Genomic DNA, 56,673 nt, shown 5'->3' with positions numbered 1-56,673 from the left:
CGTAAGTCGCGACACGCGCGCCGATGCGCAGCGCATAGGCGTCGTGCTGCGCCTGCGGCCACAGGTCATGCTCCCCGACGGCGATGAGCTTCGGGATCTCGATCCCGGCGATGTCGTCCGCGAAATCGGGCGTGGCCATCATGAGGCCGACGACGTCGTCGATGCAGGCGCGGCCGGTGACACCGAGCCGCTCGCGCACGAACGCGATGCGCCCGGGGGGCGTGCGGTTGAGGTTGTAGCGGATGCCCCAGAGGATGAGCCCCGCCGCACGGTGCGGCGACATGTCGGAGATTGGGCCGATGTGCTTCACGCCGCGGAACACCTGGCCCGTCGCCGGCGGCGCCGCCATCAGCGTGAGGCTGCGGAAGAGGTCGGGGCGCGCGACCAGCGCGAGCTCGGTCACCAGGCCCGCGAAGCTGTAGCCGAGCACGTGCGCCGGTCCGCCGGCTTCGAGGATCGCGATCAGGTCGTCGACGAACAGCGGGTAGTCGTAGGACTCGCGGGGCGGATCGAGGTGCTGCGGCCCCGCGCCCACCGACTCGTAGTGTCCGGCGATGTCGTACGCCTCGACGCGGTAACCGGCGGCCGCGAGGAGCGGGAACAGTAGGACGAAGTCCTCCTTCGATCCCGCCACGCCCGGCACGAGCACCACGCGTGGCGCGGCGGGGTCGCCCAGACGGACCCTGGCGAGGCCGCCGCTCGGGGCACGGAACACATCGCGCTCGGTACCGTCGGGGAACACGTGCCAGTCGAGGTCGGGGAGGGCCTGGTCGCGCTCGAGCGCGTCGTCGATCGTCGTCATCGCGACTGTGAGACTACCGCTCGGGAAGACCGTCGAGCTCGTCCTGACGCGGCGCGTAGTCGATGTGGCCGCCGTCGGCATCGAACGCCTGCACCGGCCGCCGGCTCGACCAGGCCTCCCATCCCGGATCGCCCGTGACCACGAACGACACCCAGGCGCGGTGCATGGCGTCGGCGAGCGTCTGCGGACCGGCATGGCCGCCCAGAGCCGCGGCGTCGGGCGTGTCGATGCGATCGAACACGAAGCCGAGCTCCATTCCGTGCGCGGCGCCCAGACGGTCGACGGGGCTGCGCCACCGGAACTCGTAGACCCACGTCGGGGAGGCGGCTGCCGATTCGACCACCCGGCTGTGAGGCGCAGCCGGGTCGTCTGTCCGGCTGTCGGCGAACCTCGCGATCGGGCCGCGCAGGAGAAGGTCGGTCACCACCTCACCGAGCACCTCGCCCGGTGTCGCATCGGGCCGGCGGACACGGTGCGCCTTCACGATGCGCGAGGGCACCCGCGACGCGAGGCGGGCGAGGGCCAGGGTGCGATTCGTGATCCGGTCGAGCACTCCGCTGGGCACGAACCAGAGCCGGTACTCCTCGCTCGTGGAGCCGATCAGCACGGGGATGCCGCGGCCGGCGCCGGCGAGCAGGGCGTCGAGGGGATTGCGGGGCACGGCGTCGCCGCCGATGGCGAGCGCAACGCTGGGGCCGCGGCCGAGCGGCGAGCCGCCCGCGGCGATCGCCCGCTGCTGCGCCACCAGCTCTTCCGCTTTCACCGCGGCGAATCCGGCGCGCGTCGCGGAGACCTTCAACCTCTTCGCGATCTCGCGCGTCATGCGTCCGGCCTTCTTCGAAGACTGCGCGGAGAGCGGCCCTGACTGGAGGATCGCGCGGTCGAACAGCTCCCTGGCGTGTGGCAGGGCGAGCAGTGCGGTCAGGGTGTTGGCGCCGGCGGAGTGGCCCATCACGGTCACCGTCGCAGGGTCGCCGCCGAAGGCCGCGATCTCGCGCCGCACCCAGCGCAGCGCCGCCTGCTGGTCGAGCACGCCGAGGTTCTGCGGCACGTCGTCGAGCACCGCGAAGCCTTCCTGCCCGAGCCGGTACTGGATCGAGACGTACACGATGCCGTGCCGTGCGAACGTCTGCCCGTGATAGGCCGGCAGCGCTGCCGCACCGCGGGTGAGTGCGCCACCGTGCACGAAGACGAGCACCGGCAGCGCCGCATCTGCCGGGCGGTCGGCCGGCGTCCACACGTTCACCGTGAGGATGTCGTCGCCGGCGATCTCGACGGTCGGCAGGTACTTCTCGAGGCCGCCGCCATAGGGCGCCTGCGGAGCGGTGGGACCGAAGGCCGAGGCATCCCGCTCCCCCTCCCATGGCGGTGCCGCCTGTGGCTCGCGGAAGCGGAGACCGCCGGCGGGCGCGGCGGCGTACGGGATGCCGAGGAAGCGATCGAGCGCTCCCTCGCGGGTGCCGCGAACGAGACCGCCGCCGATCCGCACGACGGGACGCGCGTCCGGCGCGCCGGCCGCGACTTCTGTCGTCGCGGTGCTCGTGCGCGCAGGGGCGTCCTGCACCGGCTGGGCGCCGCGGGCAGAGGGCATGGGCACCGTCATCGTGGTCTCCTCCTGGCACACGTCGGCGGCGCTGCCGTACTCAGACTCAGCCCGCGTGGGACTCGGTGTCAAGCGGAGGCGAAGCGGATCATCCCCGGATAGTCTGGTCTGCGCCCCGGCGAGAGGTGACGATGACCGGCAGCAGCGCTCCCCCCGCGGCGACCACCCCGACGGGGTCGATCGCCCGCCCCCGACGGCGCACACCCTTCTGGGACAACGCCCGCTTCGCCTGCATCGTCCTGGTCGTGCTCGGTCACGCCGTGCAGCGGCTGACGTACGACTCCGACATCGCGCTGAGCCTCTACCTCGTCGTGTACGCGTTCCACATGCCGGCGTTCGCCGTGATCTCGGGCTACTTCTCCAAGTCGGATGCCCCCACGAAGACCCAGATGGCGCGTGTCATCACCGACATCCTGGTGCCGTACGTCGTGTTCGAGGGACTGTGGACCCTGACGAAGTGGCTCGTCGAAGGGCAGGCCAACCCCAACCTCACCCAGCCTTCGTGGACGCTCTGGTTCCTGCTGGCGCTGGGCATCTTCCGCGTCGTGCTCCCCTACCTCGCGCTGCTGCGCTGGCCACTGCTGTGGACGGTGGTGATCTCGATCGGCGCGGGCTACCTGCCCAACATCGACTCGACGTTCTCGCTGTCGCGCACCCTGGGCCTGCTGCCCTTCTTCACCCTCGGCTGGTGGCTGCGCGAGCACGACGTCGTCGCACGGCTGCGGCTGCTGGACCGCCGCCCGTGGTGGGTGTTCGCCGGAGGCATCGGCCTGTTCGCCATCGCCGCCTGGGCGGCGTGGTTCTTCGTCGACGACTGGCGAGCCATGAACCTGCGGGAATGGCTCTTCTACGACGAGAACTACTCGTCCATCGGCGGCACCCAGTGGTGGGCCGGCGGCGTGCGCCTCGCCCTCATGATGGTGGCGGTGCTGCTGTCGACGGCGTTCTTCGCGCTGCTTCCGCGCGACACCCACTGGTGGACGCACTTCGGCCAGTACACGATGTACGTCTACCTGCTGCATTCGTTCGTGCTGTACCCGTTCCGCGAGAACGGCCTGCTGCGCAACGCCGAGCCCACCTGGCTCTGGCTGCCGCTGGTCATCGTCGGCTCGGTGCTCATCGCACTGGGGCTGGCGACGCGCCCGGTGCGCCGCGTCTTCCGCCCGCTCGTCGAGCCGCGCCCGGCGTGGCTGTTCGCCGACCGCACGCTGGCGCGACGCGAGGGTCGTCGCAGCGATCCCACCGGTTCGCGCCGGCCGCGCGAGCAACCACGGGCGCCCCGACCCGATCCCCGCCAGAACGGCTGACCGGCGTGGCGCAGCGTCACTTCCGTGACGGCGCCTTCGCGATCAGCCTGCGGCGCGCGCGTAGCGCTCCGCGAGGCGCTGCAGGTGCGGCACGAGCTCGGGCGGAGAGTCGACGGTGAAGTCCATGCCCAACATGCCGATGTAGGCGGCGATGGTCTCGAGGCTGTCGGCGCCCGTCACCAGCACGGACGTCGTCCGCCCTACCGCCTCGACGACGCCCACGGTCGGGTTGATGCGCGCGATCACCTGTTCCGCAGGCGCGGCGATCCGCAGACGCGCATGGACGTTCCACCCGGCGGCCGCGATCGAGCGCAGCGCGAAGGCGGTGAAGTCTCCCCCGGGCACCGGCACGGGGTCGAAGCGACGCCGCGTCGGCATACGCGGCTCGATCCAGTCCAACCGGAACGTCTCCCACTCCTGGGTGTCGGGATCGCGCGCGACGAGGTACCAGCGGCGCTGCCAGCTGAGCAGCCGGTACGGCTCGACGCGTCGAGCCGTACCGCGGTCGTCGAAGCGCAGCCACTCCCCCGCGTGCACCGCCTGCGCGACCGCGCTCAGCACGCGGGGATCGACCTCGGGGTCGGGTGCGTCGGTGCCGACGTCCTCTGGGCCGCTGTCGATGGTCGCCGCCACCGCATCCACGGTGGGCCGAAGGCGCTCGGGCAGCACCTGCAGCAGCTTCGCGAGCGCGCGGGCGCCCGCCTCGTCGACGCCGGCCACGCCGCGGGCCACGCGCAGCCCGATCGCCACGGCGACCGCCTCCTCGTCGTCCAGCAGCAGCGGTGGAAGCTTGCCGCCCGCCGCCAGCCGGTACGACCCGGCGCGGCCGCGTTCGGCCTCGACGGGGTAGCCCAGCGAGCGCAGGCGCTCGATGTCGGTGCGGATGGTCCGCACCGAGACGTCGAGTCGCGTGGCCAGCTCGGGCCCCGGCCATCGCGGGCGGCTCTGCAGCAGCGCGAGGAGTGCGAGCATCCGCGCGGATGTGTCGGCCATCTCGCTCGTTTCGTCGATCTCGGATATCAGGAAGAGAACCTGCCTGTTTCGACCGTAGCGTCGTAGACATGAACACCGCAACCGCCGCCACCACCGCCATCCGCCCCTTCCGCATCGACATTCCGCAGGCCGACCTCGACGACCTCACCGACCGCCTGGCGCGCACCCGGCTCCCCCAGCCGGCGCCCTCCGATGACTGGGAGTCGGGAACACCCCACCAGTACCTCGCGGATGCCGTCGCACGCTGGCGCGACGACTTCGATTGGCGCGATGCCGAGGCGCGCATGAACGAGTTCCCCCATTTCCTCACCGAGATCGACGGGCAGCCGATCCACTTCGTGCACGTGCGCTCGCCGCACGAAGGCGCCACGCCGCTGATCCTCGCGCACACGTACCCGGGCTCGTTCGTCGATTTCCTCGACATGATCGGCCCGCTCGTCGACCCTGTCGCACACGGCGGCCGCGCCGAGGACGCCTTCGACGTCGTCGTGCCCGATGCGCCCGGGTTCGGCTTCAGCCAGCCGGTCACGCAGCCGGGCTGGACCACCGCGCGTGTCGCCGCCGCCTACGACACGCTGATGCGCCGTCTGGGCTACGACTCGTACGGCATCCACGGCAGCGACAACGGTGCGATGGTCGCGCGCGAGCTGGGTCTGCTCGATCCCGCGGGGTTCCTCGGCCTGCACGTGCTGCAGCTGTTCTCGTTCCCGTCGGGCGACCCGGCCGAGTTCGAGAAGCTGGAGCCCCAGGACTACGCCGGGCTCGAGCACATGCAGTGGTTCCAGTCCGTGGGCGCCTACAACACGATGAACGCCGCCCGGCCGCAGACGATCGCCGCGGCGCTGTCGGACTCGCCGGTGGGTCACCTCGCCTACGCAGAGCTGTTCAACTCCTTCGGCAACGGCACGAGCCTCGTCCCCCTCGACGCCATCCTCACCGAGGTGAGCGTCGCGTGGTTCGCCAACGCGTCCGCCGGCATGAGCCGGGCTTACCGCGACAACGCGCTGGCGGATGCCGAGCCCCGCGTGAGCAGCGCCCGGACGGGCGTCGCGGTGTTCAAGGACGACTTCCAGACAATCAAGGTGTTCGCCGAGCGCGACAACACGAACATCGTCCACTGGAGCCGCTTCGAGACGGGCGGCCACTACGCCGCGCTCGAGGTGCCGGAGCTGGTGGTCACCGACATCCGCACGTTCTTCGCCCGCGCCTGACGCCCCCTTCCTCCCCGCCCCCTATGTTCACTTGCACTGGATGTACGCGACGCCGGCGTGTCGCGTACGTCCTGCGCAAGTGAACGTCGGGGGCGGAAACGGTACGCAACAAACCGAGCGGATGCCGCGGCATCCGCCTAGCCTCGCCTCATGACCGAGCTCAATCTGCCGATCCTGGACCTCTCCCGGCTCGACGCGGGTGCCGAGGCGGCCGCGCAGTTCCGCGACGAACTGCGCGCGGCGACCCACGACGTCGGGTTCTTCTACCTCACCGGCACCGGCGTCTCGCCCGCGCTGGAAGCACGTCTGCACCGCGCCGCGCGCGAGTTCTTCGCCCTCCCCGAAGCCGACAAGCTCGCGATCGAGAACGTCAACAGCCCGCACTTCCGCGGGTACACGCGCATCGGCGGCGAGCGCACGCAGGGCAAGGTCGACTGGCGCGAGCAGATCGACATCGGCCCCGAGCGCGTGGCCGTGACGGAGCCCGATGCCCCGGACTTCGCGCGCCTCATCGGGCCCAACCTCTGGCCCGAAGCGCAGCCCGAGCTGCGAGACGTCGTCACGGAGTGGCACGACCACCTGTCGGGCGTCGCGCGCAAGCTGCTGCGCGCCTGGGCGCTGTCGCTCGGGGCGGCGGAGAACTACTTCGACGAGCACTTCGGCGAGCCGTCCACGCTCATCAAGATCGTCCGCTACCCCGGCAAGGAGGACCCGACCCCCCAGCAGGGAGTCGGCGCCCACAAAGACTCCGGGGTGCTCACGCTGCTGTGGGTCGAGCCCGGCAAGGGCGGCCTCCAGGTGGAGCGTGATGGACGGTGGGTGGACGCGCCCCCGGTACCGGGCGCGTTCGTCGTCAACATCGGCGAGCTGCTCGAGTACGCCACGCAGGGCTACCTGATCGCGACCAAGCACCGGGTCATCTCGCCGAAGTACCCCGACGACCGCATCTCGGTCCCGTTCTTCTTCAACCCCGCGCTGGACAAGCGCCTCCCGCTGATCGAGCTGCCCGACGAGCTCGCCGCGCAGGCGCGCGGTGTCACGCAGGACCCGTCGAATCCGATCCACGCGCTCTACGGCGAGAACGCGCTCAAGTCGCGCCTGCGCGCCCACCCCGACGTCGCCGGGATCTACCATGCGGACCTCGTGGCGGCGCGTGCGGCGGCTTCCGAGCCGAGCGCCCGGGAAGCGGTGGCATCGGGCTCCTCCGCCTGACGTTCTTGCAGGTCTCCCCGCGCCGTGCAAGGGGGTCCTCGACGGCGGGACGCGCGCCTAGCGTGGCGGTATGAGCGACGTGACGATCTTCGCCCCCTCCCCGACGCTCACCGTCACCGTCGAGGAGCACGACGACGAGCCGGACATCCATGTCCACGCGGGCGGCCAGGGCGTCTGGCAGGCGCGCATGCTGCTGCGGCTGGGTGTCTCGGTGACGATGTGCTGCAGTCTGACCGGCGAGATCGGACGGATGCTGCGGCATCTGCTGGAAGACGAGGGCCTCACCGTCGCAGGCGTCGAGCGGCCCGGGAAGGGCTCCGCCTACGTGCACGATCGCCGCGGCGGCGAGCGTCGCATCATCGCCGAGACGGGCGGCGACCCCCTCGCCCGGCACGATCTCGACGAGCTCTACGGCGTGACCCTCCGCGAGGGACTCGCGTCGGGCCTGGCGATCCTCAGCGGACCGGCCGGCGACGAGACGCTCCCTGCCGACACCTACCGCCGGCTGGCCGCCGATCTCCATGCCGGGGGCGCCACGGTCGTCGTCGATCTCGCCGGCCCACGGCTCGACGCGGTCGTCGAGGGCGGCGTCGACGTGCTCAAGGTCAGCGACGAGGAGTTGGCGAGCGACGGCCGCATCGACGACGACTCCGCAGCGGGGATCATGGCCGCGATGCGGCGCCTTCGGAAGGAGGGGGCGCGTGCCGTGATCGTCTCGCGCTCGCCCGAACCCATGCTCCTGCTCGATCCGGACGGATTCCTCGAGATCACGGCCCCGCGCCTGGAGGTCGCCGACACGCGCGGCGCCGGGGATTCGCTCACCGCAGGCGTGGCGGCCGGCATCGCGCGCGGCGAGAGCGTGCGCGATGCGATCGTGACCGGCGCCGCCGCGGCCGCGCTGAACGTCACGCGACACGGGCTGGGAACCGGCGATCCCGACGCGATCGCGGCGCTGCGATCGGCGGTGACGGTACGGCAGCTGCTCGATGAGGCCGAGGCGGGGATGGATCAGCCGGTGACAGGCCACGTCAGTCCGGACGGGCTCGCGGCCCTCGCAGAGCCGGCGGAGCATCCGCCGGACGGGGCGCCGTCGGGCGGTTCGCCGCGAGCCGGGCACCCCGAGACGGCGGAATCGGGGAACCCGCGATGACCCGCACGCTCATCACCAATGACGACGGCATCGACGCCCCGGGCCTCCACTCCCTCGCCCGTGCCGCCCGTGACGCCGGTCTCGAGGTGACCATCGCGGCGCCCGTCCGGCAGTCCAGCGGTTCCAGCGCGTCGATCGTGGCCGCCGAGGAGGATGGCCGTATCGCGATCGAGCGCCGCGAGCTTCCCGGGCTCGACGGCATCGCCGCCTTCGCGGTGCGCGGCGGCCCGGGTCTCATCGCCCTGATCGCGGCGCACGGCGCCTTCGGCGACCCGGCCGAGCTCGTGCTGTCGGGAGTCAATCACGGCGCGAACGTCGGCCGCGCCATCCTGCACTCCGGAACCGTGGGCGCTGCGTTGACCGGCGGTCTCAACGGGGCATGGGCGGCCGCGGTGTCACTGGACGTCGGCATGAATCCGGAGCAGTTCCATTGGGATGCCGCCTCCGCCGCCGCGATCGGCGTCCTGCCGTTCCTGCTCGAGCGGCCACGCGGGACCGTCGTCAACGTCAACGTCCCGAACGCGCCGGACAACCGCGGGGCGGTCGAGGCCGCCCTCGCCCCCTTCGGCATCGTGCAGACGACGCTGAGCGAACGGGACGCCGGCCACATCCGCCTGGCGGTCGAGGACCTGCCGAACACCCCGCAGCCCGGCAGCGACGCCGCACTCCTGGCGGAGGGATGGGTCACGCTCACCGGCCTCGATACGGTGTCGCAGCTGCCACTCGGCTTCGAGGCGTCACGCGCATCCGCCCGCCCGTCGCGGTCGGCAGCCTCGCAGCGCGAGGCGTGAGGCGAGCCCCGCGGGCTCAGCGATCAGCGGAAAAGATGAAGGCCTCCCCACACCGTGGGGAGGCCTTCCAAGAATGTTTCGCGCGATAGAACGCTGGTGCGCGATGCCTTAGCGGCGGAGTCCGAGGCGCTCGATCAGCGACCGGTAGCGGTTGATGTCGATGTCCTGGAGGTAGCCGAGCAGACGACGGCGCTGACCGACCATCAGGAACAGACCACGACGCGAGTGGTGGTCGTGCTTGTGCTCCTTCAGGTGCTCTGTAAGGTCCTTGATGCGCTGCGTCAGCATCGCGACCTGCACCTCGGGGGATCCGGTGTCACCGGGGTGCGTCGCGTACTCTTCGATGATCGCCTTCTTGGCGTCTGATTCGAGTGGCATAGATGGGATCCCCTTTCTCGTCGTTGCGCGGCGCCCGACGCCTGATGCGCGAGCTCTCTTTATCCGCGGCCGATCTAACGGCAACCTGAAGAGTCTACCAGCAGACGGATGCCGCGGCGAACGCGCTCACGCTGAGCCCGGGTACGCCCGAATCGGGTCGACGCTCGCCGGCATCCGGGCGTACGACGCCGAGAATCCCGTCCCCTGACCGTCGCCGCAACGTAGCCGAACCGCCGCAGACCGGCGGATTTCGGACGTCGCAGCCGATCGCGCGCCCCGGCGTCGCAGGGCGACCGTAGGGTGGCCACGTGGCATCGACGACCGACACGGCTCCTGTGACACGCGCAGAGCGACTGCCCTCCGCGCGCTGGATCACGGTGCAGTTCGTGCTCGCCGGAATCGTATGGGGCTCGAGCTTCCTCTTCATGAAGGTCTCGCTGACCGGCATCTCCCCGGCGCAGGTCGCCTGGACCCGCATCCTGCTGGGCGCCCTCACGCTCGGCGCGCTCGTCCTCCTGCGCCGCGAGCAGCTCTCGCGCAGCCTCCGCGTCTGGGGCCACCTGACGGTGCTCGGGCTGACCTTCTGCGTCATCCCGTTCCTGCTGTTCTCGTGGGCGCAGCAGCACGTGAGCTCGGGCGTCGCGAGCATCTTCAACGCGACGACTCCCATCATGACCGCGATCATGGCCTGGCTGGTGTTCCGCGTGGAGCGCCTCAAGGCGGTGCAGGTCGTCGGCATCGGCGTTGGCATCCTGGGCGTGATCGTGATCATCGCGCCGTGGCAAGGCGTCGCGCTGGGCGGCAGCCTCGTCGCCGAGCTGGCGATCCTCGGGGCGACCGCGAGCTACGGCTTCAGCTTCGCGTACATGCGGCGCTTCGTCTCGAACACGGGGATGTCGGCACTGGCGTTCACTTTCGGCTACATCGCCATGGCAGGCGCGGTGATGGTCGTGCTCACGCCGTTCCTCGTCCTGACCCCAGTACGCCTCGACGTGCCCATCGTCCTGAGCCTCGTCCTGCTCGGCTGCCTCGGCACCGGGATCGCGTACGTCTGGAACCAGAACACCGTCCGAACGTGGGGTCCCACGCGCGCCTCCACCGTCACCTACATCACGCCGGTGGTCGGAGTCATCCTCGGCGTCGTCATCCTGGGCGAGACGATCTCGTGGAACGAGCCCCTCGGGGCACTCGTCGTCTTCCTCGGCATCCTGCTCGCGCAGGACCGGCTGCGCCGGCGACCGCGCTCCTGACACGCGCCCGATCGACTCGCTTCAGGCCGCGGCCCGGCGGACGCGTCCCGGCGTTTCACCGTTCACGCGCGCGAAGGCGCGACTGAACGCGGCCTCGGATCCGTAGCCGTGCGCGGCGGCGACCGCGGCGACGCTGAGTCCTTCGGCGAGCATCGCGCGCGCGGCGCGCATCCGCGCCGCCGACACATAGGTCATCGGCGGTGTACTGACCACCGCGGTGAACCGCCCCGCGAAGACCGAGCGCGACATCGTCGCGCGGCGCGCGAGCGCGTCGAGAGTCCACGGGTGTCCCGGATCGCGGTGGACCGCGGCGAGTGCGGCGCCCAGCTGCGGATCGCGCAGCGCAGCGAGCCACCCGCTCGAGTCCGACTCCTGGTCGGCCAGCCACGCCCGGACGGTCTCGACGACGAGCACGTCCGCCAGCCGGCGTGGCGACGGCATCTCCCCCGGGCTTCGGCTCCCGCAGCTCGCGCGCGAGCAGCGGCAGGAGTGCCGCCATCACCGGATGCCTGGCCGAGTCGACGATGACGACCGACGGCAGCACCGCGAGCATGTCATCGACCGCGGGCGAGTCGAACGCGACCACACCGCACAGCATCGCCAGGGGCGGATCGGCGGCCTCCGGCCCGATCCTCAGCATCGAGAAGGCGTCGCCGAGCATCGTCTGCGGCAGGAGGTCGGCGCGTCCGACGACCTGCGCACCGGGACTCGTCGAGATGCGGTGCCCGATCCCCCGTGGCACGAGCGCGAGCATCCCGGCATCAAGCGGGACAGCGTCGGCACCCTCGACCTCGAGGTGCGCCGTCCCGTGCGCGACGATGTGGAAGCTGAGCGTGCCTGGACACTGCGGCATCTCCACGGAACCCTCCGCGGACGCTTCCGTCCACGAATAGAACGCGCCGCGCATGCGGACGCGGTAGAGCGCGGCGGTCAGGGCGTCCTCCGTGTCCCACGGCATGGTGACGGGGATCGGAGCTCGACTGGACCATCGTCCAGCCGGTGTACCTGACCGACGATGAGCCCGCCGCAACAGAGTCGCCCGCCGCGGCGTCGCACGTGTCCATGCCGAGCTCGTCGAGAGCACCGACCGGGTACGCGAGACGGTGTCGGTCTCGGGCTGATCCGCGCACATGCAGAACAGCGGATGCCTCGGATCGAGGCATCCGCTCTTCTGCGACGCTGCGGTCAGTCCTGCTGGAGGGCGCCCTGCAGCTCGAGCGTGATGGTGACGTCCTTGCCGACGAGCACGCCGCCGGTCTCGAGTGCGGCGTTCCAGGTGAGCCCGAAGTCCTCGCGGTTCACGACGGTCTTCGCGGTGGCGCCGGCCTTGTAATTGCCCCACGGGTCGGTGCCGAAGCCGCCGAACTCGAACTCGAAGGTCACCGGCTTGGTGACGCCGCGGATGGTGAGGTCGCCGTCGACCAGGAAGTCGCCGTCGGCGATGCGGGCGCCGGTCGAGCGGAACTCCATGGTCGGGTGGTTCTCGGCGTCGAAGAAGTCACCGGAGCGGAGGTGGTTGTCGCGCCCCTCGTCCTTGGTGTCGACCGAGGTCACGTCGACGCTCGCCTCGACCTGCGCGTCGAGCGGGTTCTCGGGGGCGACGAGCGTCGCGCTCTTCATGCCGAACGTGCCGCGCACCTTCGAGATCATCATGTGGCGCACGCTGAAGGTGACCTCGCTGTGCGCGGGGTCGAGCACCCAGGTGCCTGCCTTGTAGCCGGGAACGTCGATCGTGGTGGTGTCGGTCATGGCCGTCCTTCGTGTGGGGTGGATCACCGCAGCTGCGGCGATGGGCTCGATGGACGTCAACGCGGTCGATGGGTATATCTATTCCGGTGAATGAAAGATTTCTCATGCCGGACACGACGAAGGGGCGGATGCCGCAGCATCCGCCCCTCCGAACGACGAGGTTCCGTCCGTCTTCGACAGGCTCAGCCGACCTTGATGAGGTCGATGATGAAGATCAGCGTCTTGCCGCCGAGGAAGTGGCCTCCGGCGGGTCCGTACGCGAGGTGCGGCGGGATGACGAGCTCGCGGCGCCCGCCTTCCTTCATGCCGGGAATGCCGTCCTGCCAGCCCTGGATCAGGCCGCGCAGCGGGAACTGGATGCTCTCGCCGCGGTTCCACGACGAGTCGAACTCCTCGCCGGTCTCGTACTCGACGCCCACGTAGTGGACGGTCACGGTGTCGCCGGGCTTCGCCTCGGCGCCCTCGCCCACGACGATGTCGCGGACGACCAGGTCGGCAGGCGCCGGTCCGGCGGGTGCGTCGATCTCGGGCTTGGTGCGGTCGTCAGTCATGACACCATCCAACCATCCCGTGATCGCGGATGCCGGATCAGTTCGCCGTCAGGGGAACCGCCGACCGTTCTCTTGACACTCGCGCGGCCCCCCGGCATCCTGGTCGCAGACCAACTCAGCGCTCGGTAGACACGCAGGCATCGCCGCGGCACCGAGCGCTGAGTCTTGATATGACTCGCATCGCGCGGATGTCCGCCCCTACGGCGCGAACATCGCCGCGCGCGTCGCGGCCGTCTTCTCCAGCAGGGCCCGTTCCTCGGTGACCGCATGCGGGTCGCGGCCGGTGATGGCGCGCTGGCGGGTGGCGGCGAGCGCGGTGGCATCGGCGATGAAGGTCCTCATGAGCGCCGTGCGGTCGCCGCGCAGTGTGCGCGCCCAGCCCAGCGCCGCCTTGCGGCCGGCCGAGGTCGCGAGCATGTCGACCTCCTGCGGCGTGAACCACCCGGCGGCCGCGTAGTCGCCGAGCCGGCGCCTCGTGAGCCGGGATTCCTCGCGCCGCAGCGCGATGATGCCGAGGATGAAGCCGATGAAGAGGGGCACCTGCAGCGTGAGGTAGAGCACGAAGAAATCGCCGAACATCGCGGAGCCGTTCCAGAAGGCGTGCAGCGCGATGGCGCCGGCAAGCCCGACCAGCCAGGGACCGACGGCCTGCCCGGTCGAGAGGCCGCGGCGTGCGGCGAGGCCGAGCGCGAAGCCGGTGACGCTGGTGAACATCACGTGCGCGAACGGCGACAGGATGCCGCGGAGGAAGAACGTCATCGAGGTCTCGGCAGCGCCCCCCTGGATGAAGCTCACCGCGAAGTACTGGATGTTCTCGGTGAACGCGAAGCCGGCCCCGATGAGCGCGCCGTAGACGATGCCGTCGACCGGGCCGTCGAAGGCGCGTCGCGCGGTCGCGAAGATGAGGAAGACCCCGAGGCCCTTCGCGAACTCCTCGACGACCGGGGCCTGCACTACGGTCTGGAGCACCTCGCGGGCGCCGGTGGCGGGGCCGAACGCCATCGACAGCAGCAGGTCGATGCCCAGTGCGATGCCGACGGCGGCGATGCCGCCCCAGCCCACCGCCAGCATCAGCAGCGAGCGCGGCTCGGGCTCCCATCGGTCGACGATGCGCACGGCGAACAGCACGCCGATCAGCGGCACCACTGCCAGCAGCATCCCGATCAGCGAGGCGCCCGGTCCGAGCGCGTTGAGGAAGTAGCCGATGAGGGCGATCAGGATGAGGACGAGGATGCCGACGATCCAGATCGACGCCGTGCGCCCGCGGCGCGGCGCCACCGCGGTGGGGATCTGCACCGGGGCCGGCGAGGTCGCCGGCGGCGCGATCGTCGCGGGAGTCGCGTTGCGCGGCTGCGCGAGGGCGGAGGCGAACTCGGGCGGAGTGAGCGAGGGCCGCGGCCGGGCGGCACCGGGGTCGTGCGTCATGCGCTCAGCCTATGGCCGCACAACGCTCCACCGCCGCGCGAGTGCAGGTCGCCCGTCGGCGCGGGCGTCCGGCTAGGTTGGAGGAATGCGCTTCGCCCATGTCGTGCCGCCGCGGTCGGCCGAACCGAAGCTTGCACTCATCGAGGGCGACGAGGCGATCCTCGTGGAGGCACTGTTCGACGGAGCTCCGCGCGTCCTCGAAGAGCTGATCGCCGGCGGCGACGCGCTGCTGGCACGCGTGCGGGATGCCGCGGGCCGGGGCACGCGGCATCCGCTCGACACGATGGGCTTCGCGTCGGCGCTCCTGACACCGCCCGTGATCCTCGCGATCGGCCTGAACTACGCCGCGCACTCCAGCGAGCTGGGACTGATGACGGACTCCACCCCGACCGTGTTCGTCCTCTGGCCGAACTCACTGGCGGGGCACGACGGCACGACGATCTGGCCGCGTTCGCTGAGCGAGTCCGTCGACTACGAAGCGGAGCTCGGGGTCATCATCGGCACCCCGGCGAAGGACGTCTCCCCCGACGACGCACTCGACCACGTGTGGGGCTACACCGTGGTCAACGACATCACGGCGCGCGACATCCAGTACTCCGAGGCCCAGTGGTCGCGCTGCAAGTCGTTCGACGGCTTCACGCCCACCGGCCCGTTCGTGGTCACGGCCGACGAGATCCCCGATCCGCAGGACCTCCACATCTGGACCGTGCTGGACGGCACGACCCTGCAGGATGCGACGACCGGCCAGATGGTGCGGCCCGTCGCGACGCTCATCTCGCACCTGTCGAAATCGGCGACCCTGCTGCCCGGAACGCTCATCTCGACCGGCAGCCCCGGAGGCGCCGGCTACTCGCGCGATCCGCAGGTGTTCCTGCGCGACCGTTCGACGGTCACCGTCGGGATCGACGGCATCGGCGCACTGACGACCCACTGCCGCATCCACGGCTGATCGCACGACGAAGCCCCCGCTCCGATCGGGAGCGGGGGCATCGCGTGCAGCTGATTCAGCGGGTCACGGGCAGGTGATCGTGCCGCCGGTGTTGAGCTCGTACTCTCCGGGAGCCATCCCTTCGCACAGCTCCTGCAGGGCCGCGCCGGCACCGTTGACCAGCACGATGACGATGATGATCGTCGCGATGATGCTGAGGACCAGGAAGATCCAGCCCAGGATGATCGCCACCTTCGCGGGGGTGTTCTTCACCCCCGCCTTCTTGCTCTGCGAGCGCGCGACGTAGCCGAGGATCAGGCCGACCAGCGACGCGAAGAACACGACGACGAGGGCGACGATGCCGAGGGTCTTGCCGGGCACCGGAGCGTCCGCGGGCGCGCCGTAGGCGGCCGGCGGGGCCGCCGCGTACGCAGGCGGGGCTGCGGCGTAGTCGGGCTGGGCGGGGCCGGCCGGCGCGGCGGCATACTCCGGCGCGGCAGGCGCGGCGGCATACTCGGGAGCGGCGGGCGCGGCCTCCGGCTCGGCGGGGGCCGCGTACTCCGGCGCGGCGGGAGCGGGCGCCTCTGCGGGCGCGGCAGGCGCATCGGCGGGGGGCTGAGGCGCAGTCGGCTCCGACGCGGGCTGCTGAGGCGGCTCGGGTGCGGCCGGGTTCTGCGGATCGGTCATTTCTCGCCTTTCGTTCGAGTCTCCTGACGTTATCGATCCGGAGCCGCCTGCGGCAACAAATCAGCGAGAGTCGGCGGCCTGCTCCACGACCACGTTCTCCGGTGCCTGCTGGATCGGGATCGCGGCGGTCACCGTCTCGAGCCCGGAGAGTCGGGCGGGCGACAGCTGCTTGGCGACCTGCTCGCGTGACATGAGACCCGCCTCGACGACGAGGTCGGCGACGCTGTGGCCGGTGAGCAGCGCCGTCTTGGCCAGTGCCGCCGCGGCCGCGTAGCCGATGAACGGCGTGAGCGCCGTGATCACGCCGACGGACGAGCCCACCATGGCGCCGAGACGCTCGCGGTTCGCAGTGATGCCCTCGACGCAGTTGACGCGCAGCGTGAGGATGGCCTGGCGTAGCCAGGTGATCGACTGGAAGATCGAGTGCGCGATCACCGGCTCGAACGCGTTCAGCTGCAGCTGGCCGCCCTCGACGGCCATCGTGACGGTCAGATCGGCGCCGGCGATGGCGAACGCCACCTGATTGACGACCTCGGGGATGACCGGGTTGACCTTGCCGGGCATGATGCTCGAGCCTGCCTGGCGAGCCGGGAGGTTGATCTCGCCGAACCCGGCCTGCGGGCCGGACGAGAGCAGCCGGAGGTCGTTGCAGATCTTCGACAGCTTGATCGCGTTGCGCTTCAGCGACGCCGAGAACGACATGAACGAACCGGTGTCGCTCGTCGCCTCGACGAGGTCGTTCGCGGTCGCGAGGTCGAGGCCGGAGATCTCTCGCAGGTGCCGCAGCACCACTGGAGCGTAGGACGGGTCGGTGGTGATGCCCGTTCCGATGGCCGTCGCGCCCATGTTGATCTCGTAGAGCAGGTACGCGTTCTCGGTGAGGCGCTGGTGGTCGTAGCCCAGCGTGGTCGCGAAGCCGTGGAACTCCTGGCCGAGGGTCATCGGCACAGCATCCTGCAGCTGCGTCCGGCCGACCTTCAGGACGTCGTGGAACTCCACCGCCTTGGACAGGAACGCCCGGCGCAGCAGGTCGAGCTCTTCGAGCAGGGTCTTGAGGTCGAGACCGAGCCCCACCTTGACCGCGGTCGGGTAGACGTCGTTCGTCGACTGGCTCCGGTTGGTGTCGTCGATCGGCGACAGGAACGCATAGTCGGCCTTCGGTCGCCCCGCGAGCTCGAGGGCGATGTTGGTGATGACCTCGTTCGCGTTCATGTTCGTCGAGGTGCCTGCGCCGCCCTGAATCACGCCGACGACGAATTGGTCGTGGAACTGCCCGTCGATGACGAGCTGCGCGGCACGATCGATGAGATCGGCCTTGGCCGGATCGAGCACCCCGATCTCACGGTTCGCGCGGGCGGAGGCCTGCTTCACCATGGCGAGCGCGCGCACCAGGTCGGGATAGACCGAGATCGGCCTCTTCGAGATCGGGAAGTTCTCCAGCGCGCGGGCGGTGTGGATGCCCCAGTACGCGTCAGCGGGGATCTCCAGGGATCCCAGGGAGTCGGTCTCGATGCGGGTTCGCGTCATTGCGTCCAGTGACATGTGTGTGGTGTCCTCGTGGGTCGTTCACAGCGGTGTGCCGGGATGCTTCGAGACTACTCGCGACACCTTCGCGCCGGCCTATACGCGGCGTACAGCGAACCGGGTCGCCGCGTACACGGCGGCGGCCCGCCGGCGGAGTTCGCGCGCGCTCAGTGGGGCTTGCGTGAGAACGTCTCGAGCCGCTGCTCGGGCGTGAGCCGCGACATCCGCTCCACCCATTCCGCGGAGAAGACGTCGGCGGTGGGCGCCTCGACGACGGGGACGACGGCGTGGGTGATCGTGTCGTCGTATACGTGCACGAGGTGGAAGGATTGGCCGGCATCCATGCCGTTCACGTCGACCGCGGCCCGCGCCAGATTCATCGTGTAGCAGGTGGCGGCGGCGACGCTCACGGGGACGCCCGCGAACGTGCCGCTCGTCGAATAGTGCAGGTGCCCTGCGAGGATCGCGCGCACGTCGGTGCCCGCGATCACCTCGGCGAGGCGCCCCTGGTCTCGCAGCTCGAGGATGTCGAACAGGGGCACATGCGACGGCAGCGGCGGGTGGTGCAGCGCGAGGATCGTGCCGAGCGGGGCAGGGGTCTCGAGCACGGCGCGCAGCCACTCCAGCTGTGCGGTGTCGAGATCGCCGTGGTGCCAGCCGGGCACCGTCGAGTCCAGCCCGATGAGCCGCAGGCCGCCGAGATCCCACACTCCGGTGACGGGCTCCTGGGTCGGCTCGAGTCCGAGCAGGTCGCGGCGCAGCGCCGGCCGCTCGTCGTGGTTGCCTGCCACCCACACCACGGGAGCACCGAGGCGCTCGGCGACCGGCTCGACGGCTTCGCGCAGGGCCCGGTAGGCCGCCGGCTCTCCGAGATCCGTCAGGTCGCCCGTGAACACGATCGCATCGGGACGGATGCCGGTGGCCTCGACCGCGACCAGCGTCCGTGCCAGGTTCGCCGCGGTGTCGAAGCGCCCGCCGAGCGGCGGGTTGCCCGCCAGCAGGTGCGTGTCGCTGATGTGCAGCAGCGTGCGCCGGGCGGCCGGATGCTGACCGAACTGCACGGACGCGTCGGAACCCACGCGCCCGGCGGATTCGGGCGATGCACCGGCGGCGCCGGGAGCGGGCGTGGGGACCATGGGCCCCAGCCTAGGCGCTCGTGCCGACACCGCTCATGCAGCGGACGGCCGTTGCGCCTCAGTGGTTGAACAGGATGAGGAGCAGCCCGCCGAGGACGGCGGCGGCGCAGACGCCGAAGCAGAGATAGGCGGCCACGAGGGCCACACGCTTCTGACCATCGGTCAGCGGACTGCGCTTGGCGGCCTTCGCGGCAGCCTTCTCGGCGCGGCGCGCTTCCTTCTCGGTGATCACGGTGATGGCGTCGGTGAACTCGGCGGGCGCGACGACCGGCGCGCGGCCGGCGCGCACGAGGAGACGCAGGCCGAGCGCGTAGAAGCCGACGACGAGGACGGCCGAGGTGAAGGCCGCGATGAAGACCTGTACGAACGATTCCCAGTGGATGGTCATCGCGGGCCTCCGCTCTTCGGGCCGTTCGCGGATCGCTCGGCGGCCTTCGCCGCCTTCTTCGCCGCGGTATTGGCCGCGGTCTGCGCGGCTGCCACGCGCCGCGCCTCTTCACGGGCGATGGCACGCTGGCGGCGTGTGGGCGGCGGGTTGCGCTTGACCTTGACCGCGCGGCCGGAGTCGGCGACCTCGCTCATCGCGTTCGCCGCCGTCACCTCGTCGCGGCGCGAGCGCAGGAAGAGGAACAGGATGATCGCGACGGCGAGCACGGCGTCGATGATGACGCCCCAGACGGGCAGCCACACGACGATCAGAGCAGCCACGGCGCCGACCGCGCCCGCGGCAGGGAGGGTCAGGACCCAGCCCACCATGATGCGGCCCGCCGTGCGCCACCGCACCTGGGAACCCCGGCGCCCGAGGCCGGATCCGATGACCGAGCCCGACGCGACCTGGGTGGTCGACAGCGCGAAGCCGAGGGCGCTCGAGGCGAGGATCGTCGAGGCCGTCGACGCCTCGGCCGCGAAGCCCTGAGCCGGCTTGACCTCGGTCAGCCCCTTGCCGAGCGTGCGGATGATGCGCCAGCCGCCCATGTAGGTGCCGAGGGCGATCGTGATCGCGCAGGCGAACACCACCCAGGTCTGCGGTTCGGGGTTCGAGGCGGACTGCAGGCCGGCCGTGATGAGCAGGAGCGTGATGATGCCCATGGTCTTCTGCGCGTCGTTCGTGCCGTGCGCCAGAGCGACCAGGGACGACGTGAAGATCTGCCCGAAGCGGAAGCCGTCGCGCCCGTCGGGCTTGCTGTCGTAGCGCCGGGTGAGCGCGTAGGCGAGCTTCGTCGCGGTGAAGGCGATGAGCCCGGCGGTGACCGGGGCGATGAACGCCGGCAGGATCACCTTCGACATCACGACACCGAAGTCGACCGCCGTGACGCCGACGCCGACGATCGTGGCGCCGATGAGCCCGCCGAACAGCGCGTGTGAGGACGATGAGGGAAGCCCCAGCAGCCACGTGAGCATGTTCCAGGTGATTGCGCCGATGAGGCCGGCGAGGATGATCTCCGGGAAGATGTCGTGGGAGATCTGCTCCTCGTTGATGATCCCGCCCGAGATGGTCTGAGCCACCTCCGTCGACAGGAACGCGCCGACCAGGTTGAGGACCGCTGCGAGGAGCACCGCGGTCTTGGGCTTGAGTGCACCGGTGGCGATGGGCGTGGCCATCGCGTTCGCCGTGTCGTGGAAGCCGTTCGTGAAATCGAAGAACAGCGCCAGCGCGATCACCAGAACGATGATGAGGGTTGCGGTTTCCACCGTTCGCTTTCGGTGAGGAGGAGTGGAGAGATGGTGCCGACGAGATCGGCGCGACGAACGAACAGTTCACCAAGAATTCAGGTACCGGCAACCGGCCAGGAAGAATCCTACATCGGCGACCCTGACCGTCAACTCGGAGGCGACTAGCGTGGAACGGTGACTCTCAGCGACCCCGTACCCGCCCCGTCCGCCCCTGCCGCCGGCATCCGTCCTCCGGTCGCCGACAGCAGGATCACCGTCCGCTCGCACCACGGCGACGACGTCGAGGACCGCTACGAGTGGTTCCGTGAGAAGGAGGACGCCGCTGTCATCGCCCACCTCGAGGCAGAGAATGCCTACACGCAGCAGCGCACCGCCCACCTCGAGGGGCTCCGCGAGCGCATCTTCGGCGAGATCAAGGGCCGCACGCTCGAGACCGATCTGTCGGTTCCGACCCGCCGCGGCCAGTGGTGGTACTACGGCCGCACCGTCGAGGGCAAGCAGTACGGCATCCAGTGCCGTGCGCCGCTCGCCTCGCCCGACGACTGGACCCCGCCCGAGCTCTCCCCCGACGTCGAGGTGCCCGGTGAGCAGATCCTGCTCGACGGCAACATCGAGGCCGACGGTCACGAGTTCTTCTCGCTGGGCAGCTTCGAGGTCACGAGCGACGGCACCCTGATGCTCTTCGGCGTCGACGTCGCCGGCGACGAGCGCTACACGGTGCGCGTGCGCAACCTCGTCACCGGCGAGCAGCTGCCTGACGAGATCCCCGACACCTTCGCCGGTGCGACCTTCTCCCCCGACGGCCGCTTCATCGTCTACACGACCGTGGACGACGCGTGGCGGCCCGACACCGTGTGGCTCCACGAGCTCGGCACGGCCGTCGAGGACGATGCGAAGCTGTTCCACGAGCCCGATGAGAGGTTCTGGGTCGGCGCCGGATTCACCCGCAGCGACCGGTTCCTCGTCATCGGCCTGGGCTCGTCGATCACCTCGGAGGAATGGCTGCTGGATGCCGACGACCTGCGCGGCGAGCCGCGCGTCGTGTGGCCGCGCACCGAGGGCGTCGAGTACGACTCCGAGCACGCCGTCGTCGACGGCGAGGACGTGCTCTTCATCCTCCACAACGACGACGCCCTCGACTTCGAGCTGGTGCGGGTGGCGGCATCCGACCCGGCCGGTGAGCGCGCGGTCGTGATCCCGCATCGCCCTGGCGAGCGGCTGCTGGGCGTGTCGACGTTCCGCGACTGGGGCGTCGTCGGCTATCGCCGTGGCGGGCTCGCCCGGCTCGGCATGCTGGACTACGCGACCAGCGAGGTCAGCGAGATCGCGTTCGACGAGCCGCTGTACTCGGTGGGGACCGGCGGCAACCCGGAGTGGGCTCCCCCGCTCCTGCGCCTCGGCTACGGATCATTCGTCACGCCGGGCACCGTCTACGACCTCGACGTCGCGACCGGCGAGCTGCACCTGCGCAAGCGCCAGCCGGTGCTGGGCGGCTATGAGCCCGACGACTACGCGCAGGCGCGAGTGTGGGCGACCGCCCAGGACGGCACCCAGCTCCCCATCTCGCTGGTCTACAAGCGGTCGTTCGGCGACGCCGGCGCCGCGCCGCGCCCCGTGCACCTGTACGGCTACGGGTCGTACGAGCACTCGATCGAGCCCGGGTTCTCGGTTCCGCGCCTGTCGGAGCTCGACCGCGGGGTCGTGTTCGCCGTCGCCCACGTGCGCGGCGGGGGCGAGATGGGCCGCCAGTGGTACGAGGACGGCAAGCTGCTCAATAAGCGCAACACGTTCACCGACTTCGTCGACAGCGCCCTGCATCTCATCGACCACGGCTACACGACCCCGTCGCAGCTGGTCGCCGAGGGCGGTTCGGCGGGAGGACTCCTGATGGGCGCGGTGGCGAACCTGGCGCCCGAGCTGTTCGCCGGCGTTCTCGCCGACGTGCCGTTCGTCGACGCGCTCACGACGATCCTCGACCCGTCGCTGCCATTGACCGTCATCGAGTGGGACGAGTGGGGCGACCCGCTGCACAACGCCGACGTGTACGACTACATGAAGTCGTACTCGCCCTACGAGAACGTGCGGACGGATGTCGCCTACCCGCGCATCCTCGCCGTCACCTCGCTCAACGACACCCGCGTGCTGTACGTCGAGCCGGCCAAGTGGGTCGCGCGGCTGCGCGAGGTCGGTGCCGACGCGCTGCTGAAGTGCGAAATGGTGGCCGGTCACGGCGGCGTGAGCGGTCGCTACAACGCCTGGCGCGAGCGCTCCTTCGAGCTCGCCTGGCTCCTCGACGTGCTCGGCGTGGCCGACGCCTGACGGGCGGCGCGGCACGTCGGCGGTCAGTCGCGACTCCGCCCGGTGAGTGGTCGCGATTCCTCCCAAAGACGGGCGATACCGGCACCGCGGGTCCGAACACTTGAAAATCGCCACTGAACTTCCGGTTCACACAGCCCTGAGGTGAGCCGTGTGAACCGGAAGTTCATCGACGTTCTCGCTGGGTCGCGAAGCGAGCGCCAGATCCCGCCGGCCGACCAGCGGATCCCGCAGATCGAGCGGGTCCCTCGAGGCGAGGCATCCGCTCGCCCTCCGGTTCGACGCCAGAGACGTCAGCCGAAGAGGGCGGCGGCTTCCTCGTAGCGGTAGAGGGGGACCGTGTTGAGCTCGCCGAGGGCCTCGGCGAAGGGGACGCGCACGATGTCGGTGCCACGCATGGCGACCATCTGGCCCCACGCGCCGTCCATGACGGCGTCCGCGGCGTGCAGGCCGAGGCGGGTGGCGAGCACGCGGTCGAAGCCCGACGGCGAGCCGCCGCGCTGGATGTGGCCGAGCACGGTCGAGCGCGTCTCGATGCCGGTGATGCGCTCGATCTCGGGCGCGAGGACCTCGCTGATACCGCCGAGGCGCGGACGGTTGAACGCGTCGAGGCCCTTGTCGCTGAACGCCTCGTCCATGCCGGTGAGGGTGAACCCCTCCGAGACCACGACGAGCGGCGCACGTCCGCGGTCGTGGGCCTTCGTCACCTGCGCGCAGATCTCGTCGATCGACATCGGCACCTCGGGGATGCAGATGGCGTGGGCACCGGCGGCCATGCCGGCATGCAGGGCGATCCAGCCGACGTGGCGGCCCATAACCTCGGCGACCATGCAGCGCTGGTGCGAGTCGCCGGTGGTGCGCAGGCGGTCCATCGCGTCGGTCGCGATGTTGACGGCGGTGTCGAAGCCGAAGGAGTAGTCGGTCGCGCGCAGGTCGTTGTCGATCGTCTTGGGGACGCCCAGCACGTTGATGCCGTCGTTGGCGAGGCGGTTGGCCGCGGCCAGCGTGCCCTCGCCGCCGATCGCGATGATGCCGTCCAGGCGGTGGCCGTACATCGTCTTCGCGATGTTCTCGGCGCCGCCGCGCGGGCCCTCGTACGGGTTCGTGCGGCTCGTGCCGAGTATCGTGCCGCCGACCTTCGACAGGCCCTTCACCTCGTGCCGGGTCAGCGGGAAGAAGTCGCCGTCGACGACACCACGCCAGCCGTCGCGGATGCCGACGAACTCGAGGTCGTATGTCGTCGTCCCCTTGAGCACGACGCCGCGGATGACCGCGTTGAGTCCGGGGCAATCGCCGCCGCTCGTCAGGATGCCGATCTTCATAGCTGTGTTCCTCGCTGTCGGGTGAAGAGAGTCGGCGACGCTGCCTCCCCCGACATTAGTGCCGGACGCGCCGCCCTGCCACACGAACCGCCTGGTCCCGCGCCGACGAGGAAGGGCGGCGCGAATCCGCGCCGCCCTTCTTCGCTTCTACGGACTACGCCGCGCCGAGCGCCTGCCGCAGCACGTGCATGAGCGCGGACAGCTGCACCGAGTCGCTCGACTGCGGGTCGACGGCCTCGCCGTCGAGCGCCCGCGCTGCCAGCCCCTGCTTGGAGTCGATCAGCTCGGCGATCTTGGTGTCGATCGTGTGCGCCGCGATGATGCGCCACGCCGTGACCGGCTCGTCCTGGCCGATGCGGTGCACGCGGTCGATGGCCTGCGTCTGCTCAGCGGCGGTCCATGACAGCTCGGCGAGCACGACGTTCGACGATGCCTGCATGTTCACGCCGACGCCCGCAGCAGTGAGCGAGCAGACGGCGATGCCGACGTCGGGGTCGGTGTTGAACGCGTCGATCGCCTGCTGGCGGGCGGCCGTCGCCTGATCGCCTCGCAGCGACACCGTCTTCAGACCGGCCGCGGCGAAGTGCGCCTCGGCGGCGTCCATGACGTCGATGTGCTTGGCGAAGAACACGACCTTGCCGACCGAACGCTGCAGCTGCACCGCATAGTCCGCCGCGAGCACGGCCTTGGCCTGACCGATCTTGCGCACCATCGTGAAGACGTTCTCCGAACCGGTGCCGGCGGCCTTCGACTCCTCGAGCTCGTTCTGCGCGACCAGGCGCACGATGTCTTCGTCGATGTGGCCGTGGCCGTGGCCGCGGTCTCCGCGGGCGTCGATGATGCGGCGGTAGCGCGCGGCGAGCCGCTCACCGAGCTCGCGCTCGGCCTGACGGATGGAGCGCCCGAACTCGTCGTCCAGCTGCACCGGCAGGTCGGCGATGAGCTTGTCGGGCAGGTCGGCGGCGACATCCTTCTTCTTACGCCGGACGATCCCCATCGAGATGACGGCGTCGCGCGCTTCGGGGTAGAACGACTTGTCGGCGGGCGTCAGCCCTGTCTCGTCGAGCTTCTCCATGAGCTCCGGGCCGGGCTTCTCGCCGGTGGTCCAGCCCAGGAAGCGCCAGATCGCGTCGAAGTCCTCGACGTCGTTGATGAGCGGCGTGCCCGTGAGGGCCAGCAGGAGCGGATCGCGCACCTGCTCACGGATGCGCGTCGCGAGGGCCAGCACGTTCTGCGACCGCTGCGACGTCAGGTTCTTGATGAAGTGCGCCTCGTCGACGACCATGCCCTTCAGCCCGATCGAGCTGAGCCACGACAGGTGCCGGTCGAGGATCTCGTAGTTGACGATGAAGACGTCGGCGAACGCGTCGATGTCTTCGCCGTCGCCCTGGATCACCGTCGCTCGACGGTGCGGCGTCCAGCGCTCGACCTCGCGCGCCCAGTTCATCTTCACCACGTTGGGGACGACGGCCAGGAGCGGGTACGCGTTCGCGACGGATGCCGCGAGCACCGACTCCGCCGTCTTGCCCAAGCCCGGCTCATCGGCGAGGAGGAACGTGCGGTGCCCGGCGCGCACGGACTCGAGGAACCGCGACTGGTGCGGCATGACCTCGAGGCCCCTGGGCGACAGACGGTCGAACTCGGGCACGGGCGGGAGCTCCATCGTGGCGCTGCCGCCACCGGCACCGATCTCGAACGCCTTGTACAGCGGGCCCATGAGCTCCCAACTGTCCAGGCGGCGGCGCGGCGTCTGCTTGGGGCCTCGCGCCGACAGGTCGGGCGCCAGGAACGGGTTCGCCTCGCGCCGCGCCACGACCTGCTGCGGCACGACCTGGCGCTCGACCAGCGCGGCCGGCACGACGGGCGTCGCGACCGGCGCGACGTCGGTGATGATGAGCTCGTCGGGTGCGAGCTCGGCGCCCGACTCGAGCAGCCAGTCCCGGCGCATGCGGCGCGCGACCGGCGAGGTGGCCTGGTCGACCTCGAGCAGCTGGATGAGCGAGGTGTCGCGGGCGGCGGTCTTCGCGAGGATGGTCGCGACGCCGTCGAGCCGCTTCAGCAGCTCGGCGCGCGCGGCATCCGTCAGCTCGGCGTCGCCCTTCACACGGGCGCGCTCCTCGCGCACCAGGAACGCGATGACCTGGAACTTGACGCGATTGGTCGGGCCCAGCTTTCCGCGCTGGGCCTTGGCCTCGACCTCTCGCACCTTGCGGGCGAGGATCGGGATGATCGGGGCCTCGTCGTCGCGACGTGCGGACGAGGTCTTGCGGCGACGCTGCGCCGTCTGGGCGGGTGCCGTGGTCGGCATGCTCCTCCTGAGCGTGAGTGCCGGCTCGGGACCGGCGAGGATCGGATGACACCGATGGTTCTGCGTGCTCCCGCGGGCGGCGCAAGCGCCGTCGCGAACGCGGGATCGGGGATGTTGCGTCGGCGGTCGCGGGCACTCGCTTCTGCGAGCTGCGACATCGTCAGCGGTTCTTCCCTCGTGCCATTCTACGGGACGGGGGCCGGGTCGAGGGAAGCAGGCCCGCCGAAGGGATGCAGATTCGAGATGCGGGCTCCGCGGGATCAGCCCCAGAGCGTCGCGACCACGTCCTCGGTGTACCCGTCGGGCGCGAAGTTGATCCACGCCGTCGTCACCAGGCCGCCGTCGCCGACGTAGTGCGTCTCGCCGCGGGTGTACTCGTTGTCGTCGAGCGTCACGCCCTTCTGCTCGATCCGACACACGGTGCCGTCGCCGAGCGCCTCGCAGCCGAAGCCGGCCTCGGGCAGCGCCGCGAGGACCGCATCTGCCTGGTCGCCGTCGATCACGGTGACGTTCGTCGCCAGACCGTATTCGCTCGGCTGGCCCCACGAGCATCGCAGCGTCGGAGCGCCGCTGTGGATGATCTCGAGAAGATCGGCGTTCTCGGTCGACAGCATCGTGACGCCGGGGTCGTTGAGCGGCGGATTGGCCGACTGCAGGCCGGCGAGCATCGCGGCGGAGTAGATCTCCTCGCACGCGGCCGGCAGCTGGAAGCCCGCCTGCGGCTCCTCGGTCTCGATCGGCGACACCGAAGGGGCCGGGGTCGGTTCCTCTACGGTGACCGAAGGGCTGCTCGACGGCGTGGCAGCCGGCTCGGGGCGACAGCCCGCGACGACGACGGCGAGCGCGGCGAGCGCCACGCACCCGACCACGACCCGCTTCCACCGGCTCTGCTCGACCGTTCCCACGCCACCCGTCCTCTCGCGCCACCGGAGGGCGCCGCGATATCGACCCTAACGACGAGGACGGACGGATGCCGCCGGCCACGCCGCCCGGCCACCCGACGCGCGACGGACTCAGGGGCCGGCGTACGCGCTCTGCCACTCCGAGAGTGTGTGGGGGTCGTCGGTCACGATGCCGTCGACGCCGAGCGCGGTGACGGCATCCCACTGCGTGTCGTTGTTCAGCGTGTACACGACCACGCGCGCGCCGGCCGCGTGCAGCTCGTCGACGATGCCGGGGCGCGCCAGCACCGCTTTGCGGCTGACCACCACGCCCCGTGCGCCGGACTCGGCCACGGCGCTGACGACATCGGAGGGCAGATGCTTGAGGATGAGCAGCCGCGACAGCACCTCCGACTCCGTCGCGGCGAGCGCCAGGGTCCGGGCGTCGAAGCTGGCGATGACCACTCGCCGCTCGAGGCCGCGCGCGGCGACTTCGGCCACGGCCGCGTCGACGGCGGCGGCATCCCATCCGCCCTTCAGCTCGACGATCGCGCGGCCGTCGGCGGCGACGAGCGCGTCGAGGAACTCGGCCAGCGTCGGAACGGGCGTTCCGGCGTAGGCGGGATCGAACCACGAGCCCGCGTCCAGCGCGAGCACCTCCGCCAGCGCGAGCGACGACAGCCGGCCGTGGCCGTCCGTGGTGCGGTCGACCGTCTTGTCGTGCATGAGCACCGGATGGCGGTCGGCGGTGAGTGCGACGTCGACCTCGACGTAATCGAATCCGGCGGCGAGCGCGGCGGTGATCGCGGGGAGCGTGTTCTCGGGGGCGGTGGCGGCGCCGCCGCGATGGCTGGCGATGAACGCGGGCGCGCCGGGCGTCCTCTCATCCCCCATCAGCTCGCGCGAGCTGATGCGTGCGGGGGTCGCGCCGAGGACGGCGATGACGACGCTCGCGATGGCGAGCACACACATGACGGACAGGGCGTGGATCCGGTCACGAGCGCGATCGGAAGCCGCGGAGTAGGGCATCGGGCATGTCCTCCGAGGTTCGTGCACCACGTCGCCGTCGACGTGGTGCGGAACACTCTACATGCGCCGTTACTGTTTCGTTACTTAGGATTCGCGCTGGCTCGCCTCACGGCGATGACGGCGTCCCAGAGCGCCTCGGCGACGTCGCCCTTGCTCCCCCGGCGCACCGCGACGACCTCGCCGTCGGCGTCGATCACCGTGACCGCGTTGTCGGGGGCCTCGAACCCCTTCGCCCAGCCCACCTCGTTCACGGCCAGCAGATCGGTGCCCTTGCGAGCAGCTTTGCGGCGGCCGCGGTCGAGCAGGGTCTCGCCATCGCCCGGCGTCTCGGCGGCGAACCCGACGATCGTCTGGCCGCCGCGACGGCGGCCGACGAGCCCGGCCAGGATGTCGTCGTTCTCGATGAGGTCGAGGGTGATGCCGCCCTCGGGCGCGGAGTCCTTGGATCGCTTGAGCGGCGACACCTCGGCCACGCGGTAGTCGGCGACGGCCGCCGCCATCACGATGACGTCGGCAGCGGCGGCCTCGGCGTCGACGGCGGCACCGAGCTCTGCCGCGGTTCCGGCGCGCACCACCCGCACGCGAGGGAGAGCGGATGCCGTGGCCAGCACGCCGTCGTCGACATGGGCGGCGACGAGCACCACGTCGGCGCCGCGGTCGGCGGCGGCCAACGCAACGGCCACGCCCTGGCGGCCGCTCGAGCGGTTGCCGATGTAGCGCACCGGATCGATGGGCTCGCGGGTGCCGCCGGCGCTCACGACGACGCGGAGCCCGTCGAGGTCGGCGGGCCGGCCGCCGGCCGCGGCGAGCGCGGCGTCGAGGATCGCCTCGGGCTCAGACATCCGTCCCGGCCCGCTGTCGCCGCCGGTCAGCTCGCCGCTCTCGGGGCCGACCACGATGACGCCGCGCTCGCGCAGCGTCGCCATGTTGTGGACGGTCGAGGGGTGGCGCCACATCTCGGTGTGCATCGCCGGCGCCACGACGACCGGTGCCGTGGTGGCGAGTAGGGTCGTCCCCAGGAGGTCGTCCGCGAGTCCCGCGGTCATCTTCGCCAGGGTGTTCGCCGTCGCGGGCGCCACGATCACGACGTCGGCCGCCTGGCCGAGCGAGACGTGACGGACCCGCGCGACATCATCGTGGACGGAGGTCGTCACGGGGTGACGGCTGATCGCCTCCCACGTCGGCAGCCCGACGAACCGGAGGGCGTCGTCCGTGGGGACGACATGCACCTCGTGCCCCGCCTTGACCAGCAGGCGCACGAGCTGGACGGTCTTGTAGGCGGCGATGCCACCGGTGACCCCGACTACGACGAACACCCTCCGATCTTGGCACGCCCGCCCGACTCCCCGGCCCCACAGCCGGACGACACCCCCGAGGAGCCCTCTGCATGTGCACCGTTGTGATCCGCGTCCCGGCGTCGGCCGACGAGCCCACACGCGTGCTCGCGATCCGCGACGAGGACCCGGATCGGCCGTGGAACCCGCTCGGCCGGTGGTGGCCAGAGCCTCACGACGGCGTCGTCGGGGTGCGCGACGTCCGCGCCGGCGGCGCGTGGCTGGCGGCCGACCCGGAAGCGGGCCGGCTCGCCGTGCTCCTCAACCGCGCCGACGAGTCTTCGCGCCCGGAATCCGAGCTGGTGTCACGGGGCGGCATCGTGCTCGAATCCGTCGCTGGCCGCTCTCCGGCGGGCAAACCGGCGACGCACGGCTTCAATCTCGTCGAGGTCGACGGCGCGCACGCACGCGTGCTCACGTGGGACGGCGTGGCCCTGCGCACGGTCGACCTCCCGCCCGGCACGCACATGATCGCCCACGACGACGTCGACGACGGCGCAACGCCGCGCATCGCCCGGTGGCTGGACGAGTTCCGCTCGGCGGAGCCCACGGGCGAAGGACGCTGGTGGATGCCGTGGGTCGAGGTGCTCGAGCGGTCCGCCGAGCTCGCACCCACGGACGACGATGCGATCATCCGCGACAACCGTCCGTACGGCTACCCCACGCTGTCGCTGCTCGCGTGCGTCGCGTCGGTGTCGGCGCACGACGTGGACGTGCACTACGGCGAGCTCACGCACCCGGGCGAGTGGGGCGGCCTCGCGCTCGAATAGGGAGCGGCGCGACGAGCCGAGGTATGCGCTGCGTCCGAGGCATTTCGTCTCGGATGCTGGCGCTCCCTCGCGGAACGAGCGAGACGAAACGCCCCGAACTTCCGCACGCAGTGGGTTCGAGGCGCTCCGTCAGGCTCTCAAGCTCGTGTCAGACCAGGCTCTTGGGGTGCCACACCGTCTTCGTCTCGGTGAACGCGGTGATGCGCGCGAGGCTCGGGGCCGCGGCATCCGTCCCGTTCTCGGGAGGGAGCACGCGTGTGAGGGTGTCGGCGGCGGCAATCTGCAGGTCGACCCAGTCCAGGTCGCCGGCGCCGACGAGGTCGAGCGCGTGCACGTCAGGGTGGGATGCCAGCCACGGTGCGATCTCGGCCGGCGAGCCGGTCAGCACGTTGACCACTCCCCCGGGCACGTCGCTCGTCGCCAGCACCTCGGCCAGCGAGATCGCCGACAGCGGATACCGCTGCGACGCGACGACGACCACCGCGTTGCCCGTCACGAGCGCCGGCGCGATCGCCGAGACGAGACCCACGAGCGCCGTGTCCTGCGGGGCGACGACGCCCACGACCCCGGTCGGCTCGGGCACCGAGATGTTGAAGTACGGTCCGGCCACGGGGTTGCCGTTGCCGGCGACCTGGGCGAACTTGTCGCACCAGCCGGCGTACCAGACCCAGCGGTCGATCGACTCGTCGACTTCGGCGGCGGCCACGGATGCCGAGACACCCGTCTGCTGCTCGATCTCGTCCACGAACTGCGCGCGCCGGCCCTCGAGGATCTCGGCGACCCGGTAGAGCACCTGGCCCCGGTTGTAGGCGGTCGCCCCCGACCATCCCTTGACGGCGCCACGGGCCGAGACCACGGCATCGCGCGCGTCCTTGCGCGACGCGAGTGCCGCGTTCGCGAGGAACTCGCCCTTCGGTGTCGCGACCTCGTAGGTGCGGCCGGATTCGCTGCGGGGGAAGGCACCGCCGATGTAGAGCTTGTACGTCTTCGGCACGGTCAGTCGCTTGCTCATGCGGAGACCTCCTTCTTGGAACGGGCGGGTACGCGTTTCGTCTCTGCGTTTCGACTCGCAGGCTCGCTCAACGACCGGGGGCCGACGCTCGCCGCGCCCTTGAGATACGCGGCGAGGCCGTGGCGGCCCCCCTCGCGGCCGTAGCCGGACTCCTTGTAGCCGCCGAAGGGCGACGACGGGTCGAACCGGTTGAAGGTGTTCGCCCACACCACGCCTGCCCGCAGGCGGTCGGCGACGGCGAGGATGCGCGAGCCCTTGTCGGTCCAGATGCCGGCCGAGAGACCGTACGGGGTGTTGTTGGCCTTCTCGATCGCCTCGGCGGGCGTGCGGAACGTCAGCACCGACAGCACCGGTCCGAAGATCTCGTCACGGGCGATGCGATGGCTGGCCTGCACGTTCGTGAAGATCGTCGGCGCGAACCAGAACCCGTTCTCGGGGATGACGCAGGGCGCGCTCCAGCGCTCGGCGCCCTCGTCCTCGCCGATCTTGCTGAGCTCGCGGATGCGATCGAGCTGCTCGCGCGAGTTGATCGCTCCGATGTCGGTGTTCTTGTCGAGCGGGTCGCCGAGGCGGAGCGTCGACAGGCGGGACTTCAGCCGGTCGACGACCTCGTCGTGGATCGACTCCTGCACCAGCAGGCGGCTGCCGGCGCAGCAGACGTGTCCCTGGTTGAAGAAGATGCCGTTGACGATGCCCTCGATCGCCTGGTCGATGGGGGCGTCCTCGAACACGATGTTCGCCGCCTTGCCGCCGAGCTCGAGCGTGAGCTTCTTGTCGGTGCCGGCGACGGCCTTCGCGATCTCGCGCCCGACGGGGGTCGAACCGGTGAAGGCGACCTTGTTCACGTCGGGATGCCGCACCAGCGCCGCACCCGTGGCGCCGGCGCCGGTCACGATGTTCACGACGCCGGGCGGCAGATCGGCCTGCTGCAGGATCTCCGCGAAGATGAGCGCCGACAGCGGCGTGGTCTCGGCGGGCTTCAGGACCACGGTGTTGCCGGCAGCGAGCGCCGGGGCGATCTTCCACGCCAGCATGAGCAGCGGGAAGTTCCACGGGATGATCTGACCGGCGACACCGAGGGATCGCGGGTCGGCGCCGAGGCCCGCGTAGTCGAGCTTGTCGGCCCACCCAGCGTAGTAGAAGAACCACGCCGCGACGAGCGGCACATCGACGTCGCGGCTCTCCTTGATCGGCTTGCCGTTGTCGAGGCTCTCGGCGACGGCGAGCTCCCGCGCGCGCTCCTGCACGAGCCGGGCGATCCGGAACAGGTACTTGCCGCGGTCGCGCCCGCTCATCCTCGACCACGTCCGGTCGTAGGCGCGGCGCGCGGCCGCGACGGCGGCGTCGACATCCGCGTCGCTCGCCGAGGCGATCGTGGCGATGTGCTTCTCGTCGGCGGGCGAGATGGTGGCGAACGGCTCGCCGGACCCGGCGCGGAAGTCGCCGTCGATGAACAGCCCGTACTCGGGCTTGAGGGACAGGATCGCCCGCGACTCGGGGGCGGGCGCGTATTCGAGGAAACTCATGTCTTCTTCCCGGCTCAGTCGATGGTCACGTAGTCGGCACCGGAGTAGTGGCCGGTCTTCAGCTTCTGGCGCTGCAGCAGCACGTCGTTGAGGAGGCTGGACGCTCCGAAGCGGAACAGGTGCGGCTGCAGCCACTCCTCGCCGACGGTCTCGGCGACCGTGACGAGGTACTTGATGGCGTCCTTGGACGTGCGGATGCCGCCGGCCGGCTTGACGCCGACCTTCTCACCGGTGGCCCGATGCCAGTCGCGCACGACCTCGAGCATGAGCAGCGTCACCGGCAGCGTCGCCGCGGGCTGCACCTTGCCCGTCGACGTCTTGATGAAGTCGCCGCCCGCGAGGATCGCGAGCCACGACGCGCGCTTGATGTTGTCGTAGGTGTTGAGCTCGCCCGTCTCGAGGATCACCTTGAGCGACGCGTAGCTGCCGTCCTCGCGGCGGCACGCCTGCTTCACCCGCGCGATCTGGTCGAACACGAGACCGTAGCGGCCGGCGAGGAAGGCACCGCGGTCGATCACCATGTCGATCTCGTCGGCGCCGTGCGCCACCGCCTCGGCGGTGTCGGCGAGCTTGATGTCGAGAGATGCCCGACCGCTCGGGAACGCGGTGGCTACGGCGGCGACGCTCACTCCGCCCTCGTCGGGGTCGCCGTGGGCCGACCCGAGCGCCTCGACGGCATGCGGCACCATGTCGCCGTACACGCAGACCGCGGCCACGCGCGGGCACGTCGGATCCGAGGCATCCGGATTCAGTGCCTTCGCCACCAGCGAGCGCACCTTGCCGGGAGTGTCGGCGCCTTCGAGGGTCGTGAGGTCGATCAGCTCGATGATCTTGTCGAGCGCCCACGCCTTCGACGTGGTCTTGATGGATCGCGTGCCCAGCCCGGCGGCACGCTGTTCGAGACCGACCGCGTCGACGCCGGGAAGGCCGTGCAGATATCGCCGCAGGGTGGTGTCGTCCGGCTGCCCGCCGAGCAGCTCGACGGCCCGCTCGGGGAGCGTCACGATGGAGGTGCCTGACATGTCCTGACCTGGCTTTCGTCTGTGGGATGGGAGTGAAGTCGCGCTGCGCTGCTCATGAATCGAGCAGGTGGCGTGCGGTGGATTCGTCGGTGACCAGTACCGAGCACAGGCCTGAGGCGACCACTGCGGCGGCGACCTCTCGTTTGGTTTCGCCCGCGATGACGGCGATCGCGACGTCGGCGCCGCGGAGCTCGTCGAGGGAGATACCCACCGTGCGGGCGTCCAGGTCGTGGTCGACGACGCGGCCGTCCGCGCCGATGTAGCGTCCGAGCACATCGCCGACGGCGCCGGCCGCGACGAGGCGGTCGATGTCGGCCGGAGTGAGATACCCGCTGTCGACGTGGACCGAGCGGTGATCTGCCGCACCGGCGCTGAAGAGGTACGCGGCGGCGGAGCGCGCCGTCTCGAGGACGCGGGCGACCATGCGGTCCGCCTCGATGGCCTCCTTGGTCGCGCGGTGCTCGAGGATCGCGGGGCTGGGCAGCAGGGCCGCGGCACCGCCGCCCTTCTGGGCGATGCTGACCGCAGTGGCGGCTGCTGTGCCCGGCCGCTGGCTCATGCTGACGCCGCCGTTGATCTGCACGACGTCGGTGCCGGAGGACCAGCCGTCGCGGAGGTGGTGCGCGATGTCGGACAGCGTGCGCCCCCAGCTGACGCCGAGCACACGGGGGCTGGGTCGCAGGGCGGTGAGATAGTCGGCGGCAGCCTGTGCCACGCGCTGCTGGAGCTCGTCCTCGTTGCGCACGCCGGCGCGCGAGACGACGACCGCTGAGACGCCGCGCTCGTCGCGGAGCCGACGCTCGAGCTGCGGACGCCGTGCGCGCGAGTGAAGGATCTCGATGCGGACGAAACCCTCCTCCTTGGCCTGCGTCAGGAGGCGGCCCACTTTCCACCGGGTGATCTGCAGGCTCCGGCCGATCTCCTCCTGCGTGAGGTTCTCCTCGTAGTAGAGCTCGGCGGCTCGGATCGAGAGAAGTTCGTCGACGGCGTCCACGATCCTCCCTTCGTCGTCCCCTCCAGGCTGACACACCCGCGCGGTCGTCACCAACATCTGCACAGAGTTTGCTCAGATGAGCAAACCGTCACGACCGCTGCTCGCCCGGACGTCGCGAGCATCTGTGCCGTGGTGGCGATCTCAGCCGCCGGGTCCCGGCCGCGCCGGGTCGGCGACGCTGGTCTTCGCCTGCCGCAGCAGCACGACCACCCCGATGCCGACGACCACGACGAAGGCGATGGACAGAGTCGTGAACGCGAACCAGTTGTCGTCGAGCACGAGGACGATCGCCGCCGACACGACCGCGATCGCCGCGGCGATCAGCTTGGAGGCGAACTTCATCCCGATACCCGGGGTGAGCCGGCCGGCGGGTGAGCCGCCACGCGCGAGGATCAGGTCGGCGAACGCGTCGAGCGTCGCCAGCAGCGAGGCCGAGAACGCGACCGCGCACCCGAGGGCACCCCACAGGTTCGGGGAGTCGGAGGCCGCTGCGTCGGCGGCCATGAGGACCAGCGCGTGCACGCCTCGATCGTAGGCCGACCACGTACGCCGGTCTATGGCTGGCCGCAACGGGCGAAGGATGCCGCCACCCAGCGGGTCAGCTGAGCTCCCGCCGAACCCGAACGATGTCGTCGGACATCTGGGCGATGAGGGCGTCGACCCCCTCGAACGCGACCATACCGCGGATCCGCGAGACGAACTCGATCTCGACGACGTGTCCGTACAGGTCGAGGTCCGTCTCGTCGAGCACATATGCCTCGACCTGACGCACGTCGATGTCGTCGAACGTCGGGTTCGTGCCGATGCTGATCGCCGCCGGATAGCGCACGCTGCTGCGCGGCGCGGATGCGCCGTCCTGCGGCATCCCCTCGTCGACCAGCCAGCCGGCGTACACGCCCTCGGCGGGGACGAACCCCTCGAGGCCCGGCGACAGATTCGCCGTCGGGAAGCCGAGCTGACGTCCGCGCTTGAGCCCGTGCACGACCTCGCCGCGCACGGCGTGAGGGCGTCCGAGCAGGCGGGTCGCGCCGGCGACGTCTCCGGCGTCCAGGAGCTCGCGCACCCACGTCGACGACACGCGCCGCCCGGCGTCGATCGCACGCACGTCGTCGACGACGTCCACCTCGAAGCCGAACTCGGCGCCGAGCTCGCGCAGCAGCTCGGGGTTGCCCGCGCCGCCGCGACCGAAGCGGAAGTCGGCGCCGACCATCACGATCCGCACGCCCAGCGCTCCGACGAGCACATGCTCGACGAACTCCCGGGCACCGAGGTCGGCGAGAGCGCGATCGAACGTGAGCATCAGCGTCGCATCCACTCCCGCATCGGCGAGGAGACGCAGCTTCTGGTCGACGCCGACCAGGCTGTCAGGACACAGCTCGGGGCGCAGCAGCGCGAGCGGATTGCGGTCGAACGTCACGGCGACGACGCGCGAGCCTGAGGCTTCGGCATCCACCTGTGCCCGATCGATGACGGCTCGGTGGCCCGAGTGCACGCCGTCGAACTTGCCGATCGCGACGACGGACGGCCCGAAGCCTGCGGGCACGTCGCGGGGGTCCCGGAAGACGATCACGACGAGACCACCGCAGGTGCCGCCGCAGCGCGCTGCGCGACAGGACGATGCGTCGCCAGCCACCAGAGACCGAGGAACGGCAGCACGAGGGGCACGAAGAGGTAGCCCGAGCCGAACCAGGACCAGACGGTCGGGTGGGCGAACAGCTCCGGCATCACGAAGCTCAGCGTGCCGACGATCAGCACGCCGACGAGCTCGAACACGATCGCGACCCAAGCCACCATGTACCACCCGCGTCGGCCGGCGAAGACCAGAGCCAGCGTGGCGACGATGTACACGAGCGCCGAGAGCGCCGAGAGCGTGTAGGCGAGCGGCGCCTCGTCGAAGCGCTCGACGATCTGCACGAAGGACCGACCGGTGGCGCCGAGGGCCATGATCGCGTAGACGATCACGAGCACGCGGCCGATGCCGGTCATGCGGGGGCGGACGGAAGACGACATAACCAGACGAGTTTAGTTCGTGCTGCGGGCACCGGTTCCGCCACGACGACGCGCGACGGCATTCCGGGGGCGCGGCGCCGGCGGCCGCGGCGACGCGCGACGGCCGTCAGGCGAGCTGGACGGTCCAGATCACCTGCATACGCCAGACCATGACCGCGATGGACAGCGCCGCGATGCCCATGATCACCGTGCTCCAACGGCTGCGCTCGAGCAGCGCCCACGCGACGGCGGCGACGGGCAGCAGCACGGCGGAGATGAGGTAGACCCAGAACTCCAGGAGGCTCCCCGACGGCGGATTGCCCGCGAACGGCGCGATGATCGCGATGACGACCTGCGCGAGGAGCAGGAGCTCGACCAGGGCGAGAGCGCCGACCGTCCAGTCGCTCGGCCGCCGGCCGGCGAGACCGGCGATCACGCAGAAGAGACCTGCCGCGACCGCGACGACGACCTGCGCGATCGTGAACCACAGGATCATCGGGCGGCCTCCTCGGGCATGTTCATCGCGCTCTTGACATCGTCGCCCCGGCGCTCGACGACACCGACGAGGGCGCCGTCGGGGTCGATCGCCGCCGCCGGTGTCGTGTGAAGGCGTCCGGCAGCCCCGATCAGCCGCTTGCCGTGGCGGAGGTCGCGCGCCTCGTCGGCGGTCACCTCGAACTGGCCGAGCACCGCACCTGCCGCGGTCGCCGGGTCGACCATCGTCGCGTCGGCGAGGTCCTCGACGCCGGGCGCCCCGGCCACGTCGAACGGGCCGATGCGCGTGCGCCGCAGCGCCGTGAGGTGCCCGCCCACGCCGAGCGCCGAGCCGAGGTCACGCGCGAGCGAGCGGATGTACGTGCCGCTCGAGCAGTCGACGACGACGTCGAGGTCGATGACGCCCGACATCGCCGAGTCCACGCTCGCGGTTCCTCCGTCCGTGATCGCGGCCTGCGAGCCTGTCGAGCGGCGCCGCTCGGCGAGGACCTCGAACCGCGACACCGTGACCTCGCGCGCCTTGAGCTGCACATCCTCTCCCGCGCGCGCGAGGTCGTAGGCACGACGCCCGTCGACCTTGATCGCCGAATACGTGCTGGGAACCTGCGAGATCCGGCCGGTGAGAGCCGCGACGCCGGCCGTGATGGCCTGGGAGTCGAGGGATGCGGCATCCGTCACCGAGACGACCGTCCCCTCCGCGTCGTCGGTGTCGGTCGCGACGCCCAGCCGGATCGTGGCTTCGTAGGTCTTGTCGAGTCCGACGATGAACGTGAGCAGCCGCGTCGCGCCTTCGACGCCGAGGACGAGCAGGCCCGTCGCCATCGGGTCGAGCGTTCCGGCGTGGCCGATCTTGCGCGTGCCCCGTGCGCGGCGCGCCCGTGCGACGACGTCGTGCGAGGTGATGCCACCGGGCTTGTCGACGAGCAGGATTCCGGGCGCCGCCATCAGCTGGGCCCGACGATCCGGGGGTGCGCGAGATCGACGTTGTCGACGATGACCGATGCCGCCTCCCGCGGCCGCGCCTCGCGGAGGTAGATCTCCTGCCCCTGCCGGTAGCGGGCGTTCGAGGGCGCATCGGGGTCGGGGTCGCAGCCATCTCGCAACGCCATACGCGCGTAGGACACGTCGAACGGCACGTCGAGCCAGATCGACCAGTCCCACAGGTCTCGAAGCTCGGGCCGGTGCAGGAAGACGCCGTCCACCACGAGCACCGCATCCAGAGGCGCGGTGACCCACTGCGACTCGACGGGAGCATCGCGGACGACGTCGAACGCCGCCAGCTGGAAGCCGGTGGTGCCCGCGGTCTGCGCGCCGTCGCGGAACGGGTCGATCAGCACGCGCCGGAAGGTCGCATAGTCGAAGGAGTCGCGGTAGAAGCCCTCGGGGCTGCGGCGGCCGCGCAGGTAGCGCTCGCTCCGGGGCCGGTGGAAGCCGTCGATGCCGGCTCGGAACACCGCGTCGCCGGTCTCGGCGAACACCTCTGCGAGCCCGTCGGCGAACACCGTCTTGCCGGCGCCGTCCAGCCCGTCGACCGCGACGATGATGCGGCCGCCGGCGTTGCGGCGCCGGACGCGGTCGCGCAGTTCGCGCCACAGCGTCGTGGTCGGCGTGACGGGAAGGCGCATGGTCCCAGCCTACGGCGGCGAGAGCTGGCGCCCTGTCAGCGCTAGCCCCCTGTCACCCGCAGAGCTCGTATGGCGGTACATCCATGGTCGTCACGGTCACCGAGCGGATCACCGGGTCCTCTCGATAAGTGAAAAACATCCGTCCGACCTGGAGGTGAACGATGGAGGAGTCGATCGAGTCCGCCACTTCGACCGCATCGGGATACTCCCCGCGGACGTCGTCGACCGTCGAGCCGACACCGATTCCGCTTGCCGTGCGAGGCCCGGGCGCGACCGTCGGATCCCCCCACGCCTCCGACGCGACCACGTTGACGGGGCCGACGTCGGATGTGTCCCCCGACCCAGCGGTGTAGACGTTGTAATCCTGGGCCGGCGCATGCCACCACGCCAGCCAGCCACAGCGCTCCGGATCATTTGTGGTGCCTGACGGCATGAGAGTCAGCGCGTCGGAGAACGGCATCCCCAACGCGATCGGCCCCATGCCCGCCTCGGTGATCACCCATGTCGCGGGATCGTTCGGATCCTCTGAGTGGGCAGGCGTCGGCGTCGGCGTCGGAGAGGCAGACGGCACCGATGCGGACGGCTCCACAGTGGGGGCGGACGGGCCCGCGCAACCGGTGACCGCTACTGCCGCGATGAGCAGCATGGCGGCAGATGCCGACAGACGCATACAGGCTCCTTCGTGTCGTGTCCCTGCACGTTACGGTCGCGGAGCCGACCCGCGTCATCGTGACGCGGCGATTGTGATGAGGTCGTGACGCGCGCGCACCGGCCGTGCCGCCGCCTACGCTGGAACGCATGCCCGACCTCGCGACATCGCCCGAGTTCGAGGCACCGGCCGACCTCGCGACTCCCCTCGTCGCCTGGTACACGAAGAACGCGCGGGATCTGCCGTGGCGGCAGCCGGGGTTCGGCGCGTGGGGCGTGCTGGTGAGCGAGTTCATGCTGCAGCAGACGCCGGTGAACCGCGTGATCCCGCATCTCGAAGCGTGGCTCACCCGGTGGCCGACGCCGTCGGACCTCGCCGCGGCTGCGCCCGCCGACGCGGTGCGGCAGTGGGCGAACCTCGGCTATCCGCGGCGCGCCCTGTGGCTGCGTCGCGCGGCCGTCGAGATCCGCGACCGCCACGGCGGAATCGTGCCGCGTGACGTCGACGAGCTTCTGGCGTTGACCGGCATCGGCGACTACACCGCACGTGCCGTCGCCGTCTTCGCATACGGCGACCGGCATCCCGTCGTCGACACCAACACCCGGCGGGTGCTGGCACGCGCGATCGAGGGCAGGTCGCAACCCGGCCCGCCCTCGCGGCGCGACCTCGAGACCATGGCGGCGATCCTGCCCGACGAGCTCGACACCGCGGCCGTCGTCAACGCGGCGGCGATGGAGCTCGGAGCGGTCATCTGCACCGCCCGAACTCCGCGCTGCGACGCATGCCCGTTACGAGACCGCTGCACATGGCGCGCGGCAGGGTATCCCGACACCGGCGACGACCGCCGCAAGCAGGCACGCTACGAAGGCAGCGACCGGCAGGCGCGCGGGGCGGTGCTCAAGACGCTGCGGGATGCCGCAGCCCACGCGATCCCGCTCGCCGAGATGCTGCCCGACTGGCCGGACCCGCTCCAGCGCGACCGTGCCATCGACTCGCTCATCGCCGACGGGCTCGCCGAGGCGTCCGACGGTCTCTTGCGTCTGCCGCTCTGAGCACTCGTACCGGGCAGGCGGCTCAGAGCACTGGGCCTGGGCATCGAGCCGGCGCAACGACAGACGCCGCGACCGGCGGACCGGTCACGGCGTGTCTGTGGCGGCGAGGAGTCAGTCCTCGCCGTCGAGCTCGCGCGGCTTGACGTAGGGGTCGGCTTCGCCGGCGTACGTCGCCGACGAGGCGAGACCTGCCACGGCGGCATCCCGCTCCTGCGCCTCGCGCAGCAGATCGGCGATGTGGCCGGCGTTCTCGGGGATCGCGTCGGGGATGAACTCGAGCGAGGGGGTGAGACGCACGTTGAGGTGCTTGCCCACCTCCGAGCGCAGCATCCCGGTCGCGGACTTCAGCGCCGCGGCGGATCCTTCGCGCTCCTCGGGCGAGCCGAGCACCGTGTAGAACACGGAGGCGTGCTGGAGGTCGCCGGTCACCTTCACATCGGTGATGGTCACGAATCCGAGCCGCGGGTCGCGCAGGCCCTTCTCGAGCCGTTCAGCGAGGATCACACGAATACGGTCGCCCAGCCGGGCCTGACGTTCGCTGGCCATGATTGCTCCTTAAGGGGATGATTCCGGATGCCTCGATTCGAGGCATCCGGAATCACGTCACGCGGACTCAGCCGCGGGGCTTCTCGACCATCTCGGTGGTCTCGATCTCGTCGCCCACCTGGATGTCGTTGTACTTGCCGAGGCCGATACCGGCTTCGAAGTCCGTGCGGACCTCGGTGACGTCGTCCTTGAACCGGCGCAGCGACTCGATGGCCAGGCCGTCGGCCAGGACCACGCCGTCGCGGATGACGCGCGCCTTGGCGTTGCGCGTGATCGTGCCCGAGCGGACGATGACACCGGCGATGTTGCCGAACTTCGAGGAGCGGAACACCTCGCGGATCTCGGCGACGCCCGACTGGACCTCTTCGTACTCCGGCTTGAGCAGGCCCTTGAGCGACTGCTCGACATCGTCGATCGCGTTGTAGATGACCGAGTAGAACCGGACATCCACACCCTCACGAGCGGCGCGCTCGCGCGCCTTCGTGTCGGGACGGACGTTGAAGCCGATGACGATCGCGTTGTCGATCGTCGCGAGGTTGATGTCGGACTCGGTGATCGCACCCACACCGCGGTGGATGATCCGCAGCTGGACGGAGTCGTCGACCTCGATCTTGAGCAGCGACTCCTCGAGCGCCTCCACGGCACCCGAGACGTCACCCTTGATGATGAGGTTGAGCGACTCGACCTTGCCCTCTTCGAGAGCACGGGTGAAGTCCTCGAGCGAGATGCGCTTGCGGGCCTTGGCCAGCTGGGCGTTGCGCTCGGCCGCTTCACGCTTCTCGGCGATCTGGCGGGCCGTGCGGTCCTCCTCGGTCACGATGAACGTGTCGCCGGCGCGCGGCACCGAGTTCAGACCCTGCACCTGCACGGGACGCGACGGGAAGGCCTCCTCGACGGCGTCGCCGTTCTCGTCGGCCATCGCACGGACGCGGCCGTACGCCGTGCCGGCGACGATCGCATCGCCGACGCGCAGCGTTCCGGACTGGATGAGCACCGTGGCGACCGAACCGCGACCCTTGTCGAGCTTCGCTTCGATCGCGACACCGCGCGCGTCCTTGTTCGGGTTGGCCGTGAGGTCCAGACCCGCGTCCGCGGTGAGCAGCACCGCGTCGAGGAGCTCCTGGATGCCGGTGCCCTGGCGAGCCGAGACGTCGACGAACATGACGTCGCCGCCGTACTCCTCGGCGACCAGGCCGTACTCGGTGAGCTGCTGGCGCACCTTGGCGGGGTTGGCGTCGGGCTTGTCGACCTTGTTCACCGCGACCACGATCGGCACGTTGGCCGCCTGGGCGTGGTTGAGCGCCTCCACCGTCTGCGGCATGATGCCGTCGTCGGCGGCGACCACGAGGATCGCGAGGTCGGTCACCTGCGCACCGCGGGCACGCATGGCGGTGAACGCCTCATGACCCGGGGTGTCGATGAAGGTGATCGCACGCTCGATGCCCTCGTGCTCGGTCCAGACCTGGTACGCACCGATGTGCTGCGTGATGCCGCCGGCCTCGCCCGCGACCACGTTGGTCTGGCGGATGGCGTCGAGCAGTCGCGTCTTACCGTGGTCGACGTGACCCATGACGGTCACGACCGGAGGCCGGATCTCGAGGTCTTCCTCGTTCTCCGCCTCCAGCTCGGCCTCGAGATCGAGACCGAAGCCCTCGAGGAGCTCCTTGTCCTCGTCCTCGGGCGAGACCATCTGGATCTTGTAGCCGAGCTCGGCGCCGAGCACCTCGAAGGTGGCCTCGTCGAGCGACTCGGTCGCGGTCGCCATCTCACCCAGGTTGAACAGGATGGTGACGAGCGTGCCGGGCTGCACGGTGTACCCGCGCAGCGCCTCGAGCTTGTCCGCGAAGTCCGCGATCGATGCGCCGCGGCGCAGGCGGATGATCTCGCCGTTGCCCTTCGAGACGTTGACGCCACCGACGACCGGCGCCGACCGCATCTCGAACTCTTGGCGCTTCGCCCGACGCGACTTGCGCTGCTTCGACTTGCCGCCGCCCTTGCCGAAGGCGCCTGCGGTGCCACCGCCGGGGCCACGGCCACGACCGCCACCACCGCCGGGACGACCCGCGAAGCCGCCCGCGGGCGCTCCACCGGGAGCGCCGCCAGGACGCTGGAAGCCACCGCCACCGCCGCCACCGGGACGACCGGCACCGCCGGGACGCTGCTGGAACGGCGCACCGGGACGACCGCCACCACCGGGGCGACCTGCGCCACCGGGACGCGGAGCGCCGGGGCGAGGAGCACCCGGACGCGGGGCCTGCGGACGCGGGATGTTGCCGGGGCTCGGGCGCTGGCCCATGCCCTGCGCCGACGCGAAGGGGTTGTTGCCCGGACGGGGGCCGGCAGGACGCTGACCCATGCCCTGCGACGATGCGAAGGGGTTGTTGCCGGGGCGCGACGAGCCACCCGGGCGCGGCGGCTGCGGCGTCGCTGCAGCGGGGCCGGGCTTGGGGGCACCGGGTGCGGCCGGCGCAGCCGGAGCCGCAGGGGCGTCCGCAGCCGGGGCCGCGGGAGCCGCCGGCGCTGCCGGAGCCTTGGCCGCGGGAGCCTTGGCCGCGGGAGCCGCGGGCTCAGCCGGAGCGGCGGGAGCCGTCGGGGCGGCAGCCGGACGCGCCGGGCCGGGCTTCACAGCCGGACCGGGCTTGACCGCGGACGCACCGGGCTTCGCCGCCGCGGGGGCGGGCGACGCGGCGGCAGGCTTAGCCGCAGGCGCGCCATCCGTCGACTTGCCGACGCCGTCGGCCTCGAGCGCGGCGCGCAGCTTGCGCGCCACGGGGGGTTCGATGGTGGACGAGGGGCTCTTGACGTATTCGCCGAGCGCCTTCAGCTTCTCGAGCGCGACCTTGCTGTCGACGCCGAGCTCGGAAGCGATCTCGTGCACGCGTGGTTTGGCAGCCACAAATTCTCCTGTCTGGGTCCACCCAGGCAGGGCAGACCGTTAATCGCGGACGGGTCTCATTTCGAGCCGTTCACTTTGTTTCCATAGCCGTTCAGCCTTTTGTTCGCTGTAGGTACTGGTCGATGGTCTGCGTGTCAAGCGGGCCTGACACACGCAATGCGCGTACGAAGGCACGGCGCCGAAGGGCGGCATCCATGCACTCCGGCGTCTTGTGCACCCACGCGCCTCGTCCGGGCATCGATGCGCGCTCGTCGAGGACGAGGACGGAATCGATGGAGACCACCCTGAGGAGAGTGGACCGGGGAGCACGCGTGCGGCATCCGACGCACGTTCGTACAGGTTCCATCGTACACCTCGCGTCTGGGAGCACGCGCCGCAGGCGGCGCTCAGCCCTCCTCGAGGATGCTGTCGGGCTGGATGTCGATCTTGGCACCGGTGAGCTTGGCGGCCAGGCGGGCGTTCTGCCCCTCCTTGCCGATCGCGAGCGACAGCTGGTAGTCCGGCACGAGGGCTCGTACGGCCTTGTTCGAAGCATCCAGGACGAAGCTCGACGTCACCTTCGCGGGCGACAGAGCGTTCGCGACGAACTTCGCCAGCTCCGGGTCGTAGTCGACGATGTCGATCTTCTCGCCGCCGAGCTCCTCGGTCACCGCGCGCACACGGCGGCCGAGCTCGCCGATGCAGGCGCCCTTGGCATTGATGGACGGGTCGTTCGCCTTGACGGCGATCTTCGTGCGGTGGCCGGCTTCGCGCGCCAGCGAGACGATCTCCACGAGTCCGGCGGGGATCTCGGGCACCTCGAGCGCGAACAGCTTGCGGACAAGGCCCGGGTGGGTGCGGGAGACCGTGATCTGCGGCCCCTTCGTACCCTTGGCGACCGACGTGACGTAGACGCGCAGGCGGGCACCGTGCGCGTAGTCCTCGCTGGGCACCTGCTCCTCGGGCGGCAGGATGGCCTCGACCGAGCCGAGATCCACGTGCACCATGCGGGGGTTCGGGCCCTGCTGCACGATGCCGGCGACGATGTCGCCCTCCTTGCCCCGGAACTCGCCCAGCACGGCGTCGTCGGCGATGTCGCGCAGACGCTGGCTGATGACCTGCTTCGCGGCGAACGCGGCGATGCGGCCGAAGTCCTCGGGAGTCGACTCCTCCTCGCCGATGACGGCGCCTTCGTCGTCGAGGACGGGGATGAACACGGCGACGTGACCGGTCTTGCGGTCCAGTTCCGAGCGCGCGCCCTCAGGCAGTTCGCCGGTGGGCGACGTGTGCTTGGCGTAGGCGGTCAGGATCGCCTGTTCGATGATGCGCACGAGCTCGTCGAAGGGGATCTCCTTCTCGCGCTCGACAGTCCGCAGCAGTCCGAGATCGATGTCCACAGTGGCCTCCGTATTCAGCTCTCACCGGCACGTCGACGCGCGCCGGAACCCTACAACGTTACCCGATGCCGCGGCGCACGGTTCTGGGAGTCCGATGCACGGCTGCACGTGGCTGGGGGGGCTCGCAGGAGGGCGCGGCCAACGTCGCCCCGGGGGCCGGTTCTGAGACGCCTACTCGGTCGGGCAGTCATCGACGTGCGTGTCGGCGTGACGGAACCGCGCGTCTGTCCAGGCGATGAGCACCGGCACGAAATGCGAGCCCGGGAGCAGGGTGCGCAGGTGGTCGTAGCCACGGTATTCGAGGCTGCGGACCTGATCGCCCTGCGCGCACAGCCGCTCGACGAACTCGTGCTGGAGGTGGGGGGGAATGACCTCGTCCTCGTCGCCCCAGGCGATGAGGATCGGCTGCTCCCAGGGCCCCGTCGGCGTGTTGTCCTCGAGACGACGGCCGAGGGCGCCGGTGGTGAGGTCGCCCTCGAACAGCGGGCGGTCCTCGGAGACGCCGAGCGCCGTCGCCACTGACACGACGACGCCGGGTTCGGAGGGACACCGCTGCGTCATCTCGCGGACGATGGCCTCCGAGCCCGGGGCGATGTAGTCGGTGAGTTCCACGTCGTCGTAGGTGTCGGCATACGGCACGAGCACCCACGAGATGAGGATGGACAGCAGCGCATTGGCATCGCCCCTCGTCAGCTCCTCGGCCAGCTCGACAGGCTCGGCGGCCGGTGCGAGCAGCGCCGTGCCCCGGATGTCGAGGTCGGGGGCGTAGTCGCCGGCGATCTGCGACGTCCACAGCGCCGCGTGTCCGCCCTGCGAGTGTCCCCAGACGACGGTCCGGCTCGACAGCGTGAGACCGTCCAGCTCGCCTGCGGCGAGCACCGCGTCGAGTGACGAGCGCGCCTCGCCGCGCCCGATGAGATAGGGGAAGACGCCCGGCGCGCCCTGGCCGGAGTAGTCGGACGCCACGACGACCCACCCGCGTGCGAGCGCCTGGTCGAGGCCCGGTATCGCCCACTTCGTCGCGGACGCGTCGCGCAGGCTGGGCGCGCAGCCACGGGCGACGCCGGTCGTCCCGTGGTTCCAGACGACGACCGGTCGCGGACCCGGCGGCGCCTGCTGCGGCACGATCACGAGAGCGCTCGCCACCGCGGGCTGCCCGTTCGCGTCGCGGGTCGTGTAGAGGATGCGCATGACCTCGGCGCCGGAGGGCTTCTGCCCCGAGAAGTCGTCCGTGCGGATCAGCTGCCCGTGCTCGTACGGCACGACGGCCGGCGGGTCGTAGAAGGCGTCCACGACCTGCGCGCCGTCCTCGAACCACGCGTTCGCCCACCAGCCACCGGCGGCGAGCGCTACGAGCAGTGCCGAGAGGGCGTACCGGCCGGCGGCCAGCCACGCGGCGCGGGCGCGACGCCGCCTCGGGGCACCCGCAGCTGCGGCCGAGACGGATGCCGCGTCCGGAGGCGCCGACTCTGCCGAGGCGGAAGCCGCATCCGTGAGGTCGGGCACGTCTCGCGCCGACGCGTGCGTCTTCGCCGGGACCGGCCCGGCGGGCTCACCGGTGGCGGGGACCGAGCGTCTGCCCTCGACGAACGCGCGCACGGCACGCACGAGCATGGACGCACCGAAGATCACCGTCCGCACGCCGAAGATCAGCGCGACGACGAGCACCGTCACGTCGGGCCACGCATACGACAGGATGCCGAACGCGATCTGCGCCCCGCCCCAGACGCCGGCGAGCACCCGCTGGCTGACACTCCCCCGCCGCACCGCGTCGTAGATCGACGCCAGACCGCCGAGCACGAGAAGCACCGCGATGATCTCGGGGAGCAGCTCGAGGGTACGGCCGAGGCCGAGGAGGATCCCCAGGCCCAGCGCGATCCACACGACGCCGAATCCGACGCGGGACCACAGCGCCGTCTCGGGCGCCGCGAGCATCCGTGCCACGCCGGAGAAGATGGCACTCAGTCCCACGTAGACGGTGAGGAGGACCAGCGAGGTGAGCGGCCGCGTCACGATGAGGAGTCCGACCAGCAGCGACAGCGCGCCCACCACGACGAGCACCGCCGGAGGAGCTCCGCGCACGAGTCGCGGCACGACGCTCCATCCGGACGGGAGCTGTCGACGGCCCTCGCGGATCATCCGCCCCATGATAGGTGCGCCCGCCGATGGCACCCTGAGGCCGCACCGCGCGCGGCGAACCGTCGTGGTCGGCAACGCATCCCGCCGGACCCGCGTCAACCCCCGCCTTCCGCGCGATCACGGGTCTAGCGTGAGGGCGTGAAAGCCAACGCGAAGCAGCTGGCCCGCGAGGCGGAGTCCAGCGCCGTCTTCGAGGCCGTGGCCCGCGCCGGATACGTCGCCAACGGCGTGATCCACATCCTCATCGGGGTCATCGTCATCGTGCTCGCCGCGGGCGGGCGCGGCGAAGGCGACCAGGCGGGCGCGATGAAGGCGGTGGCAGGCGCCCCCGCCGGCTTCGTCGTCCTGTGGCTCATCGCGGTCGGACTGTGGGCGCTGGGCGTGTGGCACGCGGCCGAAGGCCTCCTCGCGCGCGACCGATCGGGCGACGCCAAGGGCGCCGCGCGCAAGTGGGGCCGACGGATGGCCGATTGGGGGCAGGCGGCGGTCTTCATCGCGCTCGGCCTCATCTCGGCAGCGGTGGCGATGGGCGCGCGACCCAACGCCGAGGAGGCGGCAGAGGGCGCGAGCCGGGGACTGCTGGAGGTGCCTGGCGGACCCATCCTGCTGGGACTCATCGGCCTCGGTATAGGAATCGGCGGGATCTCATTCGTGGTGATGGGCGTCAGGCGGAGCTTCCGCACGCGCGTGCGGATCCCGGACGGCAAGCGCGGACGCACGCTCACGACGCTCGGGGTCGTCGGCTTCGTCGCGAAGGGCGTGGCCCTGACGATCGTCGGGGTGCTGCTGGTCATCGCCGCGGTGGCGACGGATGCCGAAACCGCCGGCGGGCTGGACGGCGCGGTCGACGCGCTGCTCGCCCTGCCGCTCGGGCCATGGCTCGCCTGGATCGTCGGCGTGGGCTTCATCGCCTATGGGATCTTCACCGTCGTGCGGGCCCGCGTCGCGCGGATGTGAGTGCGCGGACTGCGGCGTCCCGGGCGGCAGGGGATCCATTGAGGCGCGGCATCCGTGCTGTCAATGCCCTGGAGGACATGCGCGACATCGTCGAGTCTGAGGGCATGACACACGCAGAAGAAGATCTCGTCACCGGCCCGGAGGCGATCGCCCGGGTCAAGGAGCTGGTCGAGGACATCGACTTCACGATGCTCACCACCCGGGATGCCGCGGGCAATCTCGTGAGTCGGCCGATGAGCACACGGCAGATGGACGACGCCGGCGACATCTGGTTCTTCACCCTCGCGGGGACCAGCAAGGTCGCCGAGGCCCAGGCCGACCCGCAGCACGACGTCGGACTGTCGTACCTCGACCCGAAGGGTCACCGGTACGTGTCGGTCGCAGGGCGTGCCGAGGTCGTCCGCGACGACGCGAAGATGAAGGAGCTCTACTCCCCCGACCTCGACATCTGGTTCGAGGACGGACTGGACACCCCCGGCATCGTGCTGCTGCGCGTGACGCCGGTCGAGTGCGAGTTCTGGGAGCCGCGGCACGGCAAGCTCGTCACCGCAGCGGGAATGCTCAAGTCGCTGGTGACCAAGGACACGCCCGACGACACGATGTCGCACGGCAAGGTCAGCTGCTGACCGGAGCCGGACGCCGCGCCGCCTGAGGTCAGGCGGCGCGGCGCTCTCGGCGGCGGCCGGTCAGGCGCGGTAGACCTGGACCACCGACGGGCGCGGCGCCGTCGGCACGGCGCCCGGCAGGGTCGAGCCGTAGTCGGGGAACAGCGAGGTCGGCGCCGCGAACGTGCCGTCCTCACCGGGGTGCTGCACCGCGACGAAGACGAGGCCCTCCTTGTCGTGGATCACCGGCCCGCAGGTCTCGGCATCACGCGGCACCGACAGGAACTGCTGCACGTGGCCGCGCTCGGCGCCCTCGAGCGGCACGAGGAAGAGTCCGTCGTTGTAGCCGATCGTGCTGGGCGCGCCATCGGTGGAGATCCAGAGGTTGCCCGACGAGTCGAAGGCGACGTTGTCGGGGCACGAGATCGGCGACACGAGCTCCTTGGGGAAGCCTGCGAAGTACGAGTTGGCGAACGTCGCCGGGTCGCCGCAGAGGAGCAGGATGCTCCAGCCGAACGTGGTGCCGGACTGCCCCGCCGTCTCGGTCAGCTCCACCACATGCCCGTAGCGGTTGCCGGTGACCGGGTTGGTCTCGTCGAGCGTCGCCGCCGAGCGAGCCGAGTTGTTGGTCAGCGCCAGGTACACCTTGCCGGTCTTCGGGCTGGGCTCGACGTCCTCCGGACGGTCCATCTTCGTCGCGCCGACCGCATCCGCCGCGAGACGCGTGTGGACGAGGACCTGCTCGGTCGTGAAGCCGGGCACGGCGCTCTGCCCGTTCTGCGTCAGCGGGAGCCAGCTGCCGGAGCCGTCGAACAGCCCATCGCTGGGAAGCGCTCCGGTGCCGAGGATCTCGCCGGCCGGGGAGTTGCCCGAGAACTTCGCGACATACAGGTCGCCCTCGCTCAACAGCTGCAGGTTCTTCTTGCGCGAACCCGAGATCCTGTTCTTCGACACGAACTTGTAGAGGTAGTCGTTGCGCTCGTCGTCGCCCATGTAGGCGACCACGTGGCCGTCCTCCGCGACGATGACGTTCGCGCCCTCGTGCTTGAACCGGCCCATCGCGGTGTGCTTGCGGGGCGTCGACGTCGGATCCTGCGGGTCGATCTCGACGATGTAGCCGAACCGGTTGGGCTCGTTGACGAAGTCGGGGTTGTGCGCGTCGAAGCGAGGGTCGTACTTCTCCCATCCCGTCGACGTCGAGGTGGAGGCGGACGCCTGGTACCGCTTCTGAGCCGGGGTGTCCGCTGCCCACGCGAAGTACCCGTTGAAGTTCTCCTCGCCCGACAGGATCGTGCCCCACGGGGTCGTTCCGCCTGCGCAGTTGCCCAGCGTGCCGTGCACCCACCGACCCTCGGGGTCGGCCGCGGTCTTCACCAGGTCGCTCCCGGCCGCAGGGCCCGTCAGCTCGAAGACGGTCTCGACCGTGATCCGGCGGTTGCGGGGGCCACCGACGACATACGACCAGGGCTCACCCGTGCGCTTGCGGCGGATCTCGACGACCGACATGCCCTGCGCGGCCTTGAACACGTCGCCGCGGCGCTGGAGCTCAGCCGGGTCGGACGACGGCGGGAACATGATCGCGGGGTTGACGTACTCGTGGTTGGTCACCAGGACGCCGGTCTTGCCGCTCGGGTCGGCGACGATGTCGAGGTAGTCGCAGTTGTAGCCGAACTGCAGAGCCTGAGCCGCGGGCGACTGGCCGTCGATGTCGAAGGCGGGAGCGTTCGAGAACAGGGGGTCGCCCCACCGGATGACGGGCCGCCAGGTGTAGCCCGACGGAACCGTGAACTCGTCGACGAGCCGGTTCACCGGGGAGATGGGGTCGAACGGCAGGCTGCCGCCGGCGGGGCGAGCGAATGCCGCGCCCGCTCCCCCGACGCCCGCCGAGCCGGGCGCCGACAGCGGCGTCTGCGAGCGGAGACCGCCGACGGCGATCGCGAGCGCCCCGGCCGCGCCGAGCCCGAGGAGCGCACGACGCGACAGCGCAGCCGAGGCCACCTCCTGGAAGGTCTCGTTGTGCGAGGAGTTGCACTCCGGCCCGAGGCACGCGTTCGCGCATTTGTACTGGCACGTCGCCGCGAGGCGCTTGCCGCGCGCGTGGTCGGCGAGGGGAAGGGAACGGCGGAATCCTTCGATGATGCTCACGAGGGTCCTCTCTGCAGGCATGGCGGCGTCGGCCGGGGATGCCGTCAGCCTCGCCCCGTGCGGCGACGCCCACCGGAACCGCAGGTGAACAGCCGACGACGGACGCATGAGAACGACCTCATTCCCGGGACGGATGCCGCGGCCTCAGCCGCCGTGGATCAGGCCGGCGGTGCAGAGTCCAGCGCGTTGACCGCCGCGATCAGGCGGTACAGCTCACCCACGCGGAACTGGTTGAGCCGCAGCACCAGGCGCGGCAGCTCCACGCGGTCGTCGTCCTCACGTTCGATCGTGAGCGGGCCGCGGCGCTCGATGCGGCCCTCTGCGAGCAGGGCGCCGAACTCGGCGTTCAACGCCGATACCTCGGCATCCGTCGGCTCGCTCTTCAGACGCAGCACCAGGCGCTTGCCGACCCACCGCAGCGAGTCATAGTTGCGGTAGAAGCCGGTCAATGCGGCCACGGCGGACTCGACCGAGTCGGTCACCACGACGCGATCGAAATCGCCCTCGGAGATGACCCCCGACGACAGCAGGTGATCGTCGACGAAACTGCGCAGTCCTGACCAGAACCTTCCACCGGGGGCGTCCAGGAGCACGATCGGCGTCGGGTCGGCCTTTCCCGTCTGCTGCAGGGTCAGCAGTTCGAACATCTCATCCAGCGTGCCGAACCCGCCGGGCACGCACACGAAGCCCTTCGACTCCTTCACGAGCATGAGTTTGCGCGTGAAGAAGTACTTCATGGTGACGTTCCGCGCGTTCTCGCCGACGATCGCGTTCGGCTTCTCCTCGAACGGCAGCCGGATCGAGACGCCGAGCGAGTTGTGGGCACCCGCTCCCTCCGCCGCCGCCTGCATGATCCCCGGGCCTGCGCCCGTCACGACCATCCACCCGCTCGCGGCCAGCGCGGCGGCGACCTCCGAGGCCTGACGGTAGAGCGCGTCGTCGGGGAGGGTGCGAGCCGAGCCGAAGATCGTCGCCTTCGGCAGGTCCTCGTACGGCGCGAACAGCTGGAACGCCGCGCGCATCTCGGTGAGCGCCGCGCTCGCGATCTTCAGGTCGAGCCGGTCGGCGCGGTCCAGGCCCAGCCCGATCCCGGTCGCGAGGATGCGGGCGACGAGATCGGCGTTGTCGGTGATCCCGGCATCTGCGAGCATCCCCCGCATGTCCTCGGTCACTTCAGGGGGCACCGCGGCGCTGTGGTTCATGCCTCCACGTTGCCATGTCCCGTCCGTGTGCGGGCGGACGCGAGCGGAGCGCCCGGATCAACCGTTCCGACCCGAAGGTCGGACGAGGCTCAGCGTGCTGTCAGGCGCGCCACCGCGTCCGCGCTGGACACGACCTCGCGTTCGCCGGTGCGGCGGTCCCAGACCTCGACCTGGCCATCGGCGGCGCCACGGCCGACGATGACGATCCTCGGCACGCCGACGAGCTCGGCGTCGCCGAACTTCACGCCCGGAGACACCTTGGGCCGGTCGTCGTAGAGCACATCGAGGCCGGATGCCTCCAGATCGGCCGACAGCTTCTCGGCCACGTCGAACATGACGGCCTCACGCCCGGCCGCCACGACGTGGACGTCGAACGGCGCCACCGACGGCGGCCAGATGAGGCCCTTGTCGTCGTTGTTGAGCTCGGCGATGATCGCCAGGATGCGGGTGACGCCGATGCCGTACGAGCCCATCGTCACAGTGACGAGCTTGCCGTTCTCGTCGAGGACCTTGAGACCCAGCGTCTCGGCGAAGAAGCGCCCGAGCTGGAAGACGTGCCCGATCTCCATGCCGCGAGCGAGCTCAACGGGCCCGGAGCCGTCGGGCGCCGGGTCTCCGGCGCGGACGTTCGCGACCTCGACGAAGCCGTCACCGGCGAAGTCCCGGCCGGCGACGAGGGTGTGGACGTGCTTCTGGTCGATGTTGGCGCCGGTGATCCACGCCGTGCCGTCGGCGACACGCGGATCGAGGAGGTAGCGGATGCCGGTTGCCGACTCCTCGCCGAGCACCGCCCCGGTCTCGGACCACGGACCGATGTAGCCCTTGACGAGCAGCGGGTGCCTCTCGAAGTCCTGCTCGGTCGCGGGCTCCACGGCCGCGGGAGCGAAGGCCACCTCGACGCGCTTGTCGTCGATGTCGCGGTCGCCGGGCACACCCACGATGACCAGCTCGCGGGTGCCGTCGAGATGGGTCAGGGCGAGCACGACGTTCTTGAGCGTGTGCGCCGCGGTCCACTCCGCGGCGCCGTCCGTTGCGGGGCCGGCGATCCCCGACGCGGGAGCATCGAGGTGCGTGTTCGCGTGGTCGACCAGCGTCTGGATCGTCGGGGTGTTCGGCGAGTCGAAGATGACCGGTGCGCCGATGCCGTCGAAGGGGATCGACGCCGGCGCGGTCGTCGTGTACGCCTCGACGTTCGCGGCGTAGCCGCCCGCTGACCGGACGAACGTGTCTTCGCCGACGGCCGTCGGGTGCAGGAACTCCTCGGAGCGGGCGCCGCCCATCAGGCCGTTGTCGGCGGCGACGATGACGTACTCGAGTCCGAGCGCCTGGAAGATCCGCTCGTACGCGTCGCGCTGCGACTGGTACGAGGCGTCCTGCCCCTCGTCGGTGTAGTCGAACGAGTACGCGTCCTTCATCGTGAACTCGCGCCCGCGCAGGAGCCCGGCACGCGGGCGGGCCTCATCGCGGTACTTGTCCTGGATCTGATAGATCATCAGCGGAAGGTCCTTGTACGACGAATACAGATCCTTGACGAGGAGCGTGAACATCTCCTCGTGCGTCGGTGCGAGCAGATAGTCGGCGCCCTTGCGGTCCTGCAGGCGGAAGATGCCGTCGCCGTACGAGGTCCAGCGGCCGGACGCCTCATACGGGTCGCGCGGCAGCAGGGCCGGGAAGTGCACCTCGTACGCGCCGGCGCTCGTCATCTCGTCGCGGATGATCTTCTCGATCTTCGCCTTGACCTTGAGCCCGAGCGGCAGCCAGGTGAACACGCCCGGCGCGGCACGCCGGATATAGCCGGCGCGCACGAGCAGCCGGTGGCTCGTCACCTCCGCGTCGGCGGGGTCTTCACGAAGCGTGCGGAGGAAGAAGTGCGACAGACGGGTGACCACGAGGGTCAAGTCTAGGACGCACGGTCCCCACGCCCACTCACGACAGCACCGGCGCGCTGCCGCGAGGGTGGCCCTGGCCGCGTCACGGAGTCAGGTGGACCTGCCCGGGTGCCGGGGTCAAGGGTGCATCAGCGCGAGCACCGCCGCGGTGAGCGGGAGCGCGTCGGTGGTGCTCCGGATGAAATCGGGCGTCACCATGAGGACGTTGACGCCATCGGTCGCGACGACCACCGAGCCGGACCCCTCGTAGCGGTCGAGCCCCGGCGCGATGACGGCGGCCTCTGCCCCGTCGACCGTCACCGGCTGCGCGTCCGCCGCGTCGAGCGCCGTCTGGAACGCGATCGCGCCGCCGGGGACGACGTCGACGCGGACCACCTCCCCTGAGGTCGTATCTCCGCTCCCCGATGTGAAGTGCAGTTCGCACCAGCTCGCGGCGCCCGCGAACAGCGCGACCCCCTCCAGTCGCTCGGTCGCCTCGCCGCGACTGCTCTGGGCAAGCAGTGCCACCCGCTCGAAGCCGTACACGGCCGGGTCGATGGATGCGACGATCGCGGCGCAGTCGGGCAGCGCCCACCACTCGGCGGTACGGGCGGCGGGAGTCGGGGCCGGGTGATCGGCCAGGCGGCGCGATGCCTCGGCGAAGAGTCCGGCAACACCCGGCGCCGTCACGGAATCCTTCTCGCCTGCCGCCCGGACGACCAGCCATGTGCCGCCCACGACACCCGCCTCCGTGCATTCGACCTGGGTTCCGTCCTCAGTGACCGGCGCGCACCCGGTCGCGGTGCCCGCCCGCAGAGCGTCGTCGACCACGGCCTCGGGATAGGCCATCAGGTGTGCGGTGGCCGCCAGGTAGACGCCGTCCGACACCCAGACGCAGTCGATTCCCCCGAGCACCTCGTTCGCGCCCGTCTTCCAGCGGTAGTCCGACAGCATCATGTCGATCTTCGCGACCGCCTCCACGCTCGCTTCGTCGAGCGCGTTCGCGCACTCGCCGGCGAAGGGAGTGACGCCCGCTGCTGATACGACCGGAGTGGGAGGTGACGGCGTCGGGGTGGGGGCGGGAGTCGTCTCGGGGGTCGGCGACGGAGACGGCGCCGGCCGGGTCTCGCTCGTCGTCGGCGCGGGCGCCGGGCGGGCGTCGGACCCGAGCAGCGCGGCGGTCGTGATGGCACCGCCGCTCACCACGCCGATGAGGACGAGTGCCACCGCACCGGCCACCAGCTGCATGCGGTGTCTCCCCGCCGGGCGGATGCGCTGTGCGCCGGCGAGCACGAGGTCGCGCATCTCGGACTGCTCGTACGGGGTGAGGTCGTCGTTCATGCCCATGCTCCCTCGATCGAAGCCATCTCTTCGCGCAGCTTGGCCTTGGCTCGGGCGAGCCGCGACTTCACGGTGCCCACGGGGATGCCGAGCGTCTCGGCCGCCGCCCGGTCGGGATAGCCCTCGAGGACGGTCAGCACCACGACGCTCTGCTCGCGGGCGGGAAGCCTCTTCAGGGCGGCGAGCACGCCGGTCTCGTCCGGGCCTTTCGGTGCTCCCGGGTTCGATGCGACAGGCGTCCGAGCGAGGAGCGTCCGGTAGCGGCGGCCGGAGCGCTCAAGATTGCGGGCGCAGTTCGAGACGGTGTTGAGCAGCCACGGGAGGGGCGAACCGTCCACGAGGCGGACCGACTCGCGCTTGCGCCAGAGCTCGAAGAATCCGATGGTCACCGCATCCTTCGCATCCTCTCGCGCGGTCAGCAGACGGCGGGCATGACGGAAGAGACGTGCCTCGTGGCGGTCGAACAGCATTGCCAGCGCGGCCTCGTCGCCGGTCAGGACCCGCTCCCAGAGGGCGGCGTCATCATCGTCCATACCCTGTAGTGTCCGCGTTCCCGCAGATGGTTCATATCCCACCGTGCGGCGCTCCGAAGGGGCGTGACGTCATTCCGCGCGCCGCGCGCTCGGACCGACGTCTGCCTACACTGAGCGGGTGCCCGCACGTCGCCCCCGAGTGGTCCCCGCGCGGGCCCACGACGACCTGACCGAGTCGCTCTCGCAGCTGCGGACCGAGCTCGACCTTCCGGATGGCTTCCCGGCGGCGGTGGAGGCCGAGGCACAGCAGGCGGTGCGCAGCGTCCCTGCCGATCCGGCAGCGGCGCAGCTCGACGACCTGCGCGACATCGAGTTCCTCACGATCGACCCGGCGGGCTCGACAGATCTCGATCAGGCGCTCCACCTCGAG

The 56,673-nt window shown here is 70.6% G+C and carries 52 protein-coding genes and 1 pseudogene (2 of these 53 running past the window's edge); 13 read left to right on the top strand and 40 right to left on the bottom strand.

What is annotated here, in order from left to right:
• A protein-coding gene (locus MRBLWS13_RS19790; RefSeq protein WP_349427022.1) for an alpha/beta fold hydrolase crosses the window boundary here: on the bottom strand, positions 1-802 show its 5' portion. It extends 80 nt beyond the left edge of the window; the window shows 802 of its 882 coding nt (coding positions 1-802); it begins with the start codon at positions 800-802; its stop codon lies off the left edge, out of view.
• 13 nt (positions 803-815) lie between these two features.
• Positions 816-2,405, bottom strand: a complete 1,590-nt coding sequence (locus MRBLWS13_RS19785) for a carboxylesterase family protein (protein WP_349427021.1) — start codon at positions 2,403-2,405, stop codon at positions 816-818.
• A gap of 131 nt (positions 2,406-2,536) precedes the next feature.
• Between MRBLWS13_RS19785 and MRBLWS13_RS19780 the strand changes: the two genes are divergently transcribed.
• Positions 2,537-3,712, top strand: a complete 1,176-nt coding sequence (locus tag MRBLWS13_RS19780) for an acyltransferase family protein (RefSeq protein ID WP_349427020.1) — start codon at positions 2,537-2,539, stop codon at positions 3,710-3,712.
• A 42-nt stretch (positions 3,713-3,754) separates the two neighbouring features.
• Here the strand turns inward: MRBLWS13_RS19780 and MRBLWS13_RS19775 are convergent, their stop codons facing one another.
• Positions 3,755-4,705 carry a WYL domain-containing protein gene (locus tag MRBLWS13_RS19775; protein WP_349427019.1) on the bottom strand — a complete coding sequence of 317 codons (951 nt, stop codon included), beginning with the start codon at positions 4,703-4,705 and terminating at the stop codon, positions 3,755-3,757.
• Between the two features lie 68 nt (positions 4,706-4,773).
• Here MRBLWS13_RS19775 and MRBLWS13_RS19770 point away from each other — a divergent pair, with 68 nt between their 5' ends.
• The 4 genes from MRBLWS13_RS19770 to MRBLWS13_RS19755 all read left to right on the top strand — a co-directional run bounded on the left by MRBLWS13_RS19770 (position 4,774) and on the right by MRBLWS13_RS19755 (position 9,069).
• Complete coding sequence (locus MRBLWS13_RS19770) at positions 4,774-5,916, top strand: epoxide hydrolase (RefSeq protein WP_349427018.1); 1,143 nt, start codon at positions 4,774-4,776, stop codon at positions 5,914-5,916.
• A gap of 150 nt (positions 5,917-6,066) precedes the next feature.
• A complete protein-coding gene (locus MRBLWS13_RS19765; protein ID WP_349427016.1) occupies positions 6,067-7,128 on the top strand; it encodes a 2-oxoglutarate and iron-dependent oxygenase domain-containing protein in 1,062 nt (353 codons plus the stop codon).
• A gap of 70 nt (positions 7,129-7,198) precedes the next feature.
• On the top strand, positions 7,199-8,278 hold the full coding sequence (locus tag MRBLWS13_RS19760; protein ID WP_349427014.1) for a PfkB family carbohydrate kinase: 1,080 nt from the start codon (positions 7,199-7,201) through the stop codon (positions 8,276-8,278).
• On the top strand, positions 8,275-9,069 hold the full coding sequence (locus MRBLWS13_RS19755) for a 5'/3'-nucleotidase SurE (RefSeq protein ID WP_349427012.1): 795 nt from the start codon (positions 8,275-8,277) through the stop codon (positions 9,067-9,069). The genes MRBLWS13_RS19760 and MRBLWS13_RS19755 overlap by 4 nt, the downstream gene beginning before the upstream one ends.
• Positions 9,070-9,177: 108 nt before the next feature.
• On the opposite strand, the gene rpsO is transcribed toward MRBLWS13_RS19755, so the two are convergent.
• Positions 9,178-9,447 (bottom strand): 30S ribosomal protein S15, encoded by a 270-nt coding sequence (gene rpsO / locus MRBLWS13_RS19750; RefSeq protein WP_056121136.1) that lies wholly within the window; start codon positions 9,445-9,447, stop codon positions 9,178-9,180.
• 308 nt (positions 9,448-9,755) lie between these two features.
• Between rpsO and MRBLWS13_RS19745 the strand changes: the two genes are divergently transcribed.
• Positions 9,756-10,697, top strand: a complete 942-nt coding sequence (locus tag MRBLWS13_RS19745; protein WP_349427010.1) for a DMT family transporter — start codon at positions 9,756-9,758, stop codon at positions 10,695-10,697.
• A 21-nt stretch (positions 10,698-10,718) separates the two neighbouring features.
• On the opposite strand, the gene MRBLWS13_RS19740 is transcribed toward MRBLWS13_RS19745, so the two are convergent.
• From MRBLWS13_RS19740 to MRBLWS13_RS19720, 5 genes and pseudogenes are all read right to left on the bottom strand, one after another.
• Positions 10,719-11,138: an AraC family transcriptional regulator gene (locus MRBLWS13_RS19740; protein ID WP_349427009.1), complete on the bottom strand. Its 420-nt coding sequence runs from the start codon at positions 11,136-11,138 to the stop codon at positions 10,719-10,721.
• A gap of 49 nt (positions 11,139-11,187) precedes the next feature.
• Positions 11,188-11,604 (bottom strand): annotated as a pseudogene (locus MRBLWS13_RS19735) (cupin domain-containing protein); the annotation flags it as partial.
• Positions 11,605-11,882: 278 nt separating this feature from the next.
• Complete coding sequence (locus MRBLWS13_RS19730; RefSeq protein ID WP_308869745.1) at positions 11,883-12,446, bottom strand: YceI family protein; 564 nt, start codon at positions 12,444-12,446, stop codon at positions 11,883-11,885.
• 182 nt (positions 12,447-12,628) lie between these two features.
• Positions 12,629-12,997 (bottom strand): FKBP-type peptidyl-prolyl cis-trans isomerase, encoded by a 369-nt coding sequence (locus tag MRBLWS13_RS19725; RefSeq protein ID WP_331912438.1) that lies wholly within the window; start codon positions 12,995-12,997, stop codon positions 12,629-12,631.
• 198 nt (positions 12,998-13,195) lie between these two features.
• Positions 13,196-14,422 (bottom strand): PrsW family intramembrane metalloprotease, encoded by a 1,227-nt coding sequence (locus tag MRBLWS13_RS19720; protein WP_349427008.1) that lies wholly within the window; start codon positions 14,420-14,422, stop codon positions 13,196-13,198.
• Positions 14,423-14,507: 85 nt separating this feature from the next.
• On the opposite strand from MRBLWS13_RS19720, the gene MRBLWS13_RS19715 reads away from it, so the two are divergent.
• Positions 14,508-15,371, top strand: a complete 864-nt coding sequence (locus MRBLWS13_RS19715; protein WP_349427007.1) for a fumarylacetoacetate hydrolase family protein — start codon at positions 14,508-14,510, stop codon at positions 15,369-15,371.
• A gap of 63 nt (positions 15,372-15,434) precedes the next feature.
• On the opposite strand, the gene MRBLWS13_RS19710 is transcribed toward MRBLWS13_RS19715, so the two are convergent.
• The 5 genes from MRBLWS13_RS19710 to MRBLWS13_RS19690 form a co-directional block, all read right to left on the bottom strand.
• A complete protein-coding gene (locus MRBLWS13_RS19710) occupies positions 15,435-16,037 on the bottom strand; it encodes a DUF4190 domain-containing protein (RefSeq protein WP_349427006.1) in 603 nt (200 codons plus the stop codon).
• Between the two features lie 60 nt (positions 16,038-16,097).
• On the bottom strand, positions 16,098-17,579 hold the full coding sequence (locus MRBLWS13_RS19705; RefSeq protein WP_349427005.1) for an aspartate ammonia-lyase: 1,482 nt from the start codon (positions 17,577-17,579) through the stop codon (positions 16,098-16,100).
• A 149-nt stretch (positions 17,580-17,728) separates the two neighbouring features.
• Positions 17,729-18,697, bottom strand: coding sequence for a phosphodiesterase (locus MRBLWS13_RS19700; protein WP_349427004.1), 969 nt, complete (start codon positions 18,695-18,697; stop codon positions 17,729-17,731).
• Positions 18,698-18,755: 58 nt separating this feature from the next.
• A complete protein-coding gene (locus tag MRBLWS13_RS19695) occupies positions 18,756-19,085 on the bottom strand; it encodes a peptidase (RefSeq protein ID WP_331908233.1) in 330 nt (109 codons plus the stop codon).
• A complete protein-coding gene (locus tag MRBLWS13_RS19690; protein ID WP_349427003.1) occupies positions 19,082-20,389 on the bottom strand; it encodes an inorganic phosphate transporter in 1,308 nt (435 codons plus the stop codon). Before MRBLWS13_RS19690 ends, MRBLWS13_RS19695 begins: the two co-directional genes overlap by 4 nt.
• Positions 20,390-20,545: 156 nt before the next feature.
• Here MRBLWS13_RS19690 and MRBLWS13_RS19685 point away from each other — a divergent pair, with 156 nt between their 5' ends.
• Positions 20,546-22,690: a S9 family peptidase gene (locus MRBLWS13_RS19685; RefSeq protein WP_349427002.1), complete on the top strand. Its 2,145-nt coding sequence runs from the start codon at positions 20,546-20,548 to the stop codon at positions 22,688-22,690.
• A gap of 290 nt (positions 22,691-22,980) precedes the next feature.
• On the opposite strand, the gene MRBLWS13_RS19680 is transcribed toward MRBLWS13_RS19685, so the two are convergent.
• From MRBLWS13_RS19680 to coaBC, 5 genes are all read right to left on the bottom strand, one after another.
• Positions 22,981-24,009 carry an ATP-dependent 6-phosphofructokinase gene (locus MRBLWS13_RS19680; protein ID WP_308869736.1) on the bottom strand — a complete coding sequence of 343 codons (1,029 nt, stop codon included), beginning with the start codon at positions 24,007-24,009 and terminating at the stop codon, positions 22,981-22,983.
• Positions 24,010-24,163: 154 nt separating this feature from the next.
• Entirely contained in the window at positions 24,164-26,317 is a 2,154-nt protein-coding gene (locus tag MRBLWS13_RS19675) for a DEAD/DEAH box helicase (RefSeq protein ID WP_349427001.1), read from the bottom strand.
• Positions 26,318-26,577: 260 nt separating this feature from the next.
• Positions 26,578-27,222, bottom strand: coding sequence for a hypothetical protein (locus tag MRBLWS13_RS19670; RefSeq protein ID WP_349427000.1), 645 nt, complete (start codon positions 27,220-27,222; stop codon positions 26,578-26,580).
• A 108-nt stretch (positions 27,223-27,330) separates the two neighbouring features.
• Entirely contained in the window at positions 27,331-28,227 is an 897-nt protein-coding gene (locus MRBLWS13_RS19665) for a glycerophosphodiester phosphodiesterase family protein (protein ID WP_349426999.1), read from the bottom strand.
• 80 nt (positions 28,228-28,307) lie between these two features.
• Positions 28,308-29,543 (bottom strand): bifunctional phosphopantothenoylcysteine decarboxylase/phosphopantothenate--cysteine ligase CoaBC, encoded by a 1,236-nt coding sequence (coaBC, locus tag MRBLWS13_RS19660; RefSeq protein ID WP_349426998.1) that lies wholly within the window; start codon positions 29,541-29,543, stop codon positions 28,308-28,310.
• Between the two features lie 71 nt (positions 29,544-29,614).
• Here coaBC and MRBLWS13_RS19655 point away from each other — a divergent pair, with 71 nt between their 5' ends.
• Positions 29,615-30,331, top strand: coding sequence for an NRDE family protein (locus MRBLWS13_RS19655; protein ID WP_349426997.1), 717 nt, complete (start codon positions 29,615-29,617; stop codon positions 30,329-30,331).
• 148 nt (positions 30,332-30,479) lie between these two features.
• On the opposite strand, the gene MRBLWS13_RS19650 is transcribed toward MRBLWS13_RS19655, so the two are convergent.
• The 11 genes from MRBLWS13_RS19650 to MRBLWS13_RS19600 form a co-directional block, all read right to left on the bottom strand.
• Positions 30,480-31,343, bottom strand: coding sequence for an aldehyde dehydrogenase family protein (locus MRBLWS13_RS19650; protein ID WP_349426996.1), 864 nt, complete (start codon positions 31,341-31,343; stop codon positions 30,480-30,482).
• The gene (locus MRBLWS13_RS19645) at positions 31,340-32,869 is read right to left on the bottom strand and encodes an aldehyde dehydrogenase family protein (RefSeq protein ID WP_349426995.1); all 1,530 of its coding nucleotides are present in this window, start codon (positions 32,867-32,869) and stop codon (positions 31,340-31,342) included. Before MRBLWS13_RS19645 ends, MRBLWS13_RS19650 begins: the two co-directional genes overlap by 4 nt.
• Positions 32,870-32,883: 14 nt before the next feature.
• The gene (deoC, locus tag MRBLWS13_RS19640) at positions 32,884-33,891 is read right to left on the bottom strand and encodes a deoxyribose-phosphate aldolase (protein WP_349426994.1); all 1,008 of its coding nucleotides are present in this window, start codon (positions 33,889-33,891) and stop codon (positions 32,884-32,886) included.
• 52 nt (positions 33,892-33,943) lie between these two features.
• Positions 33,944-34,885 carry a sugar-binding domain-containing protein gene (locus MRBLWS13_RS19635; RefSeq protein WP_349426993.1) on the bottom strand — a complete coding sequence of 314 codons (942 nt, stop codon included), beginning with the start codon at positions 34,883-34,885 and terminating at the stop codon, positions 33,944-33,946.
• A 141-nt stretch (positions 34,886-35,026) separates the two neighbouring features.
• Entirely contained in the window at positions 35,027-35,407 is a 381-nt protein-coding gene (locus MRBLWS13_RS19630) for a hypothetical protein (protein WP_349426992.1), read from the bottom strand.
• A gap of 76 nt (positions 35,408-35,483) precedes the next feature.
• Positions 35,484-36,455, bottom strand: coding sequence for a bifunctional riboflavin kinase/FAD synthetase (locus tag MRBLWS13_RS19625; RefSeq protein ID WP_349426991.1), 972 nt, complete (start codon positions 36,453-36,455; stop codon positions 35,484-35,486).
• Positions 36,452-36,895, bottom strand: coding sequence for a hypothetical protein (locus tag MRBLWS13_RS19620; RefSeq protein ID WP_349426990.1), 444 nt, complete (start codon positions 36,893-36,895; stop codon positions 36,452-36,454). The genes MRBLWS13_RS19625 and MRBLWS13_RS19620 overlap by 4 nt, the downstream gene beginning before the upstream one ends.
• A 106-nt stretch (positions 36,896-37,001) precedes the next feature.
• Positions 37,002-37,370: a hypothetical protein gene (locus MRBLWS13_RS19615; protein ID WP_349426989.1), complete on the bottom strand. Its 369-nt coding sequence runs from the start codon at positions 37,368-37,370 to the stop codon at positions 37,002-37,004.
• Complete coding sequence (truB, locus tag MRBLWS13_RS19610; RefSeq protein ID WP_349426988.1) at positions 37,367-38,314, bottom strand: tRNA pseudouridine(55) synthase TruB; 948 nt, start codon at positions 38,312-38,314, stop codon at positions 37,367-37,369. Before truB ends, MRBLWS13_RS19615 begins: the two co-directional genes overlap by 4 nt.
• Complete coding sequence (locus MRBLWS13_RS19605; protein WP_349426987.1) at positions 38,314-38,994, bottom strand: uridine kinase; 681 nt, start codon at positions 38,992-38,994, stop codon at positions 38,314-38,316. The genes truB and MRBLWS13_RS19605 overlap by 1 nt, the downstream gene beginning before the upstream one ends.
• A gap of 52 nt (positions 38,995-39,046) precedes the next feature.
• Positions 39,047-39,493, bottom strand: coding sequence for a hypothetical protein (locus MRBLWS13_RS19600; RefSeq protein ID WP_349426986.1), 447 nt, complete (start codon positions 39,491-39,493; stop codon positions 39,047-39,049).
• Between the two features lie 299 nt (positions 39,494-39,792).
• Between MRBLWS13_RS19600 and MRBLWS13_RS19595 the strand changes: the two genes are divergently transcribed.
• The gene (locus MRBLWS13_RS19595) at positions 39,793-40,695 is read left to right on the top strand and encodes an A/G-specific adenine glycosylase (protein WP_349426985.1); all 903 of its coding nucleotides are present in this window, start codon (positions 39,793-39,795) and stop codon (positions 40,693-40,695) included.
• Between the two features lie 111 nt (positions 40,696-40,806).
• On the opposite strand, the gene rbfA is transcribed toward MRBLWS13_RS19595, so the two are convergent.
• From rbfA to MRBLWS13_RS19570, 5 genes are all read right to left on the bottom strand, one after another.
• Positions 40,807-41,241, bottom strand: a complete 435-nt coding sequence (gene rbfA, locus MRBLWS13_RS19590) for a 30S ribosome-binding factor RbfA (RefSeq protein WP_349426984.1) — start codon at positions 41,239-41,241, stop codon at positions 40,807-40,809.
• A 67-nt stretch (positions 41,242-41,308) separates the two neighbouring features.
• The gene (gene infB, locus MRBLWS13_RS19585; protein ID WP_349426983.1) at positions 41,309-44,137 is read right to left on the bottom strand and encodes a translation initiation factor IF-2; all 2,829 of its coding nucleotides are present in this window, start codon (positions 44,135-44,137) and stop codon (positions 41,309-41,311) included.
• Between the two features lie 91 nt (positions 44,138-44,228).
• Positions 44,229-44,483: a YlxR family protein gene (locus MRBLWS13_RS19580; protein ID WP_331911325.1), complete on the bottom strand. Its 255-nt coding sequence runs from the start codon at positions 44,481-44,483 to the stop codon at positions 44,229-44,231.
• Between the two features lie 40 nt (positions 44,484-44,523).
• Positions 44,524-45,513, bottom strand: coding sequence for a transcription termination factor NusA (gene nusA / locus MRBLWS13_RS19575; protein ID WP_349426982.1), 990 nt, complete (start codon positions 45,511-45,513; stop codon positions 44,524-44,526).
• A 171-nt stretch (positions 45,514-45,684) separates the two neighbouring features.
• The gene (locus tag MRBLWS13_RS19570) at positions 45,685-47,652 is read right to left on the bottom strand and encodes a lipase family protein (RefSeq protein ID WP_349426981.1); all 1,968 of its coding nucleotides are present in this window, start codon (positions 47,650-47,652) and stop codon (positions 45,685-45,687) included.
• A 138-nt stretch (positions 47,653-47,790) separates the two neighbouring features.
• Here MRBLWS13_RS19570 and MRBLWS13_RS19565 point away from each other — a divergent pair, with 138 nt between their 5' ends.
• Positions 47,791-48,609, top strand: coding sequence for a DUF1206 domain-containing protein (locus tag MRBLWS13_RS19565; RefSeq protein WP_349426980.1), 819 nt, complete (start codon positions 47,791-47,793; stop codon positions 48,607-48,609).
• A 104-nt stretch (positions 48,610-48,713) separates the two neighbouring features.
• The gene (locus MRBLWS13_RS19560) at positions 48,714-49,235 is read left to right on the top strand and encodes a pyridoxamine 5'-phosphate oxidase family protein (RefSeq protein ID WP_349426979.1); all 522 of its coding nucleotides are present in this window, start codon (positions 48,714-48,716) and stop codon (positions 49,233-49,235) included.
• 60 nt (positions 49,236-49,295) lie between these two features.
• On the opposite strand, the gene MRBLWS13_RS19555 is transcribed toward MRBLWS13_RS19560, so the two are convergent.
• The 5 genes from MRBLWS13_RS19555 to MRBLWS13_RS19535 form a co-directional block, all read right to left on the bottom strand.
• Positions 49,296-51,380 (bottom strand): PhoX family phosphatase, encoded by a 2,085-nt coding sequence (locus MRBLWS13_RS19555; protein ID WP_349426978.1) that lies wholly within the window; start codon positions 51,378-51,380, stop codon positions 49,296-49,298.
• A gap of 137 nt (positions 51,381-51,517) precedes the next feature.
• Positions 51,518-52,561, bottom strand: coding sequence for a TIGR00730 family Rossman fold protein (locus tag MRBLWS13_RS19550; protein WP_349426977.1), 1,044 nt, complete (start codon positions 52,559-52,561; stop codon positions 51,518-51,520).
• Between the two features lie 89 nt (positions 52,562-52,650).
• On the bottom strand, positions 52,651-54,450 hold the full coding sequence (locus MRBLWS13_RS19545; protein WP_349426976.1) for a proline--tRNA ligase: 1,800 nt from the start codon (positions 54,448-54,450) through the stop codon (positions 52,651-52,653).
• Positions 54,451-54,567: 117 nt separating this feature from the next.
• The gene (locus MRBLWS13_RS19540; protein ID WP_349426975.1) at positions 54,568-55,770 is read right to left on the bottom strand and encodes a hypothetical protein; all 1,203 of its coding nucleotides are present in this window, start codon (positions 55,768-55,770) and stop codon (positions 54,568-54,570) included.
• Entirely contained in the window at positions 55,767-56,303 is a 537-nt protein-coding gene (locus MRBLWS13_RS19535; protein WP_349426974.1) for a sigma-70 family RNA polymerase sigma factor, read from the bottom strand. The genes MRBLWS13_RS19540 and MRBLWS13_RS19535 overlap by 4 nt, the downstream gene beginning before the upstream one ends.
• 118 nt (positions 56,304-56,421) lie before the next feature.
• Here MRBLWS13_RS19535 and MRBLWS13_RS19530 point away from each other — a divergent pair, with 118 nt between their 5' ends.
• On the top strand, positions 56,422-56,673 hold the 5' portion of the coding sequence (locus MRBLWS13_RS19530; RefSeq protein WP_349426973.1) for an RNB domain-containing ribonuclease. The gene runs 1,191 nt beyond the window's last position; 252 of the gene's 1,443 nt are visible here — the first part of the coding sequence; the start codon lies at positions 56,422-56,424; its stop codon lies off the right edge, out of view.

The sequence above is a fragment of the Microbacterium sp. LWS13-1.2 genome, assembly GCF_040144835.1.
Classification (GTDB): Bacteria; Actinomycetota; Actinomycetes; order Actinomycetales; family Microbacteriaceae; genus Microbacterium.
This window is presented reverse-complemented; position numbering and strand designations above follow the sequence as displayed.

Bases quoted from the DNA above. Each gene is read 5' to 3' on its own strand.
- MRBLWS13_RS19740 (WP_349427009.1), bottom strand. From the start codon at position 11,138: ATGCCGTCGCCACGCCGGCTGGCGGACGTGCTCGTCGTCGAGACCGTC.
- MRBLWS13_RS19580 (WP_331911325.1), bottom strand. From the start codon at position 44,483: ATGGAACCTGTACGAACGTGCGTCGGATGCCGCACGCGTGCTCCCCGG.
- MRBLWS13_RS19725 (WP_331912438.1), bottom strand. From the start codon at position 12,997: ATGACTGACGACCGCACCAAGCCCGAGATCGACGCACCCGCCGGACCG.
- MRBLWS13_RS19595 (WP_349426985.1), top strand. From the start codon at position 39,793: ATGCCCGACCTCGCGACATCGCCCGAGTTCGAGGCACCGGCCGACCTC.
- MRBLWS13_RS19680 (WP_308869736.1), bottom strand. From the start codon at position 24,009: ATGAAGATCGGCATCCTGACGAGCGGCGGCGATTGCCCCGGACTCAAC.
- MRBLWS13_RS19700 (WP_349427004.1), bottom strand. From the start codon at position 18,697: ATGGTCCCCACGCCCGCTCCCGGCGCCGCCGGTGCATCGCCCGAATCC.
- MRBLWS13_RS19710 (WP_349427006.1), bottom strand. From the start codon at position 16,037: ATGACCGATCCGCAGAACCCGGCCGCACCCGAGCCGCCTCAGCAGCCC.
- deoC (WP_349426994.1), bottom strand. From the start codon at position 33,891: ATGTCAGGCACCTCCATCGTGACGCTCCCCGAGCGGGCCGTCGAGCTG.
- MRBLWS13_RS19760 (WP_349427014.1), top strand. From the start codon at position 7,199: ATGAGCGACGTGACGATCTTCGCCCCCTCCCCGACGCTCACCGTCACC.
- MRBLWS13_RS19675 (WP_349427001.1), bottom strand. From the start codon at position 26,317: ATGCCGACCACGGCACCCGCCCAGACGGCGCAGCGTCGCCGCAAGACC.
- MRBLWS13_RS19775 (WP_349427019.1), bottom strand. From the start codon at position 4,705: ATGGCCGACACATCCGCGCGGATGCTCGCACTCCTCGCGCTGCTGCAG.
- MRBLWS13_RS19535 (WP_349426974.1), bottom strand. From the start codon at position 56,303: ATGGACGATGATGACGCCGCCCTCTGGGAGCGGGTCCTGACCGGCGAC.
- MRBLWS13_RS19715 (WP_349427007.1), top strand. From the start codon at position 14,508: ATGCGCTTCGCCCATGTCGTGCCGCCGCGGTCGGCCGAACCGAAGCTT.
- rpsO (WP_056121136.1), bottom strand. From the start codon at position 9,447: ATGCCACTCGAATCAGACGCCAAGAAGGCGATCATCGAAGAGTACGCG.
- MRBLWS13_RS19720 (WP_349427008.1), bottom strand. From the start codon at position 14,422: ATGACGCACGACCCCGGTGCCGCCCGGCCGCGGCCCTCGCTCACTCCG.
- MRBLWS13_RS19785 (WP_349427021.1), bottom strand. From the start codon at position 2,405: ATGACGGTGCCCATGCCCTCTGCCCGCGGCGCCCAGCCGGTGCAGGAC.
- rbfA (WP_349426984.1), bottom strand. From the start codon at position 41,241: ATGGCCAGCGAACGTCAGGCCCGGCTGGGCGACCGTATTCGTGTGATC.
- MRBLWS13_RS19755 (WP_349427012.1), top strand. From the start codon at position 8,275: ATGACCCGCACGCTCATCACCAATGACGACGGCATCGACGCCCCGGGC.
- MRBLWS13_RS19655 (WP_349426997.1), top strand. From the start codon at position 29,615: ATGTGCACCGTTGTGATCCGCGTCCCGGCGTCGGCCGACGAGCCCACA.
- MRBLWS13_RS19560 (WP_349426979.1), top strand. From the start codon at position 48,714: ATGACACACGCAGAAGAAGATCTCGTCACCGGCCCGGAGGCGATCGCC.
- MRBLWS13_RS19645 (WP_349426995.1), bottom strand. From the start codon at position 32,869: ATGAGTTTCCTCGAATACGCGCCCGCCCCCGAGTCGCGGGCGATCCTG.
- MRBLWS13_RS19550 (WP_349426977.1), bottom strand. From the start codon at position 52,561: ATGAACCACAGCGCCGCGGTGCCCCCTGAAGTGACCGAGGACATGCGG.
- MRBLWS13_RS19555 (WP_349426978.1), bottom strand. From the start codon at position 51,380: ATGCCTGCAGAGAGGACCCTCGTGAGCATCATCGAAGGATTCCGCCGT.
- MRBLWS13_RS19570 (WP_349426981.1), bottom strand. From the start codon at position 47,652: ATGATCCGCGAGGGCCGTCGACAGCTCCCGTCCGGATGGAGCGTCGTG.
- MRBLWS13_RS19770 (WP_349427018.1), top strand. From the start codon at position 4,774: ATGAACACCGCAACCGCCGCCACCACCGCCATCCGCCCCTTCCGCATC.
- MRBLWS13_RS19705 (WP_349427005.1), bottom strand. From the start codon at position 17,579: ATGTCACTGGACGCAATGACGCGAACCCGCATCGAGACCGACTCCCTG.
- MRBLWS13_RS19695 (WP_331908233.1), bottom strand. From the start codon at position 19,085: ATGACCATCCACTGGGAATCGTTCGTACAGGTCTTCATCGCGGCCTTC.
- truB (WP_349426988.1), bottom strand. From the start codon at position 38,314: ATGGCGGCGCCCGGAATCCTGCTCGTCGACAAGCCCGGTGGCATCACC.
- MRBLWS13_RS19540 (WP_349426975.1), bottom strand. From the start codon at position 55,770: ATGAACGACGACCTCACCCCGTACGAGCAGTCCGAGATGCGCGACCTC.
- MRBLWS13_RS19605 (WP_349426987.1), bottom strand. From the start codon at position 38,994: ATGCGCCTTCCCGTCACGCCGACCACGACGCTGTGGCGCGAACTGCGC.
- MRBLWS13_RS19765 (WP_349427016.1), top strand. From the start codon at position 6,067: ATGACCGAGCTCAATCTGCCGATCCTGGACCTCTCCCGGCTCGACGCG.
- MRBLWS13_RS19665 (WP_349426999.1), bottom strand. From the start codon at position 28,227: ATGCCCTACTCCGCGGCTTCCGATCGCGCTCGTGACCGGATCCACGCC.
- MRBLWS13_RS19730 (WP_308869745.1), bottom strand. From the start codon at position 12,446: ATGACCGACACCACCACGATCGACGTTCCCGGCTACAAGGCAGGCACC.
- MRBLWS13_RS19620 (WP_349426990.1), bottom strand. From the start codon at position 36,895: ATGTCGTCTTCCGTCCGCCCCCGCATGACCGGCATCGGCCGCGTGCTC.
- MRBLWS13_RS19615 (WP_349426989.1), bottom strand. From the start codon at position 37,370: ATGATCCTGTGGTTCACGATCGCGCAGGTCGTCGTCGCGGTCGCGGCA.
- MRBLWS13_RS19650 (WP_349426996.1), bottom strand. From the start codon at position 31,343: ATGAGCAAGCGACTGACCGTGCCGAAGACGTACAAGCTCTACATCGGC.
- MRBLWS13_RS19780 (WP_349427020.1), top strand. From the start codon at position 2,537: ATGACCGGCAGCAGCGCTCCCCCCGCGGCGACCACCCCGACGGGGTCG.